General features: G+C 33.4%; 63 protein-coding genes and 1 other annotated feature. Of the genes, 14 read left to right on the top strand and 49 right to left on the bottom strand.

Features of this window, described 5'->3' with window-relative positions:
- The first annotated feature begins 279 nt into the window (after positions 1–279).
- Positions 280–969, top strand: a complete 690-nt coding sequence (locus V7056_RS04060; RefSeq protein WP_499699521.1) for an MgtC/SapB family protein — start codon at positions 280–282, stop codon at positions 967–969.
- A 63-nt stretch (positions 970–1,032) separates the two neighbouring features.
- A complete protein-coding gene (locus tag V7056_RS04065; RefSeq protein WP_499699522.1) occupies positions 1,033–2,025 on the top strand; it encodes a potassium channel family protein in 993 nt (330 codons plus the stop codon).
- 55 nt (positions 2,026–2,080) lie between these two features.
- Here the strand turns inward: V7056_RS04065 and V7056_RS04070 are convergent, their stop codons facing one another.
- On the bottom strand, positions 2,081–2,485 hold the full coding sequence (locus V7056_RS04070) for a YugN-like family protein (protein ID WP_499699524.1): 405 nt from the start codon (positions 2,483–2,485) through the stop codon (positions 2,081–2,083).
- A gap of 147 nt (positions 2,486–2,632) precedes the next feature.
- The gene (locus V7056_RS04075) at positions 2,633–3,985 is read right to left on the bottom strand and encodes a glucose-6-phosphate isomerase (protein ID WP_499699526.1); all 1,353 of its coding nucleotides are present in this window, start codon (positions 3,983–3,985) and stop codon (positions 2,633–2,635) included.
- A 196-nt stretch (positions 3,986–4,181) separates the two neighbouring features.
- Between V7056_RS04075 and V7056_RS04080 the strand changes: the two genes are divergently transcribed.
- Positions 4,182–4,412 carry a DUF378 domain-containing protein gene (locus tag V7056_RS04080; protein WP_107901554.1) on the top strand — a complete coding sequence of 77 codons (231 nt, stop codon included), beginning with the start codon at positions 4,182–4,184 and terminating at the stop codon, positions 4,410–4,412.
- Between the two features lie 44 nt (positions 4,413–4,456).
- Here the strand turns inward: V7056_RS04080 and V7056_RS04085 are convergent, their stop codons facing one another.
- Positions 4,457–4,843 (bottom strand): CvfD/Ygs/GSP13 family RNA-binding post-transcriptional regulator, encoded by a 387-nt coding sequence (locus V7056_RS04085; RefSeq protein WP_499699527.1) that lies wholly within the window; start codon positions 4,841–4,843, stop codon positions 4,457–4,459.
- A 385-nt stretch (positions 4,844–5,228) separates the two neighbouring features.
- Between V7056_RS04085 and V7056_RS04090 the strand changes: the two genes are divergently transcribed.
- Positions 5,229–6,065, top strand: a complete 837-nt coding sequence (locus tag V7056_RS04090; RefSeq protein ID WP_499699529.1) for an alpha/beta fold hydrolase — start codon at positions 5,229–5,231, stop codon at positions 6,063–6,065.
- A 50-nt stretch (positions 6,066–6,115) separates the two neighbouring features.
- Here V7056_RS04090 and V7056_RS04095 read toward each other — a convergent pair whose 3' ends face one another.
- The 6 genes from V7056_RS04095 to kapD form a co-directional block, all read right to left on the bottom strand.
- On the bottom strand, positions 6,116–7,519 hold the full coding sequence (locus V7056_RS04095) for a sensor histidine kinase (protein ID WP_499699530.1): 1,404 nt from the start codon (positions 7,517–7,519) through the stop codon (positions 6,116–6,118).
- Positions 7,516–8,196 (bottom strand): response regulator transcription factor, encoded by a 681-nt coding sequence (locus V7056_RS04100; RefSeq protein WP_499699532.1) that lies wholly within the window; start codon positions 8,194–8,196, stop codon positions 7,516–7,518. The genes V7056_RS04095 and V7056_RS04100 overlap by 4 nt, the downstream gene beginning before the upstream one ends.
- Positions 8,193–9,179 (bottom strand): YncE family protein, encoded by a 987-nt coding sequence (locus V7056_RS04105; protein WP_499699534.1) that lies wholly within the window; start codon positions 9,177–9,179, stop codon positions 8,193–8,195. The genes V7056_RS04100 and V7056_RS04105 overlap by 4 nt, the downstream gene beginning before the upstream one ends.
- A gap of 121 nt (positions 9,180–9,300) precedes the next feature.
- Positions 9,301–10,047 carry a FixH family protein gene (locus V7056_RS04110; protein ID WP_499699535.1) on the bottom strand — a complete coding sequence of 249 codons (747 nt, stop codon included), beginning with the start codon at positions 10,045–10,047 and terminating at the stop codon, positions 9,301–9,303.
- Positions 10,048–10,341: 294 nt separating this feature from the next.
- Positions 10,342–10,515, bottom strand: coding sequence for a hypothetical protein (locus V7056_RS04115; RefSeq protein ID WP_499699537.1), 174 nt, complete (start codon positions 10,513–10,515; stop codon positions 10,342–10,344).
- Positions 10,516–10,611: 96 nt separating this feature from the next.
- Positions 10,612–11,232, bottom strand: a complete 621-nt coding sequence (kapD, locus tag V7056_RS04120) for a 3'-5' exonuclease KapD (RefSeq protein WP_499699539.1) — start codon at positions 11,230–11,232, stop codon at positions 10,612–10,614.
- Between the two features lie 239 nt (positions 11,233–11,471).
- Here kapD and V7056_RS04125 point away from each other — a divergent pair, with 239 nt between their 5' ends.
- Positions 11,472–13,343: a transglycosylase domain-containing protein gene (locus V7056_RS04125; RefSeq protein ID WP_499699540.1), complete on the top strand. Its 1,872-nt coding sequence runs from the start codon at positions 11,472–11,474 to the stop codon at positions 13,341–13,343.
- Positions 13,344–13,409: 66 nt separating this feature from the next.
- Here the strand turns inward: V7056_RS04125 and V7056_RS04130 are convergent, their stop codons facing one another.
- The 7 genes from V7056_RS04130 to V7056_RS04160 all read right to left on the bottom strand — a co-directional run bounded on the left by V7056_RS04130 (position 13,410) and on the right by V7056_RS04160 (position 18,187).
- Complete coding sequence (locus V7056_RS04130) at positions 13,410–13,967, bottom strand: DUF5366 family protein (protein WP_499699542.1); 558 nt, start codon at positions 13,965–13,967, stop codon at positions 13,410–13,412.
- A gap of 210 nt (positions 13,968–14,177) precedes the next feature.
- Positions 14,178–14,552 (bottom strand): hotdog fold thioesterase, encoded by a 375-nt coding sequence (locus V7056_RS04135; RefSeq protein ID WP_499699637.1) that lies wholly within the window; start codon positions 14,550–14,552, stop codon positions 14,178–14,180.
- Between the two features lie 163 nt (positions 14,553–14,715).
- Positions 14,716–15,177 carry an SRPBCC family protein gene (locus tag V7056_RS04140; protein WP_499699544.1) on the bottom strand — a complete coding sequence of 154 codons (462 nt, stop codon included), beginning with the start codon at positions 15,175–15,177 and terminating at the stop codon, positions 14,716–14,718.
- A 22-nt stretch (positions 15,178–15,199) separates the two neighbouring features.
- Positions 15,200–15,832 (bottom strand): 3D domain-containing protein, encoded by a 633-nt coding sequence (locus tag V7056_RS04145; RefSeq protein WP_499699639.1) that lies wholly within the window; start codon positions 15,830–15,832, stop codon positions 15,200–15,202.
- 89 nt (positions 15,833–15,921) lie between these two features.
- On the bottom strand, positions 15,922–16,239 hold the full coding sequence (locus V7056_RS04150) for a YuiB family protein (RefSeq protein ID WP_499699641.1): 318 nt from the start codon (positions 16,237–16,239) through the stop codon (positions 15,922–15,924).
- Between the two features lie 82 nt (positions 16,240–16,321).
- Positions 16,322–16,801, bottom strand: a complete 480-nt coding sequence (locus V7056_RS04155; RefSeq protein ID WP_499699545.1) for an NUDIX domain-containing protein — start codon at positions 16,799–16,801, stop codon at positions 16,322–16,324.
- A 225-nt stretch (positions 16,802–17,026) separates the two neighbouring features.
- Positions 17,027–18,187, bottom strand: coding sequence for an NAD(P)/FAD-dependent oxidoreductase (locus V7056_RS04160; protein ID WP_499699643.1), 1,161 nt, complete (start codon positions 18,185–18,187; stop codon positions 17,027–17,029).
- 26 nt (positions 18,188–18,213) lie between these two features.
- On the opposite strand from V7056_RS04160, the gene crcB (V7056_RS04165) reads away from it, so the two are divergent.
- A complete protein-coding gene (gene crcB, locus V7056_RS04165; RefSeq protein ID WP_499699547.1) occupies positions 18,214–18,600 on the top strand; it encodes a fluoride efflux transporter CrcB in 387 nt (128 codons plus the stop codon).
- Positions 18,597–18,953 (top strand): fluoride efflux transporter CrcB, encoded by a 357-nt coding sequence (crcB, locus tag V7056_RS04170; RefSeq protein ID WP_499699549.1) that lies wholly within the window; start codon positions 18,597–18,599, stop codon positions 18,951–18,953. The genes crcB (V7056_RS04165) and crcB (V7056_RS04170) overlap by 4 nt, the downstream gene beginning before the upstream one ends.
- Positions 18,954–19,037: 84 nt before the next feature.
- Here crcB (V7056_RS04170) and V7056_RS04175 read toward each other — a convergent pair whose 3' ends face one another.
- The 4 genes from V7056_RS04175 to V7056_RS04190 all read right to left on the bottom strand — a co-directional run bounded on the left by V7056_RS04175 (position 19,038) and on the right by V7056_RS04190 (position 23,250).
- On the bottom strand, positions 19,038–19,487 hold the full coding sequence (locus tag V7056_RS04175) for an SRPBCC family protein (RefSeq protein ID WP_499699551.1): 450 nt from the start codon (positions 19,485–19,487) through the stop codon (positions 19,038–19,040).
- Positions 19,488–19,651: 164 nt separating this feature from the next.
- Positions 19,652–20,884: an aminopeptidase gene (locus V7056_RS04180; RefSeq protein WP_499699553.1), complete on the bottom strand. Its 1,233-nt coding sequence runs from the start codon at positions 20,882–20,884 to the stop codon at positions 19,652–19,654.
- Positions 20,885–21,026: 142 nt separating this feature from the next.
- Positions 21,027–22,127 (bottom strand): prephenate dehydrogenase, encoded by a 1,101-nt coding sequence (locus tag V7056_RS04185; protein WP_499699555.1) that lies wholly within the window; start codon positions 22,125–22,127, stop codon positions 21,027–21,029.
- Positions 22,128–22,167: 40 nt separating this feature from the next.
- Positions 22,168–23,250, bottom strand: a complete 1,083-nt coding sequence (locus tag V7056_RS04190; protein ID WP_499699557.1) for a bifunctional 3-deoxy-7-phosphoheptulonate synthase/chorismate mutase — start codon at positions 23,248–23,250, stop codon at positions 22,168–22,170.
- Positions 23,251–23,360: 110 nt separating this feature from the next.
- Positions 23,361–23,591: a binding site (T-box leader), on the bottom strand.
- Positions 23,592–23,849: 258 nt separating this feature from the next.
- On the opposite strand from V7056_RS04190, the gene sigK reads away from it, so the two are divergent.
- Positions 23,850–24,569 carry an RNA polymerase sporulation sigma factor SigK gene (sigK, locus tag V7056_RS04195; RefSeq protein WP_087998686.1) on the top strand — a complete coding sequence of 240 codons (720 nt, stop codon included), beginning with the start codon at positions 23,850–23,852 and terminating at the stop codon, positions 24,567–24,569.
- A gap of 28 nt (positions 24,570–24,597) precedes the next feature.
- On the opposite strand, the gene V7056_RS04200 is transcribed toward sigK, so the two are convergent.
- Positions 24,598–24,831, bottom strand: a complete 234-nt coding sequence (locus tag V7056_RS04200; RefSeq protein WP_158093176.1) for a YrhC family protein — start codon at positions 24,829–24,831, stop codon at positions 24,598–24,600.
- Positions 24,832–25,076: 245 nt separating this feature from the next.
- Here V7056_RS04200 and V7056_RS04205 point away from each other — a divergent pair, with 245 nt between their 5' ends.
- Positions 25,077–25,370 (top strand): RNA polymerase alpha subunit C-terminal domain-containing protein, encoded by a 294-nt coding sequence (locus V7056_RS04205; protein WP_499699560.1) that lies wholly within the window; start codon positions 25,077–25,079, stop codon positions 25,368–25,370.
- 89 nt (positions 25,371–25,459) lie between these two features.
- On the opposite strand, the gene V7056_RS04210 is transcribed toward V7056_RS04205, so the two are convergent.
- From V7056_RS04210 to V7056_RS04220, 3 genes are read right to left on the bottom strand one after another with little or no spacing between them, the layout of a single operon-like run.
- A complete protein-coding gene (locus V7056_RS04210) occupies positions 25,460–26,104 on the bottom strand; it encodes a TetR/AcrR family transcriptional regulator (RefSeq protein WP_499699563.1) in 645 nt (214 codons plus the stop codon).
- A 3-nt stretch (positions 26,105–26,107) separates the two neighbouring features.
- Positions 26,108–27,124: an ABC transporter permease gene (locus V7056_RS04215; RefSeq protein WP_499699565.1), complete on the bottom strand. Its 1,017-nt coding sequence runs from the start codon at positions 27,122–27,124 to the stop codon at positions 26,108–26,110.
- Positions 27,121–27,843, bottom strand: coding sequence for an ABC transporter ATP-binding protein (locus V7056_RS04220; protein WP_499699567.1), 723 nt, complete (start codon positions 27,841–27,843; stop codon positions 27,121–27,123). The genes V7056_RS04215 and V7056_RS04220 overlap by 4 nt, the downstream gene beginning before the upstream one ends.
- Positions 27,844–28,095: 252 nt before the next feature.
- Between V7056_RS04220 and V7056_RS04225 the strand changes: the two genes are divergently transcribed.
- A complete protein-coding gene (locus V7056_RS04225; RefSeq protein WP_499699646.1) occupies positions 28,096–28,806 on the top strand; it encodes a DUF421 domain-containing protein in 711 nt (236 codons plus the stop codon).
- Between the two features lie 154 nt (positions 28,807–28,960).
- Here the strand turns inward: V7056_RS04225 and V7056_RS04230 are convergent, their stop codons facing one another.
- Positions 28,961–29,929, bottom strand: a complete 969-nt coding sequence (locus V7056_RS04230; RefSeq protein ID WP_499699569.1) for a helix-turn-helix transcriptional regulator — start codon at positions 29,927–29,929, stop codon at positions 28,961–28,963.
- Between the two features lie 214 nt (positions 29,930–30,143).
- On the opposite strand from V7056_RS04230, the gene V7056_RS04235 reads away from it, so the two are divergent.
- Together V7056_RS04235 and V7056_RS04240 are read left to right on the top strand one after the other, a co-directional pair.
- On the top strand, positions 30,144–30,623 hold the full coding sequence (locus V7056_RS04235; protein ID WP_499699571.1) for a hypothetical protein: 480 nt from the start codon (positions 30,144–30,146) through the stop codon (positions 30,621–30,623).
- 136 nt (positions 30,624–30,759) lie between these two features.
- Entirely contained in the window at positions 30,760–31,236 is a 477-nt protein-coding gene (locus V7056_RS04240) for a GyrI-like domain-containing protein (RefSeq protein ID WP_499699573.1), read from the top strand.
- Between the two features lie 207 nt (positions 31,237–31,443).
- Here V7056_RS04240 and mtnN read toward each other — a convergent pair whose 3' ends face one another.
- The 23 genes from mtnN to V7056_RS04355 form a co-directional block, all read right to left on the bottom strand.
- Positions 31,444–32,136: a 5'-methylthioadenosine/S-adenosylhomocysteine nucleosidase gene (gene mtnN, locus V7056_RS04245; RefSeq protein WP_499699575.1), complete on the bottom strand. Its 693-nt coding sequence runs from the start codon at positions 32,134–32,136 to the stop codon at positions 31,444–31,446.
- Between the two features lie 201 nt (positions 32,137–32,337).
- Positions 32,338–32,937 (bottom strand): YrrS family protein, encoded by a 600-nt coding sequence (locus V7056_RS04250; RefSeq protein ID WP_499699577.1) that lies wholly within the window; start codon positions 32,935–32,937, stop codon positions 32,338–32,340.
- 68 nt (positions 32,938–33,005) lie between these two features.
- A complete protein-coding gene (locus V7056_RS04255; protein WP_499699579.1) occupies positions 33,006–34,766 on the bottom strand; it encodes a peptidoglycan D,D-transpeptidase FtsI family protein in 1,761 nt (586 codons plus the stop codon).
- Positions 34,767–34,844: 78 nt separating this feature from the next.
- The gene (greA, locus tag V7056_RS04260; protein ID WP_087998674.1) at positions 34,845–35,321 is read right to left on the bottom strand and encodes a transcription elongation factor GreA; all 477 of its coding nucleotides are present in this window, start codon (positions 35,319–35,321) and stop codon (positions 34,845–34,847) included.
- 210 nt (positions 35,322–35,531) lie between these two features.
- Entirely contained in the window at positions 35,532–36,167 is a 636-nt protein-coding gene (udk, locus tag V7056_RS04265) for a uridine kinase (RefSeq protein WP_087998673.1), read from the bottom strand.
- Positions 36,168–36,187: 20 nt separating this feature from the next.
- Positions 36,188–37,465, bottom strand: a complete 1,278-nt coding sequence (locus V7056_RS04270; protein ID WP_499699581.1) for a peptidase U32 family protein — start codon at positions 37,463–37,465, stop codon at positions 36,188–36,190.
- A gap of 187 nt (positions 37,466–37,652) precedes the next feature.
- Positions 37,653–38,585, bottom strand: a complete 933-nt coding sequence (locus V7056_RS04275) for a peptidase U32 family protein (RefSeq protein WP_499699583.1) — start codon at positions 38,583–38,585, stop codon at positions 37,653–37,655.
- On the bottom strand, positions 38,572–39,237 hold the full coding sequence (locus V7056_RS04280; protein WP_499699585.1) for an O-methyltransferase: 666 nt from the start codon (positions 39,235–39,237) through the stop codon (positions 38,572–38,574). Before V7056_RS04280 ends, V7056_RS04275 begins: the two co-directional genes overlap by 14 nt.
- Before the next feature lie 352 nt (positions 39,238–39,589).
- Positions 39,590–40,684, bottom strand: a complete 1,095-nt coding sequence (gene mltG / locus V7056_RS04285) for an endolytic transglycosylase MltG (RefSeq protein WP_499699587.1) — start codon at positions 40,682–40,684, stop codon at positions 39,590–39,592.
- Positions 40,685–40,810: 126 nt separating this feature from the next.
- Positions 40,811–41,101: a DUF1292 domain-containing protein gene (locus tag V7056_RS04290; protein WP_499699589.1), complete on the bottom strand. Its 291-nt coding sequence runs from the start codon at positions 41,099–41,101 to the stop codon at positions 40,811–40,813.
- An 85-nt stretch (positions 41,102–41,186) separates the two neighbouring features.
- On the bottom strand, positions 41,187–41,603 hold the full coding sequence (gene ruvX, locus V7056_RS04295) for a Holliday junction resolvase RuvX (protein ID WP_499699591.1): 417 nt from the start codon (positions 41,601–41,603) through the stop codon (positions 41,187–41,189).
- Positions 41,604–41,606: 3 nt separating this feature from the next.
- Positions 41,607–41,873, bottom strand: a complete 267-nt coding sequence (locus tag V7056_RS04300) for an IreB family regulatory phosphoprotein (protein ID WP_056472706.1) — start codon at positions 41,871–41,873, stop codon at positions 41,607–41,609.
- Between the two features lie 124 nt (positions 41,874–41,997).
- Positions 41,998–44,649, bottom strand: a complete 2,652-nt coding sequence (alaS, locus tag V7056_RS04305) for an alanine--tRNA ligase (RefSeq protein ID WP_499699593.1) — start codon at positions 44,647–44,649, stop codon at positions 41,998–42,000.
- Positions 44,650–45,011: 362 nt separating this feature from the next.
- Positions 45,012–46,079 (bottom strand): AI-2E family transporter, encoded by a 1,068-nt coding sequence (locus V7056_RS04310; RefSeq protein WP_499699595.1) that lies wholly within the window; start codon positions 46,077–46,079, stop codon positions 45,012–45,014.
- Positions 46,080–46,450: 371 nt separating this feature from the next.
- Positions 46,451–46,585, bottom strand: coding sequence for a DUF3918 family protein (locus V7056_RS04315; RefSeq protein ID WP_499699597.1), 135 nt, complete (start codon positions 46,583–46,585; stop codon positions 46,451–46,453).
- Between the two features lie 12 nt (positions 46,586–46,597).
- Positions 46,598–46,786: a YrzR-like zinc ribbon domain gene (locus V7056_RS04320; RefSeq protein WP_087998664.1), complete on the bottom strand. Its 189-nt coding sequence runs from the start codon at positions 46,784–46,786 to the stop codon at positions 46,598–46,600.
- A gap of 113 nt (positions 46,787–46,899) precedes the next feature.
- Complete coding sequence (gene recD2 / locus V7056_RS04325; protein ID WP_499699599.1) at positions 46,900–49,257, bottom strand: SF1B family DNA helicase RecD2; 2,358 nt, start codon at positions 49,255–49,257, stop codon at positions 46,900–46,902.
- Positions 49,258–49,295: 38 nt separating this feature from the next.
- The gene (locus tag V7056_RS04330; RefSeq protein WP_499699601.1) at positions 49,296–49,952 is read right to left on the bottom strand and encodes a tetratricopeptide repeat protein; all 657 of its coding nucleotides are present in this window, start codon (positions 49,950–49,952) and stop codon (positions 49,296–49,298) included.
- A gap of 174 nt (positions 49,953–50,126) precedes the next feature.
- Entirely contained in the window at positions 50,127–51,248 is a 1,122-nt protein-coding gene (mnmA, locus tag V7056_RS04335) for a tRNA 2-thiouridine(34) synthase MnmA (RefSeq protein WP_499699603.1), read from the bottom strand.
- A 19-nt stretch (positions 51,249–51,267) separates the two neighbouring features.
- Positions 51,268–52,413, bottom strand: a complete 1,146-nt coding sequence (locus V7056_RS04340) for a cysteine desulfurase family protein (RefSeq protein ID WP_499699605.1) — start codon at positions 52,411–52,413, stop codon at positions 51,268–51,270.
- 54 nt (positions 52,414–52,467) lie between these two features.
- Complete coding sequence (cymR, locus tag V7056_RS04345; RefSeq protein WP_499699607.1) at positions 52,468–52,884, bottom strand: cysteine metabolism transcriptional regulator CymR; 417 nt, start codon at positions 52,882–52,884, stop codon at positions 52,468–52,470.
- Between the two features lie 163 nt (positions 52,885–53,047).
- On the bottom strand, positions 53,048–53,263 hold the full coding sequence (locus tag V7056_RS04350) for a hypothetical protein (protein ID WP_499699609.1): 216 nt from the start codon (positions 53,261–53,263) through the stop codon (positions 53,048–53,050).
- Positions 53,264–53,304: 41 nt separating this feature from the next.
- Positions 53,305–53,637 (bottom strand): DUF4257 domain-containing protein, encoded by a 333-nt coding sequence (locus V7056_RS04355; RefSeq protein ID WP_499699611.1) that lies wholly within the window; start codon positions 53,635–53,637, stop codon positions 53,305–53,307.
- 313 nt (positions 53,638–53,950) lie between these two features.
- On the opposite strand from V7056_RS04355, the gene V7056_RS04360 reads away from it, so the two are divergent.
- A complete protein-coding gene (locus V7056_RS04360; protein ID WP_499699612.1) occupies positions 53,951–55,714 on the top strand; it encodes a hypothetical protein in 1,764 nt (587 codons plus the stop codon).
- Between the two features lie 25 nt (positions 55,715–55,739).
- Here V7056_RS04360 and V7056_RS04365 read toward each other — a convergent pair whose 3' ends face one another.
- Positions 55,740–57,038 (bottom strand): replication-associated recombination protein A, encoded by a 1,299-nt coding sequence (locus V7056_RS04365; protein WP_499699614.1) that lies wholly within the window; start codon positions 57,036–57,038, stop codon positions 55,740–55,742.
- A 140-nt stretch (positions 57,039–57,178) separates the two neighbouring features.
- Between V7056_RS04365 and V7056_RS04370 the strand changes: the two genes are divergently transcribed.
- Positions 57,179–57,595, top strand: a complete 417-nt coding sequence (locus V7056_RS04370) for an SANT/Myb-like DNA-binding domain-containing protein (protein WP_499699616.1) — start codon at positions 57,179–57,181, stop codon at positions 57,593–57,595.
- Positions 57,596–57,671 lie beyond the last annotated feature (76 nt).

Raw genomic sequence — 57,671 nt, forward strand, 5'->3', positions numbered from 1 at the left:
TTCAAAGTTCACTTCGTCGCGTCATTGGCGACTTTCTTATATTAACATCTCTTCATTTGAGAGTCAACATTATTTTTGAAGTATTTTTCATAACTTCATTTTGTTAATTTGTCGCGTCTTCTTGGCGACGTATATTAATATAACATCATGTTTTCTTCATGACAAGTCTTTTTTACTATTTTTTTTAAAAAAAAGGTTAAAAGTTTTTCATTTAATAAAGGAAGAGTAATAAGAGATGTCGAATTACGCATAAACTATATAGAAAAAGGAGTTTTCATTATGGAGCTACACCCAGATATTTTTATTAAATTACTCATTTCAGCCATGTTAGGTTCCATTATCGGTCTAGAAAGAGAATTAAAAAGAAAACCACTTGGATTAAAGACATGTCTCGTTATTTCTATTATGAGCTGTCTATTAACAATCGTATCGATAAGCTCAGCTTATAATTTTCCAAGTAGTGATTTCTTAAACATCACAATGGATCCATTACGATTACCTGCTCAAATTGTATCAGGGATTGGTTTTGTTGGTGCGGGAGTAATCTTGCGCAGAGGTAATGATACGATTGCAGGTTTAACGACAGCTGCAATGATTTGGGGAGCTTCCGGAATTGGAATTATCGTAGGGGCAGGTTTTTATTTAGAAGCCTTAGCTGGCGTAGGCTTACTAATTATAAGTGTAGAGTTGATTCCATATTTAATTAGTAAACTTGGACCAAAGAGATTAAAAGAACGAGATATCATTTTAAAGATGATTGTTAACGGGATAGAGAACATTAATACCGTAATTGATCAAATTAATGCACAAGAAATTACAGTGAAAAATATTAAGATTAAAGGACTAAGTAATGACGAGCATTATGTCCAAATGAAGCTTTTAGTTTTCAATAAACGAAGAACAACTGAAATTTATTATGATATTGAACAAATCGAAAACGTTCGAGGAATTGAAATAGAGAGTATTTAATAGTGATAACTTACATTTAATTGGTAAAAATAAGTGTTACGAGATAGTGATGGAGGAATGCACTTGAAAGTATTTCGTAACACACCTACTTATTTTAAATCCTATACGCTTTTTAAAGTTACGTTCATCTTAATTACACTGATCGTTGCTTTTGGTGTCATTATACACTTTGCAGAACCATTTACTTTCCCAACAGTTTGGGATGGACTCTGGTGGTCATTAGTGACAACATTTACAGTTGGTTATGGTGATTATGTTCCATTCTCCCCTGTCGGTCGTTTTTTTGCTGTTGTCTTAATTCTACTTGGAACAGGACTAGGATCGTATTACATGATTTCTTTTTCAGCACAGGCATTTCGAAATCAGGATGCCGATTTTAAAGGAACACTTACATTTTCTAAAAAAAATCACATCATAATAGTTGGATGGAATGAACGTGTTAAAAATGTCATAAAACAATTACGCGAAACGTCAAATTCAACACATATTGTACTAATTGATGAAAGTTTAGAATTATTACCGCCTGATTTAGAAAAAGTACATTTTGTAAAGGGAAGTGGAGCAAGCGACCCTATTTTAGAAAAAGCAAATATACGATCAGCACATACCATACTAATTACCGCTGATCAGAATAAAAATGAACATGATGCCGACATGCAAACAATCTTAACAATCATCGCAGCTAAAGGTGTGACATCATCGATAAATTGTATTGCTGAAATTTTAACAAAAAATCAAGTTATCAATGCAACAAGAGCTGGAGCAGATGAAATTATTGAAGTAAATTTGTTAACATCATTTGTCATGGCAGGGTCAATCGTTCATAAAGGGTATTCAGATGTACTCCTTAAACTATCAAACCAACTTGAGAATTTGACTGTTAAAATGATTGAAGTAGATCGACACATGATTGGCCAATTTTTTTATGACATTGTTATAGAAGAGATGAACAATAACAAAATTGTTATTGGCGTTGTCAGAAATAAAAACACGTTGATTAGACCTGAAAATACGTTGAAGATTGAAGAAAATGATTTACTTATTTCTCTAGTTTGAATTACATAAGTACACAAAAAAGAGCCATTTCAATTGAGGATGGCTCTTTTTCTACTTAAGTTAAGTAAGATTCAACTGATTTGAGAATTTCTCTACCCTTTTTTTGATACTTTCCTGGTACATTTGCATCTGGTTCAATTGGCTCTTGGAATTGATTGATCGAAGCTGTTACATTTCCTTCAATACCGACATTATCATCTAAACCTTTATTATAAACATGTGTTAACAAGTAAGGTGTTTTAAATTGAATAACCGCACCATCCACATCTAATGATCCAGATGTTACTTTAAAAGGTAATCGCAAATATTGATATCCATGGTCATTTGCCATTAGTAAATCAAAACTACCATGATCGAAATCCCAATTGGGTCCGATAACAAATCCATGACTTTTTAAATTTTCTTCAATATGATTCAGTACAAATGTTTGATTTTCTAGCTTTGATTCTAAAGGATACATTCTTTTTCTCCTCCTTTTTATAGATAGTATTTTCCAAGAACGTAAAAACATGAACGTTAAATTAAAGCAAATTTTGAATAACTTATCACTTTTGTAGGAAGAAAATAAAAAACCGTTGTTAAAAAATTAACAACGGTTTCTTCTATATTATTTTAAACGCTCTTCTAATTGCATTTTTAATTCTTCAAATCCAGGCTTACCTAATAGTGCAAACATGTTTTTCTTATATGCTTCTACACCAGGTTGATCAAACGGATTCACCCCTAATAAATAACCGCTCATCGCACACGCTAATTCAAAGAAATAAACAGTATAACCAAAAGTATACTCATCTAATTTAGGTAAATTAACAACTAAACTTGGTACACCACCATCTGCATGCGCTAAAATTGTGCCTTCAAAAGCTTTTTTGTTAACGAAGTCCACAGACTTACCTGCTAGATAGTTTAAACCATCTGAATCATTATCTTCAAGTTCAATCGTTAATTCGTGACGAGCACTTTCAACATTAATGACTGTTTCAAACAAGTCACGACGACCTTCTTGAATATATTGTCCTAAAGAATGTAAATCGGTTGAGAAGTTTGCAGAAGATGGGAAAATCCCTTTTTGATCTTTTCCTTCACTTTCGCCAAACAGCTGCTTCCACCATTCACCAAAGTATTGAAGTGAAGGCTCATAATTCACAAGCATTTCAATCGTTTTACCTTTGCTATATAAAACATTACGTACTACTGCGTATTGATACGCTTGATTATCTTCTAACTCAGAAGAATTATATTCATTTAGTGCACTTTGAGCACCTTTCATCATCTGTTCAATATCTAATCCAGCAGCAGCAATTGGTAATAATCCTACTGCTGTTAGAACAGAATATCTCCCGCCAACATCATCAGGAATGACAAATGTTTCGTATCCTTTTTCATCTGCTACTGTTTTTAAAGCACCTCTAGCTTTATCAGTTGTTGCATAAATACGAGCTTTCGCTTCTTCCGCACCATATTTTTCTTCTAATAACTTTCTAAAGATACGGAATGCAATTGCAGGCTCAGTTGTTGTACCAGACTTAGATATAACATTAATCGAAAAGTCTTTGTCTTTTAACAGTTCAATTAAATCATGCATGTATGTAGAACTAATATTATTTCCAACGAAGAACACTTGTGGCGCTTTTCTTTCTACCTTCGATGTTATATTGAAAAATGAATTTTGAAGCATTTCGATTGCAGCACGAGCCCCTAAATAAGACCCACCGATTCCAATGACTAAAAGTACGTCTGAATCTGATTTAATTTTATTCGCAGCTTTTTGAATACGAGAGAATTCATTTTGATCATATTCATTCGGTAAGTCTACCCAACCTAAGTAGTCATTACCAGCACCTGTTTTTTCATGAATCGTATGATGAAATAATTTTACTGCATCTCTTAAATATGTAAGTTCATGTTCTTGAAAAAATGATTTCGCTTTTGAATAATCAAATTTGATATGAGAAGTCATTTGAAACCTCCTAAAATAATTTATACTTTACAATGTACCGAAATATAATATTCAAAGCAAGTATCTACACTTAAATATTTGTGAATTTTTTAACATTCACTTATTCGTATTGAAAATTATTTTTTTGTTCATTACATAATCTCAAAAGAATGAGAGAAAATATGTTAGAAGGTAATGAAAAAGGAGGTAAACTTTAATGAGTACTCTACAACGTATTGCACTTATCTTCACAATTATTGGGGCAATCAATTGGGGATTAATTGGTTTTTTCCAATTTGACTTAGTTGCTGCTATATTTGGCGGAGCAGATTCTGCCTTTGCTCGAATAATATACGGTATCGTTGGTATTTCAGGTTTAATTAACCTTGGCTTGTTATTCAAACCTTCTGAAGAGCTAGGTACACACCCTGAAACGAACGATATTTAATGATACATTTTCAAATTAAAAAGGAAGGGAAAAACCCTTCCTTTTTAATTTGTCATATTCTCTTTTTTCATTTCAACATGGATCCATTCATTTAACTTTTTGTTCAATGTACTAAACCCATCTGGTTTTAATTCTCTTAACAGCCTTGCCGCATGTTTTAAATTCTCATCACCATTTACCCCTTGATCAAGACTTGCTCCTTTTAAAGATAAACTTATTTTCCCGGTCATCTCGTCAATAGACAGTACACGTACATTCACTGTTTGCCCGACAGAGATATAATCTCGAATATCACGAACATAGCCATTAATAATTTCGGATATATGGACTAGTCCTTGAGTTTGGTGATCAAGTGATATAAAGGCACCATACGTCTGAATTCCAGTTACTTTTCCAGTGTAGACTTTCCCAATATTGTAGTTTTGTGCCATTAAAAACACTCCTATTTTCGTTCAATCCAAATAAATTTTAGCACACACAGTCCAACTTTTAAAGCAACTACATAAACACATCATGGCACTTTTCAAATATATTTGTTATTTACCCTTACTGTATTATAGTCATTTTAAAGGTTGGGCTATATCTATTATTTAAAATTTCCTTCTTTATTTAGAATTGACGAAAAACTAAAAAAATAAAAGCGCTGAATATAGGAACATTTTGATTAAACCCTTTTTCGAGCACCATTGTCTTTTATGGTAAGTACTCGTTGAAAAGACTCAACTAATGTCCAATAAAAAGAGTATCATTAAAAAAAAGCATTTTCTCCTTTCATTTGGACATAATAATCCAAAATCTAAGAAAGGAGTTTTGATGATGAGTCATTCTGAAACAATCCAATCTACTTATAAAGTCTTTGGACTGGATGTCTATTATGAACTATATGGGTATCAAAATATTGATAAGAAAGATTCCAAGGTATTTGTATGTATACATGGGTTTTTATCATCGTGTTTTAGCTTCCGCAGACTGATACCATTTATCGCAAAAGATCATATTGTACTTGTTATTGATTTACCTCCGTTTGGTAAAAGTGGAAAGCACCTTAATTTTACTTACTCCTACGATAATTTTGCGAATGTGGTTATTTCACTTGTAGATCATCTAAAACTAGATAAAGTTAACTTGGTAGGTCATTCTATGGGTGGACAAATATGCCTTTATGTTGCTAAGAAGAAACCTGAATTTGTAAATAAGGTCATTTTACTTTGTAGTTCGGGGTATTTAGGTAAAGCAAACCCTCATTTAATACTTTCATCTTATTTTCCTTTTTTCCATCTATACGTAAAGAGAACAATAACTAAACAAGGAATCATGCATTCACTAAACTCAGTTGTACATAATCAAAATCTAATTGATGAAGAAATGATAAACGGTTACAAAGAACCTTTTTTACAAAATGAAATTTTTAGAGCACTAACAAAAATGATTCGGGATCGTGAAGGGGACTTAAGTCCAACTGATTTACAAAACATATCTGTTCCAACTCTTCTAATTTGGGGAGAAAAAGATAAGGTTGTACCGCTAGAAATCGGAAAAAGACTACATCAAGATTTAAAACAATCTATTTTGGTCACTTATCCAGAAGCTGGCCATTTAATTCCTGAAGAAATTCCGGAGCATATTTATGATCGAATCGCTAATTTTGTTTAACCTCTAAAATATAAAAAAACAAACCTGAAGCTAATTTGCTACAGGTTTGTTTACATTTCAAATAATGGCAAAGATACAATTGTTTTTAATCCTTGCCCTTCAATATTCATAAAAGAGATGTTCCCATTATGTTGTTCAATGATTTGCTTAACAATCGCTAGTCCGAGGCCAGTTCCACCTTCGTTTCTTGATCTTGCTTTATCTACTCTATAAAATCTTTCACCTAAATGAGCAATTTCCTCTTCTGGTACCCCTTTACCTTGATCTACAATTTCTAGTACAACCTTTTTACTCTGTCTTAATGTAATCGTAATTGATTTACCTGAAGGCGTATAACGAATTGAATTATCTAGTAAATTGTGAATAACCTGTTGAAAACGATCCGGATCAACACTCGCAATAATTGATTCATCTAACCGTTTATGCACAATTATGTGTTTTTCTTTCAAGAATTGTGTATAAGTTTCGAGGGTATCTTCAATTAATTGGGCTAGTACATTCGGCTCTTGTCTTAAAGGGATGTTTTGACCATCTAAAGTTGCTAAATCTAATAAGTCACGAACAAGTCTTTGCATGCGGCCCGCTTCCTTTTGAATGATGCCTACATATTTCATTTGCTGTTCTGGTTTCACTACTCCATCAAGAATCGCTTCACTATAGCCCTTAACATAACTAAGCGGAGTTCTTAATTCATGAGAAACATTTGCTAAGAATTCTTTTCTATTTTCATCTTCTTTTTGTAAAGAATCTGACATTGAATTAAATGCGATCGCTAGTTTACCAACTTCATCCCCACTATCATGCAGAATTCGTTCAGTATAATCACCATTTGCCATTTTGTAAGAAATTTGTTCCATACGTGACAATGGTTTAATCATTTGCTGGATAATTCTCCTACCAATGATTAGTACAATTACTGCAAATAATAGTGCACTAACAAAAAAGATCCACTTCGATTGTTGAATTAAATCGGTAATACTTCTTAAAGGCAAGTGTAAATAGATAATCCCTTCAAGTTTTTCTTTTTTCACTACAGGCACAACGACTCCAATAATTTGGCGTTTAAATCTTTCTTCAAAACCTGTTTTTGTAATAACTTTTCCTTGCAATAATGTTTCTCTGTCATCTTCTGTAATAAATGACTGATGACTTACATTATAAGGAATACATGCACTTAAATCTCGAGGATTACTAACATATAATACATTCGCATTTGACACTTTTTCGAACTCCGATACAAATCTCTCAAAATCTTTTATATTACTCTCGTGATAGTGCTTTACTATATTTTCACCTTCTTGAATCAATGTAGAACGTACATATGAAACGTATAATTGTTTATATGCAAATTGAAACATTAAAAAAAAGAAAATCGTTGTACAAATGACGATTATACAAATTGTTAACCATAGCTTTTGTAAAAATGAAAATGAATATATAATGTTNNTTTTCATCCATTCATTCCAAACTTATATCCTACACCCCAAACTGTAGAAATATAATCCGCATCTTGTCCAAGTTTAATTCTTAAAGTTTTAATATGAGTATCAACCGTTCGAGCAGTTCCAAAATAGTCGATTCCCCACACCTTCTCTAAAATCTGTTCACGACTGAAAACATAATCTTGATGTTTACTAAAAAAGAGCAGTAAATCATATTCCTTTAACGTAAGTGATAGTTCTTTGTTTGTGACAAAAACACTTCTAGCTTTTTCGTTAATCTCTATGTTTCCTATTTTTATTAAAGTTGAACTACCTTCATGGTTTTTTGTCCTTCTAAGAACAGCGTCTACTCTCGCAATTAACTCTCCTGGACTAAATGGTTTTACAATATAATCATCTGCTCCCATTTTTAGTCCACTCACTTTATCCCATTCTTCCCCTTTTGCAGTTAAAAAAATGACTGGGACTTCCCGTGTTTCTCTTATTTTCTTACAAAGAGTCCATCCATCCATAATAGGCATCATAATATCTAATATTAATAGTTCATAGTTATATTGATTGATTAATTTTAATGCATCTTCTCCATTGTTTGCCTGGTGCCAACTATACCCATTATTCTCTAAATACATTCCAACTAATTGGCAAATTTCTTGTTCATCATCTACGATTAATATTTTTCTTTCACTCATTGATGATTAACCTCTCTTAATAATAATTGAAAAGGCCCTCTTCCCACTGCGGCTTCATTTGTGATCTTCATTGTTGATGTATTGATCTCATACAATTTGTTTAAATCATAACTCGCCACGTAAGCTGTATGTTGATATCCGATTGCTGAATAAGGATTAGAACCTACTTCTAGAAATTCTTTCTGATTAGTCATGTTCGGATTTAATTTATAAATTTGATTCGTTCCGTGAGCAATTGTAAACACCCCATCATTATTTTGAAAGAATGAAATCGGCATTAAAGGTGTATGAAGGGCTTTTATAAACTCACCACTGACAGTAGAAAAAATTCTCACATCTTCGTTTTCTACTTCACCATTTCCATGTCCCCCAATATAAAGTTCGGAAGAATTCTCATTTAAATATAATCCGTTTGACGTTAACGGCACTTCGATTGTTTGATCTACTTTTAAGCTATCTAGATTAATTCCTACTACTCTTTTTTCATTAAATAAACTCACAAATAGCTTGTTATGAATTGGATCTTCAATCATTGAAGTAGGATTTTTACCTACTTTTAATTTTTTTACTACTTTTCCTTTTTGGCTAAAAAACGTAATTGTATTTTCTTCTCCATTAGAAACCGCAACCATGTCTTTACTATTTAAAGAAACCATATTCGTAATCCCTTTTTCACTTTGCCAACTTTTCATTTTTTCCCCGGATGAAAGTTGATATAAATCAATAATTGGATCTTCAGGATGGTAAACAGCGATTATCTTTCCATTATTAAGTAAGGCTGCTCCACTTACTTCTCTATTTAAATTCCAATCTGTTACCTTTTTTAAGTTTTTTTGATTTAGGAATGTTAAACTTCCTACTTTTTTATTTACTGAGATAATTAAGTTCTTCTTCACACTAATCGCATCTAATTTAAGATTCATGCAGCTTGATAACGCGAGGCTACAAGATAGAGCAATCATACAGATCCATACTTTCTTCAATCCCATCACCACCGTTACTTAACCTTCTATCAATTAAACTTCTATCAAACTTAACCTTCTATCTAAAAAAGAAGCTATCCTTATTGAAATCTATAATGAAAGGATAGCATTAGTCTATTATTTAGTTAACAGTTACTTCTTTTTCAATATGATCGTGTAGTTCACCTTTTTCAACATGGACTTTCATAAAGTTCTTTCCGTTCGACTTGAACGTATATTTCACTTCGTATTCACCCGGTGATACTTCTTTTGCATCTGTATAATCATGTTTACCATTTGCTTCTTTCCAAGTTTCAATACGCACATTTGCTTTGTCTAATGCTTCACCTTCATCTGTTTGAATGTGAATTGTATATAAGTTTTCTTTATTTACTTGAATCTTTTCTGTTCCCATTAAATGAATCATAAGTTCCCCATGATGGTGTCCTTCTTCATGAGCACTATGGTCATCTTTTATACTACTTTTGCTCTTAGATGAATTCGCCTCATTTACTTTAAAGTCTTTTTTAGGCATTGAATGTTGATCCCTTGCAGTAATATGAGCAACAACGTAAAAATCTCCTGGCTCAGTAAATTTATATTTAGCTGAGTAAATCCCATCTGTACCATTTTCCGCTTCAAGCATGGCTAAACTATCTTCGCCTTGCTTACCAATTTCGAATTGTACTTCATCTGCATCTGAAACAACTTTTTTATTTTGTGTAACTTCCGCTCGGAACGTTATCTCTTTATTAACATTTATATCAGCCGTTGGTAAAAGAATAGTAACATCTAATGGTTTTTCAACTTCTTGCTCTTTTTCTTTCCCATTTGAGCAGCCGACAGTGATCATCATACATGCAATTAATACACTAAGTACTTTTTTCATATGTATTGCCTCCTAAATTTCTTCCATAAAAGATTAACAGATAAATGTGATGAAAATGTGATATATCATTCAAAAAAAAGAGACCTTATATAGTAAGTCTCCATTTTAAAAGAATTTATTCATTTCAGTTTGTAGACAAAGTATAAAAACTAATAGGCTCTGACTGATTGCAAATGCTTGTCTTTCGAGGTGCTATGTCTGATGAGGAGCTTAATTTACCTTTGACGGTAATGAGCATCGCAAGCAGGCGAAGCAACAAAGAGAGCGAGCGTTTGGCGGGCAGTCTAAATGAACTTATTCATTTGATTTGTTTTTTTCATCAATTTCCATTAATCGTTTCTCTTCTTTTAAAGATGCTTTTTTAATTAAATAAAAAGTTGCAAAGGCACCAATCATAAAAATAACTAGAGAAATAACAGCAGGTATATACTCTGTTTTATCCTCTGGAAAATATAAGAATTCCATCATTACTATATCACTCCCACTGCCAATTATACTTATTTATGGTACATAAGCATAGTAATAACCAAAATAAAAACCAATTGATTAATTTTCAATTGGTTTTTAATATGAAGAAATTCTTTTTTTAAATGAAGAAAAATCAACGATATCACCAATAGTTGCAGGTGCAGGCTTCTTCATATATTGTTTATCTTTTTCTACTAATTTAAAAATATGATACGTTGTTAGTGCGTCATCTAATGCTTTATGATGATTCCCTGTTCCATCTTTCCCGTATTCTTTCATTGCATTCCATAACCCTGTTTGATTTTGATTACCAAAAAAGGTCTTATACTCTAGACAAAGGTCTCTTACTTCCCCTTTAATTGGAAATTGAATATTAGCAGCATCACAGTTATGCTTTAGTACTCTCATATCCATATTTCCCCAAGTAATAACGGTCGTATTGTATTGACTAGTTACATCATTTAGTTTTTCTGCAAGCTCTTTAAGCTTGATACCTTGATCAACATTTTTCTGTGAAATATTTAAAAATCTTTTACATCTTGAGGATAAGGTCGGAAATTGAATTGGTTTCACAAATGAGGAATAGGTCTGGTTGATTTCTTCATTAACGACACTTACAAAACCTACTTCAATAATTTCAGGAAAAAATTTGATTCCCTTCGATCGACCATCTGGCATTGTAAATTCAAAATCAATAAACAAGAACTGCTCTTTCATTACCTCACCTCCTGAAAAAATAAATATTTTCTGATTTTTTACTATTGTCTTATATGCTAAGTGATTATTCAAGTATGATATCCATTTTTCATAATATTTGCTTATTAAATTAATATATCAGCATTGTGTAAAAAATAACAAAGAGTGACCAACTAAATGAAATTTCATGTTAAAATAATATACGTTCGTTTAATTTGTATTAACGAATCAAAAAATACGAAAGTATATAGAGGGCTATTATGAGAAAAATTATTGGTTTTATCTTTATTATAATAAGCTTTCTTGTCTTTTATTTCACATCTGAGAAGGCCTTGTTTGCATACGAGAACTCTAAAAATATTCCTAAGAAAACAGTTGAAGAACTGCCAGTCATTTCATTGTCGCAAAATAGTATTTTTTACGACCGAAATAACAAACCTTTTTACATTCCAGGTTCTGGTGAGAATAGAATTAATTTAAAAAGTAGTGAAATTCCTCAACTTGTTAAAGATATTTTTATTTCAACAGAAGATCGATACTTTTATTCTCACAAAGGGGTAGATCTTTTTGGTGTCGCAAGGGCAATGATGGTAAATGTCTCAAATAGTGGAATAGAACAAGGAGCTAGTACAATTACACAGCAGCTTGCTCGTAATCTATATTTAACGCATGAACGATCAGTTGAACGAAAAGTAAAAGAAATTGAAATTTCACTTCAACTAGAGAAGCAATTTTCTAAAGATCAAATTTTAACGATGTACATTAATACGATTTACTTTGCAAATCGTAATTATGGAATTGAAGCAGCAAGTAAAGCATATTTCAGTAAATCAGTAAAAGATTTAAGCTTAGCTCAAACTGCTTTTGTTTGTACAATTCCGAATAACCCAACTCTGTATGATCCATTTAAAAATTTTGATCATTCAAAGAAACGCCAAGAAAGAATTCTTGGTATTCTAAAAGAACAAGGAATTATAACAGCTAAGCAATATGATGTAGCAATTAAAGAGAAAATTACGTTAAAAACCGATAGTAGAGTACAAGAGTATCCAGATTATTATTCTTATGTAGATTATGAATTAAAGAAAATACTTTCTGGTAGAAAAGGTAAATTCCTAACTTCTAAATTGACTGCTGCACAACAAGCAGAATTAAGAAAACTTAAGACTGTTGATGAAAGAGTAACGTATTTACAAAACCAAGGGTTAAGTATTTATACGAGTTTAAATCCATATGTACAAGAAGCGACAGTAAAAGCTGTAAACCAAGGTACATTATCAACTAATACTGATGGAGCAGCTGTCGTCATAAGAAATAATAGTCATGAAATTATAGCCCTTTCAGGTGGTAGAAACTATGAATCTCAAAATCTAAATAGAGCTTATCAGGACTTTAGACAACCTGGCTCTACGATTAAGCCATTACTAGTGTACGCACCATATATTGATTATCTAGGTGCAACACCAGATACAAAAGTAAGTGCTAATGAATACTGTAAAGGTACTTATTGCCCGAAGAATGATAGCAGAAAAGAATATGGTGATGTTTCCTTACGAACTGCAATGCAGAATTCTTATAATACAGCAGCAGTTCGATTGTATGAACAGCTTACACCAAGTGTTGCTTATCGTTATTTAGACAAATATAAATTTGAAAAAATATCAGCTAAAGACCGATACGAGTATGGCCGTGCTCTTGGTGGATACGATATTGGTATGTCGCCACTAGAAATGACAAGTGCTTACACAACATTTGGTAACGATGGCGTATATTATGAAAATAGCGCGATTCAAAGAATCACGTTGAGAGATGGTACAGTTGTTTATGAAAATAATCCGTCCTCAGTTAGAGTGTATAGTTCAAATACAACTCATACGATGAGAAGCATGTTACACTCTGTCGTACAAAATGGTACTGCACGACGTATTAATATGCCTTTAGATTATATTGGTGGCAAAACAGGTACGACAAATGATAATACGAATTTATGGTTTATGGGATTAACTTCAAATTATACAATTGGAACATGGATTGGGAATAAACGACCAAGCCAACCAATCCCTAAAAATTACTCTGTTCCACCTCCGCAAATTATGTGGAGAGACATTGTACAAGAAACAAACTTAAAATAAGTCACAAAAAAAGTAGCACTTTTGACGAATATCAAAAGTGCTACTTTTTTATTTCCTGACATTTCTTTAAAAAGGTAAGGCCGTGATAAATTCAGCAAATAATGTAAAGTAAGCATATATTACGCCACTTCCTATTACCGACCAAATCGCTAATTGAAAAACGATAAAACCAATCATACCAAGCACTGTAAAGTTAACAGATTGCTTAATAAGAAATAAAATAATAAATGCAATAATCGTTACAAGAAGAACAATTGCAATATACAATAACGAGCTATTTAAGAAAACTGCTAATAGTCCACCTATAATAAATACATATGAGAATTTTTTACTTGCCAATAAGTCTATCCCCTCACGATCCTTTGAGAAGAAAAGTAAGGCAAACTGCCAAAATAAATCCGTAATTAGTTTTAACCCACATAAAACTAAAAAGATAATAAATGAAATACCTAAAAATGTTAATATTCTAATTTCCTTTTCAGGCATTATATCAGTTAGTGGTTGAAGAATACCTGATACTGATAAGAAGTTTATAGTCAATTGGAATAAATTCAATGTAATGGCGACTGTAAACAAAATAATAGATAAAAACGCAAAGTAACTTGTGTAATAAATATTTTTCATTAAATGTCTCCTTTCTTATCTACTAAAGGAAATATTCCTTTTTGCAGAGGATGTCTCACGTTACTTATGAAACCTTTTATACACAACAGTAATTATTTTACCATAAGTTTATAGAAATTTAGACTTGTTTCTTATTTTTCTTTATTCTAAAAAGTATAAAAAAGAAAAAGGATACTGTTTCACATCATGTGAAAAGCATCCTTTCGTTTACTATTTACGCTTATCTTTTATAGCGACTGTACATCTAGAGATACAGATTAATTGTTCTTCTTCATCGTAGATTTTAATATCCCAAACCATTGTTGTTTTTCCTGTATGTACGGCCGTACCAATCGCAGTGACAAATCCATCACGTACTGAACGCAAATGATTTGCATTAATTTCGAGTCCAAATGCTAATTGATTTTCTTGATCAATCATAGAGAATGTACCAACACTTGCAACTGATTCTGCTAATGCCACTGATGCACCACCATGTAAGTAACCAAATGGCTGATGTACATTTTCTGTTACTTCCATCTTCATGACAACTTTACCCTCTTCTACTGATTCAATCGACATGCCTAATGCCTTCATTAAAGTCATTTTGTCTTCCATTACTTCTCCGCCTCTCATGTTCTCACTCCTATCATACTGCTCTTTCACTCTTATTAAAAATAATTCACATACAATAAATTCTACATACTAAACTTTAATTCCTTTACATAAAAAATCCCTCTAACTCTTAACAGTTAGAGGGATTACTTATTTAATATATACCGTCGAATCTTTTTTCAGCGTATTCCTTTAAATCATTCATTTGTTTAGTAAGAATTCGCTTTGTGAACCAACTATAAAGAAAGCCCACCATCTTCGCCATAGAAGAATACATTTCTACATTACACTCATAATCTAAACGGGTTTGATTTGTTTCAACTGAAGAAAATCGATAATAAACGTCAACTTGAAATGATGAGTGCTTTAAACGAATTCCAAGCTCTTTTGGTCGATTATACGAAAGGACTTCTCCGTCGTATTCTTGAATTTCCCCATCTTCCTTTAAGCGTTGGATAAACTTTTTACCAACTGGATTTTCATAATCGAAATCATCTTCGTAAATATTTTCTACAAAGCCTTCCAGCCATTTTTTCATATGTTCATCAGAATTCACTACTTCAAAAACAGTATTGATTGGTGCTTTAATTACTTGGCTATAGACTGTTTTTTTCATAACTCATCATTCTCCATCCAAATTAATTCCTCGTTTGTTGTCTAAATACTTGTAATGAATTTTGCTCATTTAGAGTCTTTAAATCAGTTTCAGTAAACTTTCCTGACCCTTTTTTAATAACATATACCGTTAATCTCTTCTTTCCCCAATGCTCAAAGACATCTCCTACAGTATGATAATACAAATCCAAATGATGTCCTTTTACCGCTGCACCTTTATCAGCTACAACACCATATCCATAGCCCGGAATAAATAAGATCGTTCCGATTGGAAAAACATTTAAATCTGCTGCGATTGTTGAAAATACATCCCTTTTAACACCTACACCTGAATACGTAATTCCATAAGATTGATCATTTGGATTCTTCCCAGTAGATTCCTTTCCTGCAGTATAGCCTGTTGCAGTTACAGTTATTTGCTTATAGCTACTCCAGTTTGTATTCTTTTCAATATTTTTCACAATAGTTGCCATCGTTTTTTCGTTAATAAATTGTTTTGAATTTTCTTCTGCATAAACATGTTGAAGTTCTGCAGATTGTTTGAACCACTTCGTAAAATTCACTAATTGTGCATTAGAAACGATTTTAGCTGTTGAGACTAATGCAAGAATGAATAATATAGTAATGATCAATTGACTAAACAATTTTTTATTTATACGCAATGAATCATTTCACTCCTTTTCATTCTTTCATCATTCCCAAAAATAAAAAAAATATAAAAAAAACTTTCTCATTGATGAGAAAGTTAGAACATTTGATATCCATTTTTTCTTAAACTAAGAATGACTACACCGGACATAATCGCACCAGCTAAGCCACTTGATAAAATAATTACATCACCCATGCCAACTGCTAATAAATTTGTTTTTAAAATCGAAAATGCATTTGAAGTTTGTGTAAAATATTTCGTTGTATTAATTTTATCTACAATCATCACAATAATAATTGGATAAATCACAACCATGAACCAAGTTGTCCTAAACAACATATTTGCTAAAAAACCAATTCCAAAAGCTAAGACAAAAAATAATAAAATTGAAATTAGTAAAACTGGAATACTCATTTCCATCCAAAACACCCCACAATTATTCTACTTACAGTGTAAGACCTTCTGTACTTAACGTCAATTTTTTGTATATTCTTAATCATTTGATAAAACGATATGTAGTATACTGAAACTGATCTCCAGGATTCAATCCATCATGTACAGCCATAGGTTCATTTGGTGGATTTTGAATTAAATATTTAATTAATAATGAAGAGGCCGGATCTTCGAGTAATTCCTGTTCAGAGATAAATTTGGCATCTGATAGTTCTTTCTCTTGTATCGTAATATTCGTATCATTTGCTTGTAATAAGAAAATTAACATATTATCACTGATCTCTTCTCGTATGACACCAGTTCGTACCCCTATTAAACCGATACATGTAGCGTTCACACCTGTCTCCTCTGTTACCTCTCTTAAAACAGCCTGGTCAACTGTCTCACCTTCTTTTACAAAGCCAGCAGGTAATGACCAAAGATCCTTAAGTCCACTATATTTCTTCTTTACAACTAACCATCTACCAGCAGAGTCTTTAACTAAACCTGCAACAGCTAACCATACATTACCTCTTTTACTCATTGCTTTGTTCCCACCTTTTCTACAAAGAAAAAGCCCGACTACTGTCGAGCTTTCAGACTTTTGACAAACGCTCGCTATCTCCGTTGCTTCGCCTGCTTGTGGTGCATACTACATTATCCTAACCTTGCTTCCATTCGACATGCACCTCGAAAAATCAAGCATTATATAATCAGAAAAACTTTCTTACACAAAATGAAAGCCCGACTAATGTCGAGCTTTATTTTCTTAAAGTAGATTTAATTTACCTTTTTTAAGAACTAGCATTGGGCCACCAAGTACGAATAAGTAACGGTTATCAATTACTTTTTTCATAAATGAAGCTTTCCAACCAGTTAATTTTTTGCCGAATACTACACCAATTGCATCATCATGTCCTAATGAACATACAGTACCTTTAATATCTGGAGTGAATTCCTCTAGCTCACCTTTTCCGCGAACTAGTACTGCTAAGTTGTGTGCAACATTAAAACCTTGTTGAATAGCAATTTGTGCAGTTGGTGGATATGGACGGTTATTCACTTCATCAATTAATAAAGCAGAATCACCTACGATAAATACATCGTCATGTCCTGGAACACGCATGTCTTTTGTAACTTTTACGCGTCCACGCATTGCTTCAAAGCCAGCTTGCTCAACTAAAGCATTACCACGAACACCTGCAGCCCATACTACTGTTGCTGATTTAATTTCTTCAGTTTCTTCACCTTTAGCAACGATGATTCCTTCTTCAGTACATTCTTTAATCGCAGTACCAATTTTGAACTCAACGCCTTTTTTCTCTAATTGTGATACAGCGTAGTCAACTAATTCTGGATCAAAACCAGGTAATACCATTGGAGCAGCTTCAACGCATACAATACGTACTAAATCACGGTCGATATCATATTCTTTACATAATTCCGGCACACGGTTTGCTAATTCACCAACAAACTCAATACCAGTAAATCCAGCACCACCAACGATGATTGTTAATAACTCATCACGTTTTTCAGCTGGCGTGTTATGATATTTTGAAAAACTATAGTCAATATGCTCACGAATTTGACGTGCAGCATTAATACTTGCAATTGAAAATGCATGTTCTTTTAATCCTTTGATTCCGAAAGTTTCAGATTCGAAACCAAGTCCAATTACTAAATAGTCATAATTTAATTCACCGTGAGTAAGAACAACTTTCTTATCTTCTGGTTTAATTTCTGTAACTGTATCTTGAATGAAGTTAATTTTACTTGGATTAATCACATCTTTAATATCTAGACGTGTACGGTCATGGTGTAATGTACCTGCTGCATTTTCATGTAACCACGTTGTTTGGTAATGGTAGCTATTTTTATTTACTAAAGTAAATTTGCTTAACGCTCCGAATTGGAGCGTTTTTCTATTGATAGTTTTAAAGAGGTGAAGGTTCGTTTATGTATTATTTATTTGTTTTTATAGGTGGTTTTTTGGGGGCAATCTCTCGAAATTTTGTTGGTAACATAATTCAACCATTATCAAGTGGATTTCCTATTCAAACATTTTTAATTAATTGCCTTGGTAGCTTCTTTTTAGGTGCATTTTTACCATTCGCAAAAATTCGTTTGAAACCTGAATATAGTTTATTGATTGGCACAGGTTTTACAGGTGCATTTACAACATTCTCTACATTTTCGCTTGAAAATGTACTTCTCATGAATGAAAAACTATTTTTAGTAAGCTTCCTTTATATACTCTTTAGTATGGTTGTTGGGATCTGCTTATCTTTTTCTGGATATAAACTAACAGAGTACTACCTTAAAAAGGTAGGTGCATCTTCATGATCATAATTGGTTTATTTGGTGGTTTAGGTGCAGTTTCTAGATTTGCTCTCGGAAACTTTATTTCTAAATATAATAAAACTTCATTTCCATATGGTACCTTTCTTATGAATATCATAGGATCGATGTTCCTCGGAATTACATATCATTTTTATATAGATCGAAAAATTTCAGCTGATATTTGGCTCTTTTTTGGAGTGGGGTTTTTAGGTGGTTTCACAACCTTTTCAACTTTTAGTTATGAGGCAATTCAATTATTTATTTCTAAAAAATACAAAATAGCCATTTTTTATGTTTTACTTTCTACTATATTATGTATTTTAAGTGCATATCTTGGTTTAAACATATTTACATGAGAATACGAAATAAGACCTCTACTACTATTTAGTCTGAGGTCTTATTCCGTGTGTTTACCTATTTAAATAGAAAAAATGGTTTACTTACCAGCCAAAATCCAATGTTTTCCCTGTTTCTGCTAATGTTTTTACATTACTCAAGATCATTGGCCAGCTTGATTTCGAATTTTCATATGATGGATGATTTTCCGGCCACTTGTCATTAACAAGTTTAAGTTTCGTACAATTTCCTACCTCTTCAAGGTATAAAGTTATTCTAGTCTCAAGTTCTGCATGGTTTTCTCGATATGATGGCCCTGCATGCTCTGTATAACTCATCATTTTATATGGTTCATAAGCTAGTATTTCACCATACACATGTACTGTTTCATCTCCATCTGCTCCAGGTCCAATATATTCATAAGGTGTGCCTACTTCAAATGTTGATTTTAATACACATCCGAAAAAAATAGCTTTTGTACCTTCAGGTGAAATAAAAATATTCCAAATGTCCTCAGGTTTTGAATTAATATAAATTTCAAACGTAAGATCCATGCAATAACCTCCATTTATTTGATTGTTATCAAGAACACATTTCCACTTCCATTATATACCAATTACATCTTAATCCTATCAAATATATTTAAAACTACATGTCAAATTAGAATAAAAAAAAAACACCACTTAATAAATTAAGTGATGTCTTATCTTTTTTGAAATCAGAATGCCCAGTTTCCATTACGCATAATTGGTTCTACTGTACCATCTTCTTTAATACCATCAATGTTTAGCTCAGCCGATCCAATCATGAAATCAACATGAGTTAAACTTTGGTTAATACCTCTTTTTGCTTGCTCTTCAGAAGGTAATTTTTCTCCATCTTTCATATTGTTCGGATAAGCTTTCCCAAGTGCTAAATGACAAGATGCATTCTCATCATATAACGTGTTAAAGAAAATTAATCCTGTATTAGAAATTGGAGAATCATGAGGTACTAAAGCTACTTCACCTAAACGACGAGCTCCCTCATCAGTATCTAGTAAATGTTGTAACGTATCATAGCCTTTTTCAGCTGTGAAATCAACTACACTACCATCCTTAAATGTTAATGAGAAGTTTTCGATTAAATTTCCACCGTAATTTAAAGGAAGCGTACTTGTTACAGTACCATTTACACCGTGGCTATGTGGCATAGAGAAAACTTCTTCAGTTGGAATGTTAGGATTGAACCATTTTCCATCTTCACTGTTTGCTCCTCCACCTTTCCATACATGATCATCAACTAGGTCTAGTTTTAAATCAGTACCTGGTGCAGTATAATGTAATGTTTTATAACGCTTGTCATTTAATTGAACAACTTTTTCTTGTAAGAAGTCATTGTGTTTTTCCCAAGCTTGAACTGGGTTTTCATTGTCAACGCGGCAAATTTTGAAAACAGAATCCCAAAGTAATTCCATTGCTTTATCAATGTTTTCATTTGGATACACTTTTTCTGCCCATTCTTTACATGGAATAGCAACAATTGACCAACGAATACGATCAGCCATCATATATTCACGGTACTTATGTAAAGCTGTATTTGCAGTTTTGTTGAATGTTGCAATTCGTTTCGGATCGATTCCTTTTAATAGTTCTGGATTTGGTGAGATAACTGAAAGAACAGCACCACCATTTTCAGCTAACTCTTCCATAGCTGTTACTTTCCAAGCTGGAAACTCTCCAAATACTTCATCTGGAGCTAACTCATATTTCGTACGTGTAACTGCGTCGTCATTCCAATCAATGTTTACAAGCTTAGCTCCTGCTTCATAAGCATATTTTACAACCTTACGTACGTATTCAGCAGCAATAATTGGTGCGTTTATATGTAATGTTTGTCCTGGTACGATATTTACTCCACTCTTTACAGCAAGTTCAGCATATTTTTCTAGTAATTGTTCAAACTGAGACATAAAAATTCCCTCCATTAAACGATTTTTGACTAACAACTAAATTATAATACAAATTTCAGAAAATTGGTACACAAAATAGACTGACTATTCATTTTTATTTCTATAAAGAAGCACCTCACCAATCTTGATGAAGTGCTTTCATTTAATTAACAATATATGTTTCATAGCCGTTCACATTCAAAAAGTTTTTTGCTTTGTCTCGATCTTTTTCAGTTTGAAGACTAACTCTTAATACACCAGGTAAGCCTTCTCTTGATTCAATGATTCTTAAATTCGTGATACTGACTTGGTGAATTGATAAAATTGTCGTGATATTGGACAACTCTCCAACACGGTCCATCACATCAATATATAAGTCAAAATAGCTTGGAATTGCTCCATTTGCTTTTGCTGGCATATTATCACGAAAATCCTTTGAATCTTTAAAATAATTGTAGATATCTTCATGTTCTTGTTTCTCAACTAAATGATACATTTCTTTCATATCTTCTATCCACCTTGAGATGAGAGAGAGAAGTGTATCTTTATTTTGAATCACAATATCAGTCCACATTTTCGGACTACTTGATGCAATCCTCGTAATATCTCTAAACCCTCCAGCAGCAAGTGAAGTTGCTAATGGTTCAATTTTAGAATATTGTTGGACTTGCTTTACTAAGCTAGCAGCAATTAAATGAGGAAAATGACTGACAACCCCAGTTATGTTATCATGCGTTTTTTCATCTAAGACAACAAAATGAGATCCTGTCCCCTTTAGCCAATTTTTGAGCTCATCAATTTGATCCTTAGTAGTATGTTCATTAGGTGATAAAATATAGTATGCATTTTCAAATAAATGTACCTTTGCACTTTCAATTCCAGTTTTGTGAGAACCAGCCATCGGATGTCCACCGATAAAGCAATAACCTTTATCAGTAAGAATTTTCGAATGCCTCATAATCTCACCTTTAGTACTACCTACATCCGTAATCATGACATCTTCTCTTAATTGATATTCACTCAAAATATGAATATATTTGATTGATTCCTCAACAGGACATGAAAAGATGATAAGATGTGCATCCTCGGCACATTCTTTCAATTGGATCGAGGATGCATCTAATATTTTCATTCTCTTACCTATTTCTAACTGCGATTCATTCACATCAAAACCGATGATATTCACGTCATGTACTTTTTTGATTGCGAGTGAGATTGAACCGCCAATTAGACCTGTGCCAATTAAGAGGACATTCTTTTTCACGCCCTCACCGCCCATCTTTCCTTAAATAGAATGTTGAAGCTTATGACTGAAGTTTAGCACGGAAATCTTTTAGCTCATGCATGAATTCTTCAAATTGAGGAATGTTCATTTGTTGAGCTGAATCTGATAATGCTACCGCTGGATCAGGATGTACTTCAGCCATTACTGCATCTGCACCAATTGCTAAAGCTGCTTTTGCTGTTGGTAATAATAAATCTTTTCGACCAGTAGAGTGCGTAACATCAACGACAACAGGTAAATGTGTTTCTTTCTTTAAAATTGGAACTGCTGAGATGTCTAATGTATTACGAGTTGCTCTCTCATAAGTTCTAATTCCTCGTTCACAAAGAATGATTTGATCATTTCCTTGAGAAATAATGTATTCTGCTGCATTTATAAATTCTTCAATTGTAGCAGATAAACCACGTTTTAATAATACTGGTTTATTTACTTGACCTACTGTGCGAAGTAAATCAAAGTTTTGCATATTACGAGCTCCAATTTGAATCACATCAACGTACTCTAAAGCTCGTTCTACATCGTTTGGATTTAAAATTTCACTAATGACTGATAGATCGAATTCATCTGCAACATCTCTTAAAATTTGTAAACCTTCATATCCTAATCCTTGGAAATCATATGGAGACGTTCTAGGTTTAAATGCTCCACCACGCATCATTGTTAAACCTTGTTGCTTCATTGCTTGCCCAACTGCGCGAACTTGTTCATAACTTTCAACAGCACATGGTCCCATAATAAATGATTGTGAGCCATCGCCAAGCAAATCGTTTTTCACTCTTACAATCGTATTTTCAGGTTTTTTCTTTCTTGATACTAAAAGAGCTTTTCTGTGATCATCTTCTTGTAATTCAAGACTTGCTTGGAAGATCGTTTTGAAAATATGTTGTAGTGTAGATGTTTCAAAAGGTCCTTCATTAACATTCGCAATCATATCAAGTACTTCACGTTCACGTACCGGATCAAAACGCTTAATACCATGCTTAATCTTTTGTTTACCAATCTCTTGTACGACTGTACCTCGCTCATTTAAAAGCTCAACAATTTTTAAATTAATTTCATCAACCTTGTCACGTAATTGAACCAATTCATTGTTTGTACTCATTTCTTTTTCCTCCTAAAATTTTTTATTAGTATTTATATTGCCAATACAACTTCATAAAAATTGAAGTAAGTATGTAAAAAATGAAAATAAAAAATCCCTACTGAATAAACAGTAGGGACGAATTAATAAAGTTCGCGGTACCACCCTAGTTGTGAACAAAAATGTTCACCACCTTCGTTTTGTTAACGATCGATCATCGACCGTTTCTACTCTCATTTAAAGAAGAGATAGAAATTGCTCCAAGAATGTAATTCAGCATAGCTTTTGTACTGACTTCCAGCGACCGTCAGCTCTCTAAAACAGTGAAGTTATGCCTACTGTGCTCTTTTCATCGCAACGTATTAAATTGTCAAAAAATTCTTCATAAAAGGTATTAATGAGGATTATATAGCACTGTTAAATGGACTGTCAATGCATATTTTTTTTATGATATGTGATATTTTTTTAAAAGATACATGTCTATTGAAATGGTAGCGCTTACTCTTTTCAACATTTTTTTTATATTCCTTACATTTTTTATATGGTACAGACACACAGACCACTTTCAACTCATAGATATATAAATAACAACTTACCTAACCTTCCTTAGGAGTGATTATATGCCTGGTTTATTTACCGCCTTAAGTCTGTTCTTAAAAGAAGTGTTTGTGTTTGTTTCATATGTAAAAAACAATGCATTTCCACAGCCTCTCTCACAAGCTGAAGAAACACTTTACTTAAATAGAATGGCTGAGGGTGATGGAGAAGCAAGAAATTTATTAATTGAACATAATTTAAGACTCGTAGCGCATATTGTGAAGAAATTTGAAAATACAGGTGAAGATGCCGAGGATTTGATTTCAATTGGTACCATCGGCCTTATTAAGGCAATTGAGAGCTTTGTTCAAGGTAAAGGAACCAAATTAGCAACCTATGCTGCTCGATGTATTGAAAACGAAATACTTATGCATCTAAGAGCTTTAAAGAAAACGAAAAAAGACGTTTCATTACATGACCCTATTGGTCAAGATAAAGAAGGTAATGAAATTTCATTGCTCGACATATTAAAAACAGAAACAGAAGATGTTGTTGATCAAATTCAATTAAACATGGAATTGGAAAAGATAAAACAATACATCAAAATTTTAGATGAACGTGAAAAAGATGTTATTATACAAAGATTTGGTATCGATATGGATAAAGAGTTAACGCAACGTGAAATTGCCAAAAAATTGGGTATTTCTAGGAGTTATGTTTCAAGAATTGAAAAACGTGCATTAATGAAGATGTATCATGAGTTTTTGAGAGCAGAGAAAGATAAGAAAAAGGATAAAAAGTAAAAAATAACCACTGTTTTCACAGTGGTTTTTATGCTTGTTCTTCATTTTTTAATTTTCGATAAAAATGATTAGATGTTAGGAAAAATATAAGTGATAAAATAAGCATTCCGAACACTATACATTCTATTACAATAATTTTAGATTGGGATAAACCGTCCTTTGGTAGTAGAGTCCCGATATAGAAAAAAGTTGCCAATGCTGTCGTAATTGCACCGAATGTTTTAAAATCATTTACTTTTGCTTGTAGTTTTTTTAAGTTCACGTGATCTACACCTTCCCTTCTCAATGTCTAATTTACTATAACATAATTTATTCATACTTTGAGTAGGGAAATAGAGGAAAAGAAGGAAAATGAAAGGAAAAAGAAAAGTGTCAAAAAGTTTTTTTATGTATACCAAACGATTGATAATTGATGCTTACTATACTGTTTGTGTTAAAATAAACTTGTTAGAATGCATAGTAGATTTGTACTTTATTAACAAGTACGTGGATTAAGGAGACTAATAAATGGCAACTTCTGAGAAGAATTTAAGGGTTTGCAACAAAGGGCACAAATATTATAAAAGTACTGACTGCCCAACCTGTCCGACTTGTGAACAGGAACGAAAACCTGAAAACGGTTTTCTATCACAACTATCCGCACCTGCTAGACGTGCTTTAGAAAACAATGGTATTACTTCTTTGGAGAAACTATCAACATATAGTGAAAAAGAAATATTGACATTTCACGGCATGGGCAAAGCTTCCTTACCTAAACTTAGAACTGCTTTATTGGATAGTGGATTAACATTCAAAAGTTAATGAGTTAAATATAAAAACCAACGCCTAGAGAATCATTTCTCTTAAGCGTTGGTTTTTATGTTTTCACCATTTTTTTAAAAGTAGAACTATCATTGTAAGCCTTGTTTGATAAACTGTATTGTACGCTCAATTTCTAGGTTTTCATCCCAAAACGAAATATCTTTTAATGCAATTGTTGAAACAACAAGCCCCATTACACTTGTAATAATTAAACGTAAAATCGTATGAATTGGCAAATCTGAAATTTGACCTTTATCAATAAAGTATTGTAGAACTGTTTCTACTCTTGGATACATTTTTTCTTTAAATAGTTTTTTTAGTTCTTCTTGCATCTCTTGTTGAAATGGAATTTCTTGAATGATGATTTTGATTACAGCTGTATTCTTTTTCGCAAACTCCATTCGGTTTACAATTAATACGTTTAGAAAATCTTCGAATGTTTCGTATTCCATATGAAATACCGCTTTAGAAAAACGATCCATCTCAAAAGGCGCAATTGTTTTGACAAGAGTTGGTTTAATAATACTTTTTAATAAATCTTTTTTTGTTTTGAAATAGCGAAAAATTGTTCCTTCTGCAACATTTGCTTTTTTGGCAATTTCATTTGTTGAGGTACTAACAAAGCCTTTTTCAGCAAAAATATCAATCGCTGCTTCTAGAATCTTTATCTCTTTTTCATTCATCTCTTGTAATTTTTCATGTGGTAGGAAATCTTCTAATTTAATGGGTAACACTCCTTATATAGAACGCTGTTTCTTTAAAGCAAAAATATTGATCACAATAAAGCATATTGAAAATCCTAGTAAAATGGCAAGTTGTAAGCTAATATCAGCTAATGATTGTCCTTTTATCATAATAGCTCGTAATGCTTCTGCACCATATGTTAAAGGTAAAATGCTACCGAATACCTTAAACCAGTCTGGTAAGAAAGCTGTAGAAAAAATACCAGAGAAAAGTATTTGAGGGACAACGATTACTGGGATAAATTGAACAACTTGAAACTCATTATTTGCATAAGCAGATAGCAACATTCCAAGTGTAAGTGCAGTTAGTGATAGTAAAATGTTAACTACACATACTTCCCACGCATCACCTACATTATACATATCTAATACATTGATTGAAAAGATTGTTATAATCAAAGATTGAATTAATGCAAAAAATCCAAAACCAATTATATAACCAAAAACAATTTCCCATCGTTTTACAGGTGTTACAAGTAATCGCTCTAGCGTTGTCGTTAAACGTTCACGTACAAATGAAATACCTGCTAGAATAAAAACAAATAAGAAAGAGAAAAAGCCGATAAAAATAGGTCCAATAGAATCAAAGGTTTCCATTCCATCACTACCGTACATAGGGTCCATCACCAGTTCAAATTGTGACGGTGTAATTTCTTTAATCGTGTCTTGAATCGACGTAATAACAGCTGAGGTCCTAGCGTTATCAGTACCTTCAAACTGAACAATTATTTTTTCATTTTTAAATACAACTGCTCCATCAATTTCTTTATCTTTCAGTTGGTCTTTAATCTTTGACTCATCTACATCTACTATTTTCGCAAAGTTTTTCAATTCATTTTCAAAAATTTGTGGCGCATTTACTAGTGCCATTGTTGGTTTAGAATCATCTTGTTTTAAAATATAAGAAAATAAAAATAGTAAAACAATAGGGGCTACAAAAATCATTGCAAGTGAGCGTTTATCTTTCAAAAATTGTTTTATGATTCTTTTTGCGATTGCAAAGACTTTCATAAGCTCACCTCATTTTTAAAATATAAATCTTCAATTTTTCCAGTTTCAGACTTAGAGATTAATCGTTCTGTCGAATCTAAAGCAATTAACTCACCTTCACGTATTAAGCCTATTCGTTCACATTTCTCAGCTTCTTCCATAATGTGAGTTGTAATAATTATCGTCGTTCCTTGCTCCTTCATATCTGTAAATTGCTTCCAAATTTGTTTTCTTAAAACTGGATCAATTCCAACAGTCGGTTCATCAAGAATTAACAATGTTGGTTTATGGAGTATCGAAATCGCAAGTGATAATCTTTTCTTCATCCCACCTGAATAATGATGTACTTGTTTATTCATTGCCTCTTCCAACCCAACAATTTTTGCTACTTCTTGAATTCTACTTTTTAATTCCTTGCCTTTTAAATTATAAAGCGAGCCAAAGAAGCTTAAATTATCGTAACCAGTTAAATCTGCATACAATGCATCAGACTGTCCCATATAACCAATTTTGGTGAGTACAGTAAAATCGGGCATTTCTTTTCCGTATACTAGCACCTCTCCTTTAGAACATTTATCAATACCTGCAATTAATTTAATTAAAGTTGTCTTACCAGATCCAGATGGACCTAATATTCCAAAAATCTCTCCTTCACCAATGTTCATTGAAATGTTCTTTATGACAGATTTTTTTCCAAAAAGACGATCAACTTCGTGAATTCGTACAACTTCGCTCATCATCATCCTCCGTTCTAATTTAGTTCTTTATATTATTATTATAGAATGAGTGAGTACTCACTATTATCATATTCTTTAAATAAGTGAGCGTCAACAAAAAAGTGAGTACTCACTCAATATTTAAATAATAGACAATGTTTTTGATTTCAAATTATAAAAGACTACAATTTTTTGTGGTCTAATGGGATTACTTATGTATTTTTTTATTTTTAAAGTAAAAAACTAATTTTAAAAAAGTTCAAGGTGATTATAATGATTGTGACTTTTGAAGTCATACTTAGAACTCTAACAGCTTTTGTTTTACTTACTTTTATTGCACATATACTTGGGAAACAAACAATATCTCAAATGACATTTCATGACTATATTGCTTCAATTACTCTAGGATCAATTGTTGGAAATTTGACCTTTAATACTTCAATACATTTCAGTAACTTCATTACTGCATTAGTAATTTTTAGCACAATCATATTTATTGCCACGTTAGTTTCATTGAAAAATAGAAAAGCTAGAGCATTATTTAATGGAGAACCTACTGTTGTTATTCAAGATGGAAAAATCCTTGAAAAAAACATGGAAACATTAAAATTTACAATTGATTCTTTAAATCAATCCTTGAGGAGAAAAGATATATTCGATATTGATGAGGTAGAATACGCTTTAATTGAAGCTGATGGACAGTTATCAGTATTAAAAAAACCACCATATCGAAATGTAACTAGAAAAGATTTAGGCATCACTACACCACTACAATCAACATTTCCTATTGAATTAATAATGGATGGCCAAATTATAACTAAAAATTTCACGCAAAATCAATTAACAAAAAGTTGGATATTAACAGAATTAAAGCAACGAGGATTAACTTTAACTGATGTTTCATATTGTGTTCAAGGGACAAATGAGCAACTGTACTTTGATTTGTACAAAGATAAAATTACTTCACCAATAGATAAAGAATCATAATTGAAATTAATCCTTGCAATCTTTTTTTATATACTTAGTCAAGCTTCTGAACATGCATATAGACATAAAAAGGCCTATCACAATAAACAATTTTGCTCATTGATGACGGGCCTTTCTACGTTTAATTTACAATAATATTATTAATTAATAATACTCAAGGAAATCTTAAATTGGCTAAACGATCTTCCAATATCACTCGTAGCTCATCAGGAATCCGCTCAAACTTGACCCCTTTTCCCAAATACAAAAGCCAATCTGCATAATACTCCAGTGCCTCAACATCGGTTACATCCAGCTGAACATTGAATATACCACTCGACTGAAACATCCCTGTAAATGACAAAATAATCCCCGGAGGGTGCATACGCTTAAAGCGTTGAATCCCAATCGTATCAAGCTTAACAACAAGATTGGATTCACGTGCAAAAAGCAGTTTTTTGTTTAAAATCTCTTGCTCAGACCACTTCATCTCCCGCTCAGAAATTGCAGAATCCCTCAGCATCTCAACAGGCAAATAACGAAATTCCTCCGAATCAAAATCATAAACCTCGACCAGCCACTGTGTGTTCGAGTTAAAAATATGTAGCAAAAAAACGTCCATCAACTGCGGCCAGCCAGGAGTCCGCTCATAAGTCACACGCAAATGCTTATCCCGTACAGCAAGTGAAATCAGTTGGTTCAGTTCCGCAGGCGCAGCATCATCGAGCTCCAAAAGATTCGGATTGGCAGGATTGGTATTTTCAAAAAGCAAGATATTGTTCAGCTCGATCAGCTCGTCTTGCTGAGTTTGCGACGCGATACCGATAAGTTTTTCAGTAATTGAGCGACGATTTTGCAGATAGGGCAGCTGCGAATTTTTCGAAGCAATAAAGCTGATAAACATCGCTTTCAGCTCATCTGGCGTAAATCGGGTAGCGGGCAGATACTGATTTTGCAGGACAAAGTAGCCTCCACCTCGACCAAGCTCGGACGTCAGCGGAAATCCCATCGCTTGAATCTCGTTAATGTCGCGGATTGCCGTGGCGCGGGATATCTTGAACTCCCGCTGAATCTCGGCAATCGTAAAATGTGCACGATTATTTATGTAGCGCATGATCAGGTTTACTCGTTCTATTTTCTTCATATTTTTATTGTATCAAAAATGTAGGAAAATAAATAACTGACCTGACAGTAAAATTCTATTTACATTAAGATTATTATTATGTAAATCTTAATTTTTCAAGGGAATAGTTAATAAAAATTCATTTATTTGATTTTCAAAAAAGGTATCATTTTTTGATATATTTGGCAAATAGAATCAATCTTGTAAAAACTAAATCCACAAAGGAGAGAACAAAATGACTAAATACTCAATCAAAACAATTTCAGAAAACTACAAAATGACAGCTTTCGGTGTTTCACTTGAAGACTACAACGACTGGGCAGGTAATGCAGCAAAAACTGCAGCGAAAAAAGCTGAAATCACTGAAAATGGTAAGCTAGCTGAACTTCTCGCGATAGCTGACGGGCAAGAATATCAAATCAACTACGTCATCGACCACAAGGCTTGGCGAGGCTTCGGCGTGATGGGTGAGTTCAATGTGGAAGGAGCAGTTGTACTAGATTTCCTCGCTGGCGACTACATCGTCGTGCCGGGTACAGGCACTGACAAAGATCGCCTTGCTGACGAAATCACAGGCAAGGTTTTCAGTGGCATGTTGCAAGAAATCACAGACTACAAATACGTTGGCCCTGGCAACTCAACATTTGTCAAATCAACTGAAAACGGTGAATTCTACGGAGAAATGTGGCTTCGTGCAAAAAAAATCCAAGGATAAACTTGTCAAATTTGTCAAAATTACAGTAAGCTTTTGGTGGTAAGAGGGCTATGCTTCACCAATTTGAGAATCGTTGGTATTTTTTAACTCAGCCCGACCTCTCAGAAGATAAACATGAAAAAAAAGGAGTGCTCACATGGAAAATTACACACTTGAACATAAAAAATCATTCACATTGACCGCTTATGGTTTTTCAATCCAGTCAAATTTCCAAGACATGCAAGCTATGCAAAAGGAAAAAGCTGAGTTTTGGGGTTTACTCAAGGCTGACGGCCGTTTTGATAAGCTAAAAGACGCAGCAAAAGACGATCGCGAATGGTCAGTCAACGAAGTTTATCAAGGCAAACCTTGGAATTATTTTGCGGTTGAAGCTGGCAAATCAGTATCTGACGCAACGCGCATCATCGAGTTTCCAGAGAGCGAGTACATCGTGCTCGCAGGAAATGGCGAAAAGGAAACTTTGTTTGATCAGCTAACTTACCGGGCTTTTGGCGAGGTCTTGGCCCAAATCACTGACTATGCTTACGTTGGCGGTCCAAATGCAACTTATCGCAAAGATAACGGCGACGGCACTTTCTACGGCGAATTTTGGGTACCCGTCGTTAAAAAATAATAAGAAAAAACAAGCAGGCACATTCATGTGGCTGCTTGTTCTCTTAATTAAAGGTTTAATAGCATAGAAAAAAATTAATAGGGTTATGTACCCTAAAATTACCTATAAGTTAAGAATAAATCACTTCAGACCTCGTAGCACAGGAGTATATCTCTATAGTGCCATAAAATAAAAGATGCCTTTTCAAAAAAGGCATCTTTTCCTACATTATAAGGCTTTAATCATTTCTTCTACCATCAGAGTAGAATTTACAGCCGCTGTGTGAATGAATTGATCAAATGATATGCTTGATTCTTTACCAGCGATATCTGATAATGCACGAGTTACAACAAATGGTACCTTAAATGCATAACAAACTTGAGCAATAGCCGCTGCTTCCATTTCTACTGCATAAAGATCACCGAATTTTCCTTTAACAAACTCTACTCTTACTGGATCATTCATAAATGAATCACCAGTTACGATTAAACCTTCAACTACTTGGATTCCATTTACTTTTTCTGCACATTTTTTAGCAATTTCTTTTAACTTCTCGTCTGCAGGAAACGCTGCAGGCATACCTGGTACTTGTCCGTACTCATAATTAAATGCTGTTACATCAACATCATGATGACGTACTTCTGTAGAGATAACAACATCACCAACATTCAGATCAGTATGTAATCCACCAGCAGAGCCAGTATTAATGACTACGTCTGGCTGATATTTTTCTAACAAAATAGCAGTTGCCATTGCAGCATTAACTTTTCCAATACCTGATTTTAATAAAACGACTTCTTTACCTTCATATGTACCAACATTATATTCTGAACCAGCAACATCTTCTTTTTTTAAGTTATCTAATTTATCACGTAATACGTGCACTTCTTCTTCCATTGCACCAATAATTGCAATTTTCACACTAAATCCCTACTTTCTTTCAAACTTTTATCATTTTACCACACACAATCAAATCCTACACCTATATCGCACAGAAACAAGCAGAAGACTTCCTCACTATTTATTAGGCGAGAAATCTACTGCTTGATAAACATTATTTTGGAACCGCTCATGGAAGTATTGCTCAACGTGTAATAAATTATTTATAATCCATAAAGAGTATTAATAAGTTAATTCCTTCACTTCTTGAACAAGGATTGGCAGCCAACCTTCGTTTTCTACCCAATGTAAATGCACTACATACTTATATGTTAGGTCTGTCGTTGCGACAAATATCTTTACACTTTGGTCATCATATCCTCTACCAAGATGCCATACTGAAAAATCTTTTTTCGTTAATGAAATCGCATTAGAAACGGCTTCTTCCATTTCGTAGAAATCATTAGATTTAAAACTGTATTGAACGATATGTTCACCGGTTTGTGAAGTGGTAGTTGGTTTCCATTCTTTAACAGTTGATTGAATGATATTTTCATCTTCAATTGAATTCTTTATGATTTCATTTACTTTATCTCTAAATTTTGCTTGGTATGGGTTCGGTTCATCTGTTGCAATCGGTTTTGATTCCATAGCTTTGGTATTGTTCTCGGCTATTGCTTGTTTCGGCTCGATTTTTTGTTGTTCAATAATAGGCATAGATATTTTTACGCCTAAATAAACGATGCCTATAAGAAGCGGAACTAATAGAATGCGAAAAAAATAATTTCCTCTACGTTCTCTTCTTAGCTTGCGAACCCTTCCATTCTTTTCAACTGAAGCCATTTGACAATATCCCCCAAAAACAACTAATTTTCCCCATTTTATCATAGAGTCCATTAATACTAAATAGTCTATTTTTTGTGAGTTTTGTCGTAATCGTAGATAGATTTTACTAAATTTGTAACCGTATCAGATGTCGATGTAATTTCATCTTTCACATTTAAGCTCACCACCGCAAAGGCATACTGCGGTTTTTCATATGGAAAATATCCTGCAAACCATTTGTTCTGTTCAGTAATTTTGTCTTTCTCTTTTTTCGTCTCAGCTGTACCACTTTTTCCAGCTAGCGTATAAGGTAGACTACTGTATCTTCTTCCAGTCCCCTTTTCACTTGTGATAACACCACGTAGCATTTCTCTCAACTGTTGCATGGAATCCGGTGATAGATAATCATCTGTTAATGTTTGATTTTCAAATGCAAACATTTCTGTACCATTCTTATACTGAACTGAATCGACGACCTTTACTTGTTTTGGTGATCCTCCACGAGCGATTGTTGACATCATGTTAGCAACGGCTAATGGTGTTACTTTTACATCCTTTTGACCGATCGAGGTATTCCTTAATCCCTCAAGTGGTTTATTACCACCAAAATAGGTTGAATTGCCTTCGTTTTGAAATTGACTAAAACTAGCTTCATGATATACAGATCCTGTCCAACCTACTGGACCATTCATCCCTAATTTTGTGGCATATGTTTCAAACATATCTTTATTTTTTAATGATAATTTCTGTCCTAAAAGTCCAAAAGTGTAATTACAGCTAGCATAAAAGCTTTCTTGAAAGGTTAAATTTCCTTTCCTTTTATCTTCATCTTTTTCATAATTACCTCGTAGATCCTTATCACAGTTATATATTTGCTTATCTTGAACGATTCCTTGATCAATTGCCGCAGCAGCTACTACAGTTTTAAAGACAGATCCCGGTGTACTAGGCTGTAATGCAAAGTTTGTAGCAGTATTATCATTTTGAGTAAATAAGTTTTGATAGTTCATAGACGGTCTACTGACCATTGCTAGTAATTTATTTGTTTTCACATCTATTAGAACAACCGCTCCTTTTTGTAGCTTCGCTTGATTGACAGCTTGTTCAAGTATTTGCTGTAAGTCTTTATCAATAGTCGTTTCTAAAGAGACCGGATAGAAAGGATTACTAGGTTTTGCATATTTTACTTCATTTCCAAACATTGGTTTACCTAAATTATCAACATGAAGCATTAAATTAGATGTTCCATCTGACTTTAGAAAGTCTTCAAATTGTGCTTCTAACCCGATTACCCCAAACTCTTTTGGCTTATAATCACGGTCACTTTCATATTGTTTTTCATATTGTTCTTTATTTTCCCTTGCAATTCCTATTAAATGTTCAGCTAATTGCTGATCGTCTTCATCTTGAGACAACATAGAGATTAACCCAGAAACATGTAAATTATTAATTTGATCTATTTTTTCTGATGTTAATTCATTCGAAATACCTTTTAATGTAAAAGGTTCTTTTTTTCCTATAAATTGATTTTTAATATCATATTCAGAGACTCCAGTAATTGTAGACAATTTCTCAATTGGCCAATCTATACTTTTTAAAAATGGAAACAAGATCACTTTTGGTGTATATGCAGCACTTAGTAGCTTTCCATTTCGGTCTAGAATTTTTCCACGTCCATTATCAATTCGAAATTGAAATGTTCTTTGCGCCACACTACGCTCAATTAAATTAACATTACTTGGCCCAAAGTTTTTTTGATGAAGAACGCCAATATCTAAACATCTATATATTAAAACAGAAAACAATAATGAAAACAAAATGAGTATAGCTTTAATTCGTCTGATCATAAAAAAACACCTCATCTACATTGTAGACGGGGTGTTCTTATTTCAAACTATTATTTTTAATTTTTAAACAATTACTGTTTATTTAACAGCAATAATTCTAACTTGCATATCTCCACCTGGAGTTGAAACTGTTACTTCTTCACCGACTTTTTTCCCTAATAAGCTTCTAGCAATTGGAGAGTCGTTTGAAATTTTACCTTCAAATGGGTCAGCTTCAGCGCTACCTACGATTGCATAAGTTTCTTCATCGCCTGCTGGTAATTCTAAAAATGTTACTGATTTACCTAAAGCTACTGTATCAGAAGCTTCTTTGCTTTCAGTAATAATTTCAGCATTACGAATCATATTTTCTAAAGTTGTAATACGGCCTTCAACAAACGCTTGCTCATCTTTAGCAGCATCGTACTCTGAGTTCTCTGATAGATCTCCAAAACTACGAGCAATTTTAATACGTTCTACAACCTCAGCACGTTTTACCGTTTTTAAAGTTTCTAATTCTTGTTCTAATTTTTCTTTCCCAGCTAGTGTCATAGGGAATTTTTTTTCAATAGCCATTTTGTACACTCCTTTTAGTATCCACCGTTTCTTTATGTAGAATTCCTAATTTTATGTTTATACAATGTAGTTGTACAAACAGTGTATGAGAATAATTAATGATTCATTCACTTTTGAAAACGCATTCTTTTTATATAGAAAGATGAAGAAGTTAGACCTTCTCCATCTTTCTTATCTATGATTTATGAATTATTCTCTCATATTAAGGTATTATAATACACTTACTCTTTCAAGTATAGTCTGAATTTTCGTTGCCATTAAGTCAATTGCAACAAAGTTTTGTCCACCTTCTGGAATAATGATATCAGCAAATTTCTTTGATGGTTCACAAAATTGATTATGCATAGGACGAACAACATTAACGTATTGGTCCACAACTGAGTCGACTGTTCTACCACGCTCTTTAATATCACGTTGTATTCTACGAAGGATTCTTAAATCAGCATCCGTATCAACGAATATTTTAATATCCATTAAATCACGTAAACGCTCGTCTTCTAAAACCAAAATACCTTCTAAAATAATAACTTCTTTTGGTTCAACAGGGATTGTTTCTGAAGATCTGGTATGAATCGTATAATCATATACAGGTTTTTCAATAGCTTTATATTGCAATAATTGATTGATATGTTCAATAAATAAATCATTATCAAATGCTAATGGATGATCGTAATTTGTTTTTAATCTCTCATCCATCGGTAAGTGAGTTTGATCTTTATAATAAGAATCTTGCTGAATCATTAAAATCGAATGACCTTTAAATTGGTCATAAATTGCCTTAGTCACAGATGTTTTACCAGAGCCAGTACCTCCAGCAATTCCAATAACAATGGGCTTATTCCCCATACTTCAATCCCTCTTTCTTATCAAACTAACTTTTTCCTCATCATGTTGTAAGGATATACTTTTTGATCAACTTTAATTTTTACAATTTCTAATGGATGTCTTGCAGCATCTAATTCCGTACCCTCTTCATCAACAATTACGCCAACAGTTTGTTTGAAGTTTTCAAGTTCCGGACCAAAGAATTCAATTTGATCACCAGGCTTGAAGTAGTTACGTTGTTGAATTGTTGCGATTCCAGTTTGCTCATCATAGTCTAATACAAGTCCAGCAAAATCATACGTAGTTTTTTTGCTATGGTTTCCAAACATCTGTTCTTTCATTCCTGGGAATCCTTCAAAGAATGAAGAAGCAGTTTCACGGTTCGCACATTTATCTAATTCTTCAACCCATTCTTCTTTAAACTCAAAGTTATCAGGATCAGCACAATATGCATCAATTATTTTACGATAAACAGAAACAACAGTCGCTACATAATGAATTGATTTCATACGTCCTTCAATTTTTAAGCTATCTACACCAATTTCAATAAACTTGGGAATCGATCTTAATAAGTTCAAATCCTTTGGACTCATTGCAAATGGAGCATCTTCTTCTTCGTATAATGAACTTTCAGAAGCGCCTTGTACTTGTGATTCAGTTTGTACTAAATCATAGTCCCAACGGCATGACTGACAGCATCCACCACGATTAGAATCACGTGCAGTCATATGATTACTTAACGTACAGCGACCTGAGTAAGCAATACACATTGCTCCGTGAATAAATGTTTCAATTTCAACATCTACTTTTTCTTTTATTTCTTTGATTTCCTCATAGCTTGTCTCACGAGCTAAAACTAATCGGTGTAATCCTTCTTCTTTCCAGTACTGAGCTGCACGATAATTTGAAAGAGATTGTTGCGTACTTAAGTGAACTTCTAATTTAGGAGCAGCTTGTTTACAAGTCTCAATGATATATGGATCTGCTACGATGATACCAGTTACTCCTGCAGATTCAATACCTTGTAAATAATCAACAAGTCCGTCCATATTTTCATTATGAGCAAAGATATTTGTAGTTACATAAATTTTTGCTCCGTATTTGTTTGCAAATTCTACACCTTCAGCCATATCTTCTAATGAGAAGTTATCAGCATTCGAACGTAATCCAAACTCTCTTCCACCAATAAACACGGCATCTGCACCGTATCTAACTGCAATTTTTAATTTCTCTAAATTACCTGCTGGCGCTAAAAGTTCTGGTTTTTTTACAATTATACGTTTACCATCAACAATTTTATCTAATTGTCCAATTGCCATTGTTCTTCCTCCTCATACAATATTTCATTTTAAATGTTATCTATTTATCCTAGGTATTTTGTCGAACACCCACGGCATTACGTTTTCTTAAGTTTTTATACTAACTCCTCTAGGTCATAAGTCCATGAACAGAATCGACTTTCAATTGTACTGTTCTAATGCTCACGAGAGCCAATGTGAGTATCGATTAATATACTGTTTCTTTAAAGAAGAATCCTGTGTCTAATCTGCGATTTACAGGTTGAATTGCTTCGATTTTTTCATAAAGCTCTTCTTTAATGTCTTCGTAAGCATCCCTATCTTCTACACATAAATCAATTGCTTGTCTATATAGTTTTGTTACTTCAATGATGTATTCTGATGATTTTAATACTCCGTCAATTTTTAAAGAATCGATGCCTGCATCAATTAATTCTTCTAGTTCATTAATGATACAAATATCATTAGGGCTCATAATGTGCGTTCCATTGATATCTTCAAAAATCGGATATTTATTATTCCGTTCGTTATCTACTAAGAACATATTCTCTTCGAATTTCTTTTGTTGAATAACTTCCAAGTTTTTGCCTTGATATTCAAAATAGTTTCCAACTAATGAGCGCTTAGATTGGAACATACAAGTCATACCATGAACTTGTACTTCAATTTCTATTTCAGCATTTTCTTTCATTTCTGTTACCGCTTCAAAACTAAGTTCCCTTGCTAATACAGCACGTTTTGCACCACGCTTACCCCAGTAATTACAAGTAAACCAGTTAGTTGCAGTTGTTTCTGTATTCCAATGTAATTGCATATTTGGCGCAATTTGACGCACTGACATTAATACAGCCGGATCACCGAATACAATTGCATCTACATTTGCATCACGTAAAAATGTAATATAGTCGTCAATTTCATCTAAAATTTCATTATGAAATACTCCGTTCATTGCTACATATACTTTGATGCCCTTTTGATGTGCAATAGTGACAGCTTCCTTTACAGCATCGCGATTAAATTCACCCGCTAATCGTAATCCAAATCGCTGTTCACCAATCATAACTGCATCAGCACCTGCATCTGCTAATTTTTCTATGTCATTTACGTTTGTTGGCGTAACTAATAATTCAGGCTTGAACATTGTTAACTCCCCTTTTCTTACTGATGGCCACTCCATCACCTATAGGTATAATTGTCGAGTCATACATAGGATGATTCATTAACCATTCATTGTAATTTTGTATCCTTTTAATTAAAGCTCGTTTACGTCGATCTTCAACAATATCGGCACTCTCTGCTACTTGTCCTTTAAATAAAACATTATCTGAAATGATTACACCTCTATCAGACAATAATGGCTCGTACAGTTCAAAAAATTTTTGATATTGAGCTTTCGCAGCATCTATAAAAATGACATCGAATTGTCTGTTATCTGGCAAATCTTCTTTTAAAAGTAAAGCATCGCCTTCTAAAAGTGTAATTCTATTACTATATCCACTTCTGTCTATATATTCTTTCGCTTTACGGATTCGCGCTGCGTTTCGTTCCATCGTAACAATTTTTAACTCTGGGAAAGCTTTTGCCATTCGGATACTTGAATAACCGATCGCACTTCCAATTTCTAAAATGGATGAAGGTTGTATTAAATACAGTAAACCTAGCATAAACTCCATGCCTGCTTTATCCATAATCGGAACATGCTGCTCCAATGCATACAATTCCATTTCTTCTATAAAAGGTTCTCTATGTTTATAAAAATTCGCCAAATACTGGCGAACTAAAACTTCATTCATTTCTAATAAAGCCTCCAATAGAAATACAACCTTGTCTTAGACTGCCTGCCAAACGCTCGCTTTCTTTGTTACTTCGCCTGCTTGCGCCTCAAAAGACAAGCGTTTTCAGACAGTCTATATCTCTAGTGTTATATTTTGTCTACAAACTGAAATATTTTTTAACAAGGTGTAAGTAAATTTCCTGTAACTGAATTTATTTTGACCCGTAATATTCTAACATAAAAAAAAGACCCTTGGCTAGTACCAAGAATAGTAACAAGTTTTTTAAGCGTTTTAATATACAAAATTCCTCAGTGAAAACGATGATTTTACTGAGGAATTTGCTATTTTTTATACAAGTATTGCCAACTTCTTAATTTATATGCTTATCTTTTTCTGTATTATGTTCTTTGAGTGATTTAGTGAAGATTACTTCACCCTCTTTATTCGCTAAAAAGTATAAATAGTCAGATTTAGCGGGTTTTAATGCAGCTTCGATACTTTCAACACCTGCACTTGCAATCGGTCCGATTGGTAAGCCTTTAATATAATAAGTATTATATGGCGACTCAACCTCTAAATCTTTGTAAAGTACTCTAGATTTATGCTTTCCTAACGCATAAAGAACAGTTGGATCCGTTTGTAATGGCATATCAATATTTAGTCGATTATAAAATACGCTTGAAATTAATTTTCGATCTGTTAACTCATTTGCTTCTTCTTCAATCAGTGAAGCCATTGTTAAGGTTTTATGAGGTGACAGTTTTTTATTTGCCATCTCATTTTTATACTTGTCTAAAGTACTCTTTGTTTGATTTAACATAGGCGCAATAATTTCTTCTAGACTCGGTTTAAATTCACCATAAAGATAGGTTGATGGATATAAATAACCTTCTAATGGATAACGAATTCCCTTTTTAAACATTTCATTCGTTAATAAGTCTGGATACTTTTTTTGTAAAGATTGAATAAACGCTTTATCATTCAACTGTTTTAGTACAGTTGCTTCATCTAGCTTAAATTCTTTAGCTATGATTCCTGCGATTTCTATCAGTTGAGTACCTTCAGGAATTGTTAAATCCTTAACTGCTACCTGATATTTTCCACCAGTTTGCAGATGTTTAACGATCGTAGAAACACCTTGATTTTGACTGAAATTATAATTACCAGCCTTTAAACTCGCATTATTATGTAATTTTACATATACCTTAAATACCTCAGTATTTTTTATTAATTTTTGTTTCTTAAAAATTGATGCTATGTCCCCAACTGAGCTACCTTGTGGGATTGTAACTAGTTGTTCTTGTTTATTAGATGCATTTACTGGCATTAACATATACTTATATGATGCTAAAGCAGCTGCAATACACACTAAGATCGCTATGATTATGTATAGGAAAACGCGCATTCCACTTTTATTTTTATTTGATGATTTAATTCCTCTTTTTTCAAAATTCGAAAATGACATCAATTTATCTACCTCCTTCATCACGTATTAGTATACTACAAACATTCCAATTATCGGCAATTTTCTACATAAAAAAAATGCTAAACACTTATATAAGCGTTTAGCATTTTAAAAAAGTGAATTGAATTATTCGCCTTCTTCTTCATCAAAGAATGTGTTAAGAACTTCTTCAATCATTTCCCACTCTTCATCAGTTTCGATTGGGAATAATTCACCGTCTTCACCATCTTCTGCTGGAATAAAGCTAGAAGCGTGGTATTCAGGATCTCCATCTTCATCGAACTCTTGTCCAACTGCAGTGTAGATTACGTATGATTTATTATAATCATCAGATTCAAAAGTTAAAACGATATTGCAAAGAATCTCATTACCTTCTTCATCTACGATCGTAATTTGTCTGTCTTCACCGTGTTCCATTTATATCACCTCGTTATCATTTCACAAATTATGTATAGTGGATTGTGGAATGGTTAAAAGCATTCCACACTTCCACTTTTCATTATCACTTTATACTATCTAAGTAATTTTGTAAAATAACTACTGCAGCCATTTTATCAATTACTTGTTTTCTCTTTTTACGACTAACATCGGCTGAGATTAAAAATCTTTCAGCTGCCATCGTAGAAAGTCTTTCATCCCATAGTATAACCGGAAGATTGAATTCTTCTTCAATTAATTTGGCAAAACGTTGACATGCTTCTCCTCGTTCACCAATACTTCCATTCATATTTTTAGGCAAACCTACTATTACTTTGTCTATTTCATAGCTTTCAATGATTTCTTTTAGTCGGTCAAGTCCAAATATTTGGCGCTCTTCGTTAATTTTAACTGTCTCAATTCCTTGAGCTGTCCAACCTAGTGCATCACTTACAGCTACGCCTATTGTTTTAGTTCCTACATCTAGCCCAAGTGCTCTCATTTATTATTCTCCACGATGTTGTTGTAAGTAAGATTTTACTAATTCTTCAATAATTTCATCACGTTCAAGCTTTTTCATCATACTTCTTGCATCATTATGACGAGGAATATATGCAGGATCGCCTGATAATAAGTATCCTACTATTTGATTGATTGGATTATAGCCTTTTTCTTGTAATGCATCATGAACCTTTAATAATACTTCATTTACTCGAATATCTTGTCCCTCGTCTTGCAAACTAAACTTCATCGTTTTATCAAATGAATCCATATAAGGCACCCCACTTATCCGTTTATTTCTAGCTAAACATATTGTACCATTTTTATATGGTAGATTACGAATTAACTAAAATTTCATTAAACGTATCTATCTGTTATTGTACACAACTTCTGTATTATTTAGAAATCGTCGCCATCCATTGTTCAACAAATGCAACTGCCTCATCAAGTTTAGATGCATCCTTACCACCAGCTTGAGCCATATCTGGACGGCCTCCGCCTCCACCGCCACATATTGTAGCAGCTTCTTTAATCAGGTTACCAGCATGATATCCTTGACCGACTAAATCCTTTGTCACACCTGCAATTAGATTAACTTTTCCATCATTAGCAGAACCAAGTAATACAACTACAGATCCAACTTTATTTTTTAAATCATCAACCATAGTACGAAGGCTATTCATATCTGCACCATTTACTTTAGCAGCTACAAATTTCACTCCATTTACTTCTTTTACATTGTTACTAATATTCCCTGCTTCAATGTTACTTAATTTTGAAGAAAGTGATTCATTTTCTTTTTGTACTTGCTTCAATTCTGATTGTAAAGTTTCAATTCTAGATACAACATCTTTTGTATTTGATTTTAATAGACCTGCAGCATCTTTCAATTGACCGATTTGCTCTTGCATATATTCATAAGCAGCTTTTCCAGTAACAGCTTCGATCCGACGAGTTCCTGCTCCGATACCTGACTCAGAAATAATTTTAAAAGTACCAATTGATGCTGTATTATCAACATGGCATCCACCACATAGCTCTAGACTATAGTCACCAACTTGAACAACTCTTACAACATCGCCATATTTTTCTCCAAATAATGCCATCGCACCCATTGCTTTTGCTTCAGAGATTGCTTTTTCAGAAATATTAACTGGAATGCTCTCCCAAATTTTTTCGTTTACAATTTTCTCAATTGTTTCAAGTTCTTCAGGTAAAACTTGACCAAAATGCGAAAAGTCAAAACGAAGACGTTCTTGGTTTACTAATGAACCAGCTTGATTCACGTGAGTTCCTAATACATCTTTTAATGCTTGGTGTAATAAATGAGTTGCTGTATGGTTTTTAACAATGCTAGAACGATTAGCTTTGTTAATTGTAGCAGTGACTTTTGAACCGACTGACAGTGCACCTTCAACAACTTTAACACGATGTAAATTTTGTCCATTAGGTGCTTTTTGTACATCAAGAACTTCTACTTTTAAACCAGCATCAGTTAAAGTTCCTTTATCTGCAATTTGTCCACCACTTTCAGCGTAGAAAGGTGTTACATCAAGAATTAAGTGTGCTTCTTCACCGCTTGCAACATCTTCAACTTTTTCACCGTCTTTTACTAAAGCAAGAACAGTTGATTCAACAGTACCTTCACCATATCCTACGAAAGAAGATACTTCTTTAATTTCACGAAGTGCTTCACTTTGTACTTGCATAGAATCTACGTCTTGACGAGCAGCACGAGCACGTTCACGTTGCTTCTCCATCTCAACTTCAAAACCATCATGGTCTACAGTTAAGCCTTCTTCTTCAGCGTACTCTTCTGTTAATTCGATTGGGAATCCATAAGTATCATACAGACGGAACACATCTTCCCCTTTAATAACAGTACTACCTTCTGCTTTCGCACCTTTCATTACAGTTGTAAGTAGTGCTAACCCTTCATGTAATGTTTCATGGAAACGCTCTTCTTCGTTTTTAATAACTTTTTGAATAAAAGGTATTTTTTCTTTCACTGTTGGATAATAGCTTTCCATTATTTCAGCCACTACAGGCACTAACTCAAACATAAATGGACGCTCTACACCTAACTTTTTCGCAAAACGTACAGCACGACGAATTAGTCTACGTAAAACATATCCTCTTCCTTCGTTTGATGGAAGTGCACCATCCGCTACAGCAAATGATACAGTTCTGATGTGATCTGCGATTACTTTAAACGCAGTATCTTTATCTAAATCACCATTTCTATATGATTGACCAGAGATTGTTTCTACAACATTGATAATTGGCATAAATAAATCTGTATCAAAATTTGTGTCTACTTCTTGTAAAACACTTGCCATACGCTCTAAGCCCATTCCAGTATCAATGTTTTTACTTGGTAATTCTGGATATTCATTTCTATTTAAGCCGTCTTTTGAATTGAATTGAGAAAATACGATATTCCAAATTTCTAAATAACGATCATTTTCTAAATCTTCTTTTAGCAGTTTAATGCCGATATTTTCTGTATCATATTTCGTTCCACGGTCATAAAAGATTTCAGTACAAGGACCACATGGACCTTCGCCAATTTCCCAGAAGTTTCCTTCTAACAGAATGATATGCTCAGGATCTAATCCTAATTTAATCCATAAATCATATGTCACTTTATCTTCTGGATACACAGTTACATATAATTTTTCTTTTTCAAATCCAAACCATTCATCTGAAGTTAATAATTCCCAACCCCAAGTTACTGCTTCTTCACGGAAATAATCTCCAATTGAAAAGTTACCTAACATTTCAAAGAAAGTATGGTGACGAGCTGTTTTCCCTACATTTTCAATATCATTTGTACGGATTGATTTTTGAGAGTTAGTAATTCTTGGGTTCTCAGGAATTACACGACCATCAAAATATTTTTTTAATGTTGCAACGCCACTATTAATCCATAATAAAGTTGGATCTTCTACCGGTACTAAAGATGCACTTGGTTCAACAGCGTGACCTTTTTGTTTAAAGAAATCTAAATACATTTGACGAATTTGAGCAGCAGTTAGCTTTTTCATTTAGTGTATACCTCCATATTTATGTATATTATTTTGTCAAAAAAAACAAAAAAATCCCGTCCCTAAAACAGGGACGAGATGTACTCGCGATACCACCCTGATTATGAATAGAAAGCAATTGCTTAGGCCATTACATGCCCCTTTAGTCTATTCATCACCTCAAGAGACCGTAACGTGGCCAGACGTCAGTGATTAGCTGCATTCAGGAGTAGCTGTTCTGTCACCCTTCATTAAAGTTTCTTTCAGCCAAGGAAACTTCTCTCTACGCAAATATTGCTCAAATGGGCTGTGACATACTTTTTCCTTCAAAATTTTGCAAATTTTATTGTATGAAAAAATAGTATCATTGTAAAAATTGAAAGTCAAGATGATAGATGCTGTTTTCTATTGTGGAAATACCTCAGAATTGAAATAACAACAACTAAACCCGGCACCGCTAATAATAAACCAGTAAATCCTGCAACTTCACCTGCTACTAATAAAGTAAACATAATAATCACAGGATGTGTGTGAATCGACTTTCCAATAATTAAAGGCGATAATACATTCCCTTCAATTAATTGCAACACAATGAGAATAATACCAACACGAATAATAAGATTCGTACCTTCGGATGCAGCTAAAAATAAAGTAGGCAATGCACCAATAATTGGGCCGAAATACGGAATGATATCTGTGATGCCAATGATTAGCCCTAATACTAGTGCATATTTCATTTTACCAATCCATAAAAAAATGGTCGCCATAATAAATAATAAAAAGCAAACAAAAATTTGACCACGAATATACTTTCCAAATGTATTGTCCAACTCGACCGCTAAACCTTTAGTTTCATCTCTCCATTTAGTTGGAATAAACTTAATCATTATATCTGCTAGAACTTTATAATCCTTTAAAAAATAAAAAACAATAAATGGAATAATGATAATTGAGATGAAATTATTCACAAAATGCTTCATCCAATCCCCGGTTCGATTGACTAAAGAAATACCAAATTGCTCTGCACCATTAATCATTAAATCCACTCGATTATGTAAAAAGATTGGCATCCTAGAGGTTTTACGTTCAATTTTCGATAGAAACGTATCATATAATGAAAGTACCTTTGGGAAGGAAAGAAGGATATCGTTCCATTGTTGTTTAAATATCGGTATTAATAAGTACAATCCTAATACTGCTCCACCAAAAAATAATAAATATATTAAAAGAATAGCATATACTCTTTTTAAACCTTTTTTATGAATGTATTCAATCGCTGGATGTAATAAATACGCTATAATGAGCCCAATTAAAAAAGGAATCAGTGCTTTTAAAATACCTATAATGATATGATAATAAACCGGTTTTAAATAATAAAATACGATTCCAATTAGTCCTATTAATAATATAAGACATAATCGATAAATCCACTTAAGTTTTAATCCGTCCATAACAAACCCCCATATTGGAATTAGTATGGAGGTTTTTAAGAAAATTATGTAATAGTCACTTTTGATTTTGAATGGTTTATAAAATAATTTACATTCCAACCAATTCTCTAAAAGTTTCAATTTTTATTTGATTTCGTTTCAACATCAACTTTACGAAAGAAAATACTATTTTCTGGCATTTTTAATCACCCAGTGTCGTTTACCGTAAATGGTTTAGTGAGATCTATTCCTAATTGTTTTCTTTATCTTTGTACTTAAAAATTTCACATTAGATGCTAACTAATCCCCTGTTCCTTAAGGAAATGTTAATATATAAAGAAAACAAAAAAGCACATGTCCCCATTTGGACATGTGCTACATACATTCTTACATTAAAGCATCTTTTTTAAAGACTTTTTCATTTTTTTAATGCTTTTTTGAGAATACCATTTGTTATCGTACATCAATTTCATCGCAAGTGCACCTGCACCTAAACCTAAACCTAATAAAGAGCTTTTTCTAGCCATTATTAACCACTCCTACATACTAAGTTTTCGATCCTCTTCGTCGAATAAGTCATCTAACGAACTTAACGTACCATCCTCTTCGACTTGGTGCGTGTAAATCATGCCTTTATTAATTGAAAGTTCTATATAACATCCCCAGCAATAATATTGATTTACACCAATTTTACCCAAGTCTTTACTTTGACAATTTGGACAAATCACAACGCTCGCTCCCTTAGCCTAAAAAAGGCAATCTTTCTAAGCATTGTGGCCAAGCAAAAAGGAAAATATACGTAAATTACAGGAATCGTCTTGCACTAAGTATTATTGGTCAATTACATAAAATCATAAGGAGAAAGATTTGGTAATTCATCAGATAGCTGAAAAGGCAGATCATCATCTAATAAAACCTCTTCATTTTCAATACCTTTTAGTTTCATACAAAGTGTTGTTTGGCGTTGTCCGTCGTCGGTCCGTCCAATCCCTTGAATAAAGGCATCTTGTTCACCACATAAAATAAGAAATTTTTTACTTCTTGTTACTGCAGTGTAGATTAAATTTCTGCGAAGCATTCGATAATAACTTTTTACGATTGGTAGCACAATAATATCAAATTCACTACCCTGTGATTTATGGATAGAGCAACAATAAGCCAATGTAAGCTGAGTAAAATCTGGTCTGGTGTAAGTAACTTCGTTTCCATCAAAGGAAACGATGATGATGTCTTGTTGTTCAACATTTTCTTTTGCAAAGAAAATATTAACGATTTCACCCATATCACCATTAAAAACATTATTTTCAGGAACATTTACTAATTGGAGAACTTTATCACCTGTTCTAAAAGTCGTATCACCGAATTTCATTTCACGTTGCTTTTCTCGTTTTGGGTTAAATACTTCCTGTAATCCTTGATTTAATGCATCGATTCCAGCAGGGCCTCGGTACATTGGTGCTAATACTTGGATATCTCTAACGGGAAAACCTTTTTTATTTGCATTTTCACATACTTTTTTAACAACTTCAACAACTTGCCCGCTCGAGCACCCAATAAATGATCGATCTTTTTTTTGTTGAAATAAATCCTCTGAAATTTTTCCATCTTTAATATAATGTGCCATTGTAATAATCGAGGAATCTTCAGATTGACGATAAATGTCCTTCAATCTTACCGTTGGCACTGTTCCAGAATTTAATAAGTCTTTTAATACTTGCCCTGGCCCAACTGATGGCAGCTGATCTTCATCACCTACAAAAATAACCTGGCAATCTTGTGGGATACTTTTTAGTAATTGATTCCCTAACCAAACATCGACCATCGAAAACTCATCAATTATCAGTAATTTTCCATTTAGTGGATTATCTTCATGATGACTAAATTCCCCTTCTCTAGTCCAACCTAATAAACGGTGAATCGTCACCGCTGGTAAGCCGGTTGCTTCACTCATACGTTTTGCGGCCCTTCCAGTTGGTGCTGCAAGTAAATATGGAAATGGGACGTCTTTAGGATAAGCGTGTTGATCAAGAGATAAATCATGAATTGTTGAAAATAAATTGACGATACCTTTTATGACTGTCGTTTTTCCAGTACCTGGACCACCTGTTAATACCATCATTGGTGATTCAACGGCCTTCTTTATTGCTTCAGCTTGAGAAGGAGCATAGTGTACATTCATTGTTGCTTCTAGCGTTTCTAATTCTTTTTTAAATCGACTATCCGTCATTTCACCTAAATCTGGCGCTTCACTCAAAAGCTTTTGAATTGCTTTAACGATACCTTTTTCCGCATAAAATAATGCCGCTAAATAAATTCTGTCATCCTCTAATACAAGTTTTCCATCTGCCACTAATCGATTCATTTCCCGAGAAATGTCGACAGCTTCTACAAGCTCTGGATCTTGTTTCATTAATAACACCCTTGTTTCGTCTATAAATTGATCTTGTGTTATATAGACATGCCCATCCTGCATCGATAAATGCTCTAATACATATACACACCCTGCTCGAATACGGTCAGGATGATTACCTGTGATTCCGATCGCACGACCAATTTCATCAGCTCTGCCAAAGCCAATCCCATCAACATCTTCAATCAGTTTAAATGGGTTTGTTCGAATGACCTCTAATGTCGATTCATTATACGTTTTATAAATTTTAATTGATAAAGCAGTTCCGATTCCATAACCGCTTAAAAAGCTCATAACTTTCTCTAAACCTTGGTGAGATAAAATCGTATCATATATGTCTTTTGCTTTCGCTTTAGGTAATTGTGGTACAGATTCCAGGCTTTCTGGATTATCTAAAATTTTATTAATTGCACCTTCACCTAAATGCTCGACAATTTTTTCAGCTGTTCGTTTTCCGATCCCTTTAAACAAATCTGAAGATAAATATTGAATAACCCCTTTTTTAGTAGATGGAAGTTCTTTAGCAAAAGATGAGATTTGAAATTGTTTACCATATCTAGGGTGATCTTTTAAAATCCCTTTAAATGTATAGGACTCATCTTCATTCATACGGGGGATGTTTCCTGTAATGGTTATTTCCTGCTCACAGTTCGACAAGTTTGTATCAACGACTTTTACTTTTGCAACAGTATAGAAATTTTCAGCATTATAAAAGATAACTGTTGTTACATTACCTTTAATGTAAGGTGTTTCATCTACAAACAATTCCATCTCATTTTGTGCCTGCACTAGGGTTCCACCTCCCGACCTAACTTGTTCATCATATTTTATGACTCTTTATTTTCTATTACCTTTAATGCATGCATTGCCAGCATATGATCATATTGGTGCTCTATTGCCTTTTCGAAGTGTTCTTTCGCACCCTCTACATCATCATTAAACATATCAATAATCCCTAAATTGTAATGTGCATCAGAATGTGTCTCGTCAAGTGTCAAAACTTTTTCTAAGCTTTGCTTAGCTTCTTCTAACATCTCTAATTTCGCTAGCGTTAATCCATATTGAAATAATGCATCAAGATCTGACTCATCTAATTCAATTGCACGTTGGAAAAATGGTAGTGCAAAACGGTCTTCTCCATTATTCACACAACAAAGGCCGATCATAAAATGCACATCGCTATCATCCATACCAAGTTTTACGCAATGTTGAAAATGATTCTTTGCTAACTCAAATTTGCCATCTTCAAAATAAACTGTACCCACAGCATAATGAGCTGCAGCTAATTCCGGATCGATTTCTAACGCTTTTTCAAAAAAACGACATGCACGTTCAACATCACCCATAGTCAATAATAACTGTCCAAAGTTTACATACGCTAATGAATTAGTTGGATTTTCTTCAATTTCCTTCGTCAAATAATTAGCAGCTTCTTCAAGATTACCTTCCTGTAAAGCAGACACACCACGTTCAAAATTTGTCATTTGTAACACCTCTATGTATTTTTCTTTCAATCGTTTTTAAAGCTCATATGTAATTAACACTATCATACAGTAGGTCACTTTTCAAAGACCATCTACGATAAAAAAACAACCCCAACCTATAATATGGATGGGGTCATTCTACAGTGTCTGTGAAACAAAATGTATAACAGACTTTTATCTTAAATAAGTTAATTCTTTACCATCAATAAATGCACGGTCAATTGTACCGCCACCTAGACAATCTGTACCGTCGTAGAATACTACAGCTTGGCCTGGTGTAATAGCACGGATTTTTTCATGGCATAGAATTCTAACAGAGTTGTTATCCAATATGTGAACAGTTACCTCATTATCTTCTGAGCGATAACGGAATTTTGCAGTACATGTAAATGAACCTTCTTTTGGTAACTCAGAAGTCCAGCTAATATCAGAAGCTAACACTTCATTACTATATAGTAGGTCATTATGGAAGCCTTGTTCTACAAGTAAGACGTTCTTTTCAAGATCTTTCCCAACAACAAACCAAGGATCTCCATTCCCACCAATCCCTAGTCCATGACGTTGACCAATTGTATAATACATTAATCCATCATGTTTACCTTTAAATTCGCCGTCCATTGTCATCATATCACCTGGTTGAGCCGGTAGATAATTACTTAGGAATTCTTTAAAGTTTCGTTCTCCTATAAAGCAGATTCCAGTACTATCTTTTTTCTTAGCTGTTGCTAAGTTAGCTTCTTCGGCAATTTTGCGAATTTCAGGCTTAGTGTATTCACCAAGTGGGAACATTACTTTTGAAAGTTGGTCTTGACCAAGTTGATTTAAAAAGTAAGTTTGGTCTTTGTTGCTATCTATTCCACGAAGCATTTTATATTCACCATCACGATAATCAACACCAGCATAATGACCAGTTGCTACATAATCAGCACCTAACGTCATCGCATGTTCAAGAAATGCTTTAAATTTAATTTCTTTATTACACATTACATCAGGATTTGGTGTGCGTCCTTTTTTATATTCATCTAGGAAATAAGTGAAAACTTTGTCCCAATATTGTTTTTCAAAATTCACTGCATAATAAGGAATACCGATTTGATTGCATACTGCAATTACATCTTCATAATCTTCTGTAGCTGTACATACGCCAAATTCATCTGTGTCATCCCAGTTTTTCATAAAAATACCGATGACATCATAGCCTTGCTCTTTTAATAAATATGCCGTAACAGATGAATCAACACCACCTGACATTCCTACTACTACGCGAGTGTCTTTTGGATCTTTTCTATTTATCATTTTTCCAACCTCGCATTTTTTATATTTTAACTAACCGTTGAACGATAGAAGCAACACGTTTTGCAAGAGCATGTATTTGCTCCTCTGTATTTCCATAACCAAAACTAAATCGAATTGAAGAGCGAATTTTTGGCGAATCAATTCCAAACATTTCAACTAGTACATGTGATGGATCAACGCTACCAGCTGTACAAGCAGATCCACTTGAAGCTGCAATTCCAGCAATGTCTAAATTAACTAAAAACGATTCAATCGAAATATCATCAAATGATAAGTTTAACACATGAGGAGCAAAAAACGTCTCGTTTCCATTTTTTTCAAAACGAATGTCGTTCTCTTTTAAATCATTGATGAAGACTTCTTGGAAACGCAAGTAATTTTCAACTCGCACTTCTCGTTCATTTTGAATTAATTCTACAGCTTTTGCCATACCTACAATTCCAGGTACATTTTCAGTCCCTGCTCGGCGTTTACGTTCTTGTTGACCACCGAACTGTTGTTGTGAAAATGTAGCTTTTTCATTCGCATATAAAAATCCTACGCCTTTAGGACCATTAATTTTATGTGAAGATACGGATAAAAAGTCTACGCCTAATTCATTTACATCAATTGGAATTAATCCGTATGCTTGAACAGCATCTGTATGAAACAACGCTTTATGACTTTTTAGGATTTCTCCAATTTCTTGAATCGGTTGCTCTGTTCCTACTTCATTATTAACCATCATAATAGATACAAGAATTGTGTCATCACGCAATGCAGACTTAACATCCTCTATATTCACTCGCCCAGTATGATCTACAGGCAAATACGTTACCTCAAAACCTTCTTTTTCAAGCGCTTGGCATGTATGTAATATAGCATGATGTTCAATAGCAGAGGTAATAATGTGCTTACCAACCTTTTGATTTGCATATGCCGCACCTCTAATGGCTAAATTATCACTTTCCGTTCCGCCACTTGTAAATATTATTTCATTCACTTTTGCGCCAATACTACTTGCACATACCAAACGAGCTGTATCTACTTTTTGGCGAGCATGTCGGCCAAAAGAGTGGATACTAGAAGGGTTACCAAAGGTTTCGTTCATTTCAATAACCATTTTTTCAATAACCTCTGGGTGCATAGGTGAAGTCGCTGCATGATCTACGTAAATACGTTCCATTCTCATAATCCTTTCTTGATGAAGCACTCAAATTATGCTTTGAATGCAATTCTATTAAATATAAAACATATATCCATTTAAATCATCTGATTCTAATTTTGCTAAATCTTCAAGAGTTGTGTGATTTAAAACATCATTGATTGCTTTTTGTACTCGAGTCCATAATTCTCTTTGTGCTGGATTTTCATCTTCAATATTTTCAATTGGAGATAAAGAACCTTCTAAAGCAGTAATGACTTCGCCTGCCGATATTTCATTTGGCTCCTTTGTTAAAATATACCCACCATATGCTCCTCGAATACTTTTTACAAGTCCTGCATTACGTAGCAATGAAATAATTTGCTCTAAATAATGCTCTGATAGATTTTGTGCATTTGCTATACTTTTTAAAGAGATTGGCTTATCACAATATCTCTTAGCTAACTCAATCATTACTGTTAAACCGTATCTTCCCTTAGTTGAAATTTTCATCTATTCACTCCGTTCAATAACTTATTTCAATGATCTAATCTATTTTATACCTTCTCTAATACAGTATTTATACAATTATTGTACACTATTTAAAAAGCATTTTCACATTTCCCCAAAAAAATACACTAATCCAATTGGAAAAGTGTATTATCTCTCAATTCATTCAATTTTTCAAGATTCCTGCACGAATATAATGGGCCGCTGCAGCTTTCTCGTCTTTCGCCTCAATACTGACTGGCAATTCCCTTGCTTTACATAAAAACCTGAGGATTTCGTCTTCAATTCTTTTAATTTCTAACTCAGTACCTGCATTGATTAAATCCTGTAATAATTCAAGATAAATCGCTTTCTCTTCGGGTGTGAGAGCTTGCTTCAACATATCTGCCTCCTTCAATTCTGTTAAAGAAAATAATAAGGTTATTACACAATTTGTTTCGATATGTTGTGTAGCGAAGCGACTCTCTCACGTTCGGTATTGAGTGCTCTACTTAATAAAAAGCTCTGTGATGAGAGACCTGCTAAAATACAATAGCCAATCACCATTCGCATATCTTTCAGCATATTTTCAGGAATAAATAATGAAACAAACAATGAAGCAGCTGTTGCCCCAAATAGTATATCTGCAAGAAACCCTAAGAAGAAGCCCTTTTTTCGTTTTACAGGTAACATGATTGTCCCTTTGTTAAACAGGATGTGAAAAATTAAGCCGGTTACTCCACCAATGACAAGTGCCAACACATAGAGCTGGACCATTTTCATCCTCCTCATAAAGTTTAAAAGCAAAAAGAATTTCGAATATCCTTCGAAAAAGAACGTTGACGAAAGAGTGATTAGGATTGAACGAGAACGATTACTCCTTATAGACTGCTTGTTTCTATCATTATAAGAGCGGAAAAAAAAATTATCAAAAGAATTTGTTAAATATATCCAATTGTGACAAAAAATAAGGTAAGAGACCCATAAGGGTTTCAAAATTTACTGTACTATCATACTATTCGTTACTATATATCCCGGCCTTCCACTTATGTTATATTTGTATTGAACGGCAGCTAGAGGAGGTGTTAAGTTGGCCATACAAATTAAATTTAAACAAATTGTTAAAAAACTATCTTCAACAGATCTTTACAAACGAGCAAAAGGAATTGACCAACTTAGAAAGTCTCTTCATAAGGATGTTTATCTGGATTCATTAATATATCTATTAGAAGCAGCAGGTAAAAGCTTTCCAAATTCATTAGAAGATTGGGATGATGGAAGCTATCATTTAGTTGGTTTCTGTTCAGAATACCCTCATTCAGAATTAGTTAAGCCAATAGAAAAAAACTTTGAACGTTATAGTGAACGAGCAAGACTCCAGGCGCTCTATTTATTAATTACGATTAAAACAGACATGGCAAGAGATGCATACATTCGTATCATTGAAAAGTATTCAAAACAATATGAATTAGGAATTGATGTAGCATATATCTTTGAGGAAACAGAGTGGGCTCCAAAATTAGTAAAAAAATTCATACCATTACTTAAAGACGAAAATCTCAACGACTCAATATTCCATATGATGCTTTTATGTTTAAGAAATAGTGGAGTAGAATTGTCGTTAACAAGTGATGAAAAGAACCTAATTATAGAACAAATAAAACGTAATTATCAAAGTAAAAGAGTTGTGTATTTATCATATGACAAGGATTATAGTCTTCAATTCGTTTATCAAGCATGGAAAGAGTCATATGTAATGATTCGCTCAGAAATGGGTATCTATTTACAGTTAATGCAATACTTTTTTGATGATGATATGCAAACGTTTTTGCTTGAAGCACTACAATTCAAGGATGCCTATTTAAAAGTTGATGCTGTTATTTCATTACTTGAACGAGGGTACAATGTATCTCGTGAAACAATTGAAACTTGTGCATACAATATTGAAGCGTGTGTGTGGTTCTACACTAGGTTAAGCGAAAGCTCAAAAGAACACTTTTATAAGATTAATGAAGAAATACAACATAGCTTTGTGAAAAATAGGTTTTTCCATTATTTAGTAGATCATGATGAATTTGGTGTAGTTCCTGATGAAATTGAAGTAGTGAAACGACATGACACAACTAATTATTATGGACAAGAGGTTACCTATTATCTTGTTAAGTTTAAAAGTCAACGTGAAGATTGGGCTGAAAAGGGCTGGATGGCTGGATATGTTGGTGCATACTTAACTGAACAAATCCCTAGTCCAAAAATGTTTGAAGACACAATCACTACTTTTACTAGCTGGGATCAATTAACAGATGCTGAACATATACAACAGCTTGAACAATTTAACAAAGATGACTATGCAAAACATGATTCAGAAGTAATTTTAGAATCTAAACCTAATTGGCACTACGGTACTTTTGTCCTCGGGTTTATTACTGCTGTTCGTACTTGGACATCATTTTCAAACAATGATCCGATATACTTCTTACTTTTAGCATTACTTTGGGGCGTATTTCTTTTCAAAGTATATGCGACAATTAAGCTAAGAAAAGAAGCAAAGGTCATTTTAAAAAGAAGACAATTAACACTCGTTAAAGCAAATGAGAGTATTACGATTGAGCTTCATAAAATTTACAGAATGACCATTGAGCTTAGGAAATGGGGAAAAAACGAAGGAAAAAATGCGGCGTATCAGCTGAAAGTTAAACATATCGTTTTTTATGATAAAGATGAAAATGAGATCTTATCAATTCCTTCTACTTTTATTAACACTACACAGTTAATGGCTGAAATCCAACTGCTCACAAACCATTTAGTGGAACAACCGATCATCGATGTATATGAAAATGATTTAAGTGCTTAAAATAAAAAGGAGAAATTAGCGCATGCTAACTCTCCTTTTTTTGTACCTTTTTAAATTGTTCAAGCTTCTCAAAGATTGCACCATACCGTTTTTCGTTTCCAGCTTCTTTTGGCTTATAATACACTTGGTTAACTAATCTGTCCGGTAAATATTGTTGATTTACCCAACCGCCAAAGTTTCCTAATGGGTGATCATGAGGATAAACATATCCAATACCATGTCCCATATCTTTTGCTCCTGCATAATGGCTATCCTTTAAATGCGCAGGTATGTCGTCATGCAAACCACTTCGCACATCACCTAAAGCGCGATCAATTGCTAACACACTCGAATTGGATTTAGATGACAGACAAAGCTCAATCACAGTGTTTGAGAGAATAATTCTTGCCTCTGGAAAACCGACCTGTTTTGCTGCCTCACAGGCTAACACTACTTTCCAAGGGTCGCCTGCTAAACCGATATCTTCATATGCAATGACCGTTAATCTTCTACAAATACTCGTCAAATCGCCGGCTTCAATTAATCTTGCTAAATAATAAAGTGCCGCATTTACATCACTACCGCGAATACTTTTTTGAAACCCCGATAATGTATCATAGTGAAAATCACCATTTTTATCATGATTAAATCCTTTAGATCTTAAAAATTCCTCAATGATTTCATCTTGAACAATAATTGTTCCATCTGATTCCTTTGGAGAGCCAAATACAATGGATTCTAATATGTTTAAAGATGATCTTGCATCTCCATTTACACCATGTGCAATTTTTAATATTTGTTCTTCAGATATTTGGATTTGTAAATTTCCTAATCCCCTATCTTCATCTCTTAGTGCGCGATCTAGTAATTTATAAATATGCTTTGGTAGAAGTGGATCTAATTTCAAAATATGATTACAACGACTTCGAATCGCACTATTTACATCATGATATGGATTTTCGGTTGTAGCTCCAATCAATGTAATAAATCCACTTTCAACATAAGACAGTAAATAATCTTGTTGTAATTTTGACCAACGATGAATTTCATCTGCAAATAGAATAATTTCACCAAACATTTTTGCTTCATGCACAATATCTTCTAGCTCTTTCTTACCTGATGTTGTTGCATTTACCGTAACAAATCTTTTATCTACAGTACCAGCAATTGCATATGCAAAAGATGTTTTACCGATCCCCGGTTCACCATGTATAAGCATTGAAGGAACTCGTCCATTTTGAATTAGTCGATATAAAGCTGATTCTTTTCCAATTATTTGTTCCTGACCAATTAACTCATCAATTGTCCTTGGTCTCATCCGATATGCAAGAGGTTCATGACTCATTTTGCGCCCTCCTATTTCTGCAAACTATTAATTCTATTGTAAATGAATTGGAAATATATTTCATCTTGGATTCAAAAAATTTCTCATTTACATCAGTTTATTTGGTCAAGCTATTAATAGATGATATAAAGAGGTGTCATATGAATACACAAAAAACAAAGTGGTCAACCGAGGAAGAAGCTACGCTTTTAGAGTTAGTTGAAAACTATTTAATAAAAGGCAAATCTAAGCAAGATGCTTTTGTCACTGTTGCAAATATCATTAACCGCTCAAAAGCTGCCTGTGCTTCAAGATACCAATTATTGAGAAAGCAAAAAGTAAATAATGCAGTAAGTAATAAAACAGAAAATCATTTCATACCAAATATTGATTTAGAAAAAGTTATTATATTCCTAACGAAATTTGAAGGTGATCAGCAACTTTTCAATCAGAATATCCACCTTAAACAGTCGATTAAAATACTGCAAAAAGAAAATGAAGCATTGACTGATAAGATTTTACAGCTAAAAACATCAATTAAAAATAATCAAAACTTTTTAAAAAAGATTGTAAATTAGTGGTATGTAATTATTATTGTCATACTTTATTCATTTTTTTATCAACATTCCTACTGTATAATGAAAATGTAAAATC

The sequence above is a fragment of the Bacillus sp. JJ664 genome (assembly GCF_036962205.1).
Classification (GTDB): Bacteria; Bacillota; Bacilli; order Bacillales; family Bacillaceae_G; genus Gottfriedia.

Excerpts from the sequence above, each read along its gene's own strand:
- V7056_RS04060 (WP_499699521.1), top strand. The coding sequence starts at position 280 with ATGGAGCTACACCCAGATATTTTTATTAAATTACTCATTTCAGCCATG.
- V7056_RS04070 (WP_499699524.1), bottom strand. The coding sequence starts at position 2,485 with ATGTATCCTTTAGAATCAAAGCTAGAAAATCAAACATTTGTACTGAAT.
- V7056_RS04075 (WP_499699526.1), bottom strand. The coding sequence starts at position 3,985 with ATGACTTCTCATATCAAATTTGATTATTCAAAAGCGAAATCATTTTTT.
- V7056_RS04080 (WP_107901554.1), top strand. The coding sequence starts at position 4,182 with ATGAGTACTCTACAACGTATTGCACTTATCTTCACAATTATTGGGGCA.
- V7056_RS04085 (WP_499699527.1), bottom strand. The coding sequence starts at position 4,843 with ATGGCACAAAACTACAATATTGGGAAAGTCTACACTGGAAAAGTAACT.
- V7056_RS04090 (WP_499699529.1), top strand. The coding sequence starts at position 5,229 with ATGAGTCATTCTGAAACAATCCAATCTACTTATAAAGTCTTTGGACTG.
- V7056_RS04100 (WP_499699532.1), bottom strand. The coding sequence starts at position 8,196 with ATGAGTGAAAGAAAAATATTAATCGTAGATGATGAACAAGAAATTTGC.
- V7056_RS04110 (WP_499699535.1), bottom strand. The coding sequence starts at position 10,047 with ATGAAAAAAGTACTTAGTGTATTAATTGCATGTATGATGATCACTGTC.
- V7056_RS04115 (WP_499699537.1), bottom strand. The coding sequence starts at position 10,515 with ATGATGGAATTCTTATATTTTCCAGAGGATAAAACAGAGTATATACCT.
- kapD (WP_499699539.1), bottom strand. The coding sequence starts at position 11,232 with ATGAAAGAGCAGTTCTTGTTTATTGATTTTGAATTTACAATGCCAGAT.
- V7056_RS04125 (WP_499699540.1), top strand. The coding sequence starts at position 11,472 with ATGAGAAAAATTATTGGTTTTATCTTTATTATAATAAGCTTTCTTGTC.
- V7056_RS04130 (WP_499699542.1), bottom strand. The coding sequence starts at position 13,967 with ATGAAAAATATTTATTACACAAGTTACTTTGCGTTTTTATCTATTATT.
- V7056_RS04135 (WP_499699637.1), bottom strand. The coding sequence starts at position 14,552 with ATGACTTTAATGAAGGCATTAGGCATGTCGATTGAATCAGTAGAAGAG.
- V7056_RS04140 (WP_499699544.1), bottom strand. The coding sequence starts at position 15,177 with ATGAAAAAAACAGTCTATAGCCAAGTAATTAAAGCACCAATCAATACT.
- V7056_RS04150 (WP_499699641.1), bottom strand. The coding sequence starts at position 16,239 with ATGAGTATTCCAGTTTTACTAATTTCAATTTTATTATTTTTTGTCTTA.
- V7056_RS04155 (WP_499699545.1), bottom strand. The coding sequence starts at position 16,801 with ATGAGTAAAAGAGGTAATGTATGGTTAGCTGTTGCAGGTTTAGTTAAA.
- crcB (WP_499699547.1), top strand. The coding sequence starts at position 18,214 with ATGTATTATTTATTTGTTTTTATAGGTGGTTTTTTGGGGGCAATCTCT.
- crcB (WP_499699549.1), top strand. The coding sequence starts at position 18,597 with ATGATCATAATTGGTTTATTTGGTGGTTTAGGTGCAGTTTCTAGATTT.
- V7056_RS04175 (WP_499699551.1), bottom strand. The coding sequence starts at position 19,487 with ATGGATCTTACGTTTGAAATTTATATTAATTCAAAACCTGAGGACATT.
- V7056_RS04180 (WP_499699553.1), bottom strand. The coding sequence starts at position 20,884 with ATGTCTCAGTTTGAACAATTACTAGAAAAATATGCTGAACTTGCTGTA.
- V7056_RS04190 (WP_499699557.1), bottom strand. The coding sequence starts at position 23,250 with ATGAGTACAAACAATGAATTGGTTCAATTACGTGACAAGGTTGATGAA.
- sigK (WP_087998686.1), top strand. The coding sequence starts at position 23,850 with ATGCCTGGTTTATTTACCGCCTTAAGTCTGTTCTTAAAAGAAGTGTTT.
- V7056_RS04205 (WP_499699560.1), top strand. The coding sequence starts at position 25,077 with ATGGCAACTTCTGAGAAGAATTTAAGGGTTTGCAACAAAGGGCACAAA.
- V7056_RS04215 (WP_499699565.1), bottom strand. The coding sequence starts at position 27,124 with ATGAAAGTCTTTGCAATCGCAAAAAGAATCATAAAACAATTTTTGAAA.
- V7056_RS04220 (WP_499699567.1), bottom strand. The coding sequence starts at position 27,843 with ATGATGAGCGAAGTTGTACGAATTCACGAAGTTGATCGTCTTTTTGGA.
- V7056_RS04230 (WP_499699569.1), bottom strand. The coding sequence starts at position 29,929 with ATGAAGAAAATAGAACGAGTAAACCTGATCATGCGCTACATAAATAAT.
- V7056_RS04235 (WP_499699571.1), top strand. The coding sequence starts at position 30,144 with ATGACTAAATACTCAATCAAAACAATTTCAGAAAACTACAAAATGACA.
- V7056_RS04240 (WP_499699573.1), top strand. The coding sequence starts at position 30,760 with ATGGAAAATTACACACTTGAACATAAAAAATCATTCACATTGACCGCT.
- V7056_RS04250 (WP_499699577.1), bottom strand. The coding sequence starts at position 32,937 with ATGGCTTCAGTTGAAAAGAATGGAAGGGTTCGCAAGCTAAGAAGAGAA.
- V7056_RS04255 (WP_499699579.1), bottom strand. The coding sequence starts at position 34,766 with ATGATCAGACGAATTAAAGCTATACTCATTTTGTTTTCATTATTGTTT.
- greA (WP_087998674.1), bottom strand. The coding sequence starts at position 35,321 with ATGGCTATTGAAAAAAAATTCCCTATGACACTAGCTGGGAAAGAAAAA.
- udk (WP_087998673.1), bottom strand. The coding sequence starts at position 36,167 with ATGGGGAATAAGCCCATTGTTATTGGAATTGCTGGAGGTACTGGCTCT.
- V7056_RS04270 (WP_499699581.1), bottom strand. The coding sequence starts at position 37,465 with ATGGCAATTGGACAATTAGATAAAATTGTTGATGGTAAACGTATAATT.
- V7056_RS04275 (WP_499699583.1), bottom strand. The coding sequence starts at position 38,585 with ATGTTCAAGCCTGAATTATTAGTTACGCCAACAAACGTAAATGACATA.
- V7056_RS04280 (WP_499699585.1), bottom strand. The coding sequence starts at position 39,237 with ATGAATGAAGTTTTAGTTCGCCAGTATTTGGCGAATTTTTATAAACAT.
- mltG (WP_499699587.1), bottom strand. The coding sequence starts at position 40,684 with ATGTCATTTTCGAATTTTGAAAAAAGAGGAATTAAATCATCAAATAAA.
- V7056_RS04290 (WP_499699589.1), bottom strand. The coding sequence starts at position 41,101 with ATGGAACACGGTGAAGACAGACAAATTACGATCGTAGATGAAGAAGGT.
- ruvX (WP_499699591.1), bottom strand. The coding sequence starts at position 41,603 with ATGAGAGCACTTGGGCTAGATGTAGGAACTAAAACAATAGGCGTAGCT.
- V7056_RS04300 (WP_056472706.1), bottom strand. The coding sequence starts at position 41,873 with ATGGATTCATTTGATAAAACGATGAAGTTTAGTTTGCAAGACGAGGGA.
- alaS (WP_499699593.1), bottom strand. The coding sequence starts at position 44,649 with ATGAAAAAGCTAACTGCTGCTCAAATTCGTCAAATGTATTTAGATTTC.
- V7056_RS04310 (WP_499699595.1), bottom strand. The coding sequence starts at position 46,079 with ATGGACGGATTAAAACTTAAGTGGATTTATCGATTATGTCTTATATTA.
- V7056_RS04315 (WP_499699597.1), bottom strand. The coding sequence starts at position 46,585 with ATGGCTAGAAAAAGCTCTTTATTAGGTTTAGGTTTAGGTGCAGGTGCA.
- V7056_RS04330 (WP_499699601.1), bottom strand. The coding sequence starts at position 49,952 with ATGACAAATTTTGAACGTGGTGTGTCTGCTTTACAGGAAGGTAATCTT.
- mnmA (WP_499699603.1), bottom strand. The coding sequence starts at position 51,248 with ATGATAAATAGAAAAGATCCAAAAGACACTCGCGTAGTAGTAGGAATG.
- V7056_RS04340 (WP_499699605.1), bottom strand. The coding sequence starts at position 52,413 with ATGGAACGTATTTACGTAGATCATGCAGCGACTTCACCTATGCACCCA.
- cymR (WP_499699607.1), bottom strand. The coding sequence starts at position 52,884 with ATGAAAATTTCAACTAAGGGAAGATACGGTTTAACAGTAATGATTGAG.
- V7056_RS04350 (WP_499699609.1), bottom strand. The coding sequence starts at position 53,263 with ATGTTGAAGCAAGCTCTCACACCCGAAGAGAAAGCGATTTATCTTGAA.
- V7056_RS04355 (WP_499699611.1), bottom strand. The coding sequence starts at position 53,637 with ATGGTCCAGCTCTATGTGTTGGCACTTGTCATTGGTGGAGTAACCGGC.
- V7056_RS04365 (WP_499699614.1), bottom strand. The coding sequence starts at position 57,038 with ATGAGTCATGAACCTCTTGCATATCGGATGAGACCAAGGACAATTGAT.
- V7056_RS04370 (WP_499699616.1), top strand. The coding sequence starts at position 57,179 with ATGAATACACAAAAAACAAAGTGGTCAACCGAGGAAGAAGCTACGCTT.